This is a genomic window from Yoonia sp. BS5-3 (assembly GCF_038069655.2).
In the GTDB taxonomy this organism is placed as follows: Bacteria; Pseudomonadota; Alphaproteobacteria; order Rhodobacterales; family Rhodobacteraceae; genus Yoonia; species Yoonia phaeophyticola.
Map to the genome: position 1 here is coordinate 1,616,477 of NZ_CP150951.2, position 57,671 is coordinate 1,674,147.

The window sequence follows — 57,671 nt, forward strand, 5'->3', positions numbered from 1 at the left end:
AAAGCCCAAATGCCTCGGCTGGCCGGTCAGGATGGCTGTGCCGCACCATCAGTGATCGCGACGCAGAATAAACCGCCCCGCCGGCCCCGCCGATGATCGCCCCGCAGATGAAAAAGATCGTATCGGGCAGGGATGAGCCTTCGGGCAGGGGCACGCCGAACAGCGCTTCGCGTGACATCCCCACGATGACGATCGACACCCCGATCATGGCCCAAATGGCCGTCACGATCACGGGTTTGGGCCCAAAACGCGCATCCGCGATCCCAGCCGCCCATGTGACAATCGCCGCAAAAATCGCCGCGATCACCCCAAAAATCCCGATAAAGGTGATTTCCCAATCCAGCACCAAGCCAGCGTAGATACCGCCATATGCATAAAGCGCATTCACCGCATCCCGGTAAAGCATTGAGGCCAGTAAGAAGTTGCGCAGGCTTTTGCGCGCCAGCACGCTTTTGAGTGTCTGCCCCAGATCGCGGGCAACGGCCCCCAGTCGTACTTTTTCTTTTTGTACGGGCGCCGCATCGCGCACCCACAAAAAGAACGGGATCATGAAGATGATATACCAAACCGCGATGATCGGTCCGGTGGCGCGCGTGCCTTCTTTCAGATCAGGGTTCAGCCCGAACGCGGGTGCCAGGCCAATCAATGTTGTGTCGCTATCGCCGTTCTCGGCGAAGAACAGCAGCACGATGATCAGCGATACGACGCCGCCCCAATAGCCAAAGGCCGCACCCGAGCCGGAAATGCGCCCAACCTGATCTTCATTTCCAAGGCTCGGCAGGATTGCATTGATGAAATTCAGCGCCGATTCAGCGGCAACAAAGCCGATGAAAAAGATCGCCATGTAAAGCCATACCGCGTCGCTATCGGGCAGCAGCCCCCAAAGCGAGGCCGCGGCGATGACATAGATGATTGAAAAGAAAGCAATCCATGGAATTTTCCGCCCCGATTGGTCCGCATAGGCCCCCAGAAAAGGGGCCGTGAGCGCGATGAATAACCCGGCAAAGACCTGACCGGTGGACCAGATCGATTGCGCCTGCGCCTTGGCCGTATCGCTATCAAGCCCCCCGTCCATCAAATAGGATGTCGCAACGGATGCAAAATAGGGCCCGAAGATGAATGTCAGCCCTAATGTGTAAAAGGGTTGCGATGCCCAATCGAAGGCCATCCAGCCCCAGATGCGCTTTTTGCTGACGCTCATTTTCTTGCCCCCGCTCTTCCTCGGGCCGATACAACACCGATATGGGCGCGGGTGGCAAGGCTTGCGTTACGGCGTGGACCCATCATCGACGGGCGGCCATGGGCGGGCTTTGTCCGCATCAACCCAGTTTTGCACCCAAGCGGGCAATGCGGGCGACGGATCGCGCAGCCCCATGGCGGCGACCAGCCGCTCTGGCCGGACGATCCCGTTCTTGTCTGTCACGGCTGAACGATACAGCACCTGCACCGCGCATTCATCGCCGATCCAGATCGATTGATCGAGATACATGAACCGTTCATCCCAGCCGACGCATTTGCTGACCGTACGAAATTTGACAAAGGGCCTGATGCGTTTGCGATAGCGTACTGAACACCCCGCCATCGTCAGCCCCCAGCGGTTCTTGGACAAGGCCCGTAATAGCCCGGCCCGCCGGGCCAGGCCTGTCCGCCCCAAATCAAGGATGGTCAGGATCCGCCCGTTGTTCATTTCCAGGTAGATATCGATATCCTGAGGCCAGCACCGATGTTCGGACACATGGGTATCAAGCGGGCCCAATGGCGGCATGCGCCGCGCCTTCAGCAATTCCTTGATCACACGTACAATTGGATACATCAGGTCGTCCCTCTGGTTGTTTGCCAAATTGCGTGAGGTGACGTGGAGGTCAACTTTGACCTTACGGCAACGCGGACTTGTCCCCGCCCGATGAAACACCTAAGTGAAAGCCAGCTGACGAAAGGGGCTAGTTATGGAACTTGTAAACGATATCCTGTCGCCAATCCTGAGTGTGGCGTATTTTTTAGTGATTGCCCATTTCATCATGAGCTGGCTGATCCGTTTTGAGGTGCTCAACATTCGCCAGGAATTTGTTGGTCAGGTTTGGTATGCCCTGCAACGCATCCTCGAGCCGGTCTATTCCCGCGTCAGACGGTTTATGCCTGATCTGGGTGGCGTGGATTTGTCACCTATGGTTGTGCTGTTGATCATCATCATTATCGGCAACCTGATCCGCTGATCGCTGTTTCCATAGCGTGAACAAGATGATCGGCGAAACTTCGCCGTGCTCCGAAACCGGTAATTGTTCCAATGTTTGCCGCTGTCTAACTCTTTTCACATGCATTGAAGGAGATTTGACATGCTGAACTTAACATTTGCGTTTTCCTTGATGAGTAGTCTTGTTACCCCCGCTGCCCCTACAACCGACGCGGATATAGTGACGCCACAACCGGTTGGGTGTTACATCGTTATGCTGGACGCGGATTCTGCCTATGTTGTGTGCGAGTAGAGCCTAGCAAGTGACACTAAATGGCTTGGAGGGCTGCCCGGTTGGTGCGGCCTTTCGACCTTTGGCGGATATTGGAAATATGCAATCCGTCGTGGTTGCGACGTCAAATGGTTGCACTAACTGCAAATTTCCTGAAAACTCACGCGAAGGGGTATTGGGTTACGTCACCCCGTAACCAAGACATGAGGGATATATCGATGGGCTTTCTCAACCTAAGCAAAAAAGGCGTGGTGCTTGCCGTATCAGCGCAATTGGTTTTGGCCACACAGGCCGTGACAGTGGCACAAGCGGACATGTTGGGCACTGACGCCGCGATCAACAAATATAGCGCCATGGCTAACCGCGACATGCTGATGGATGAATTGCAGCGCGGCGAAATTCGCGATCAGATCATTGATATGGGCGTCGACCCAGCCGAGGCTGAGGCCCGCCTGGCAGCTTTGACTGATGACGAGATCAACACGATCCTGATCCAGATGGAAAATGACAGTGCTGGTGCTGATATCGTTGGCACGCTCTTTACGGTCTTTGTGATCCTGCTGGTCACTGACCTGCTCTGCTTTACGCGGGTCTTTAACTTTACCCGTTGCGTCCGTTAATCGGGCTATTTCGCAGGCTCGCAGGGCTGGCCATGATTGGCTGGCTTGCGGCCTGCGCGCCAGCCTTTGATCCAGATGCCCGGCTTTCGGTTGATCTGCCGACGCGGGCGCAGGTATCGGGCGTTCCCCTGATCCAGCAAGAGGCCTTTTTTTGCGGTCCCACATCCATTGCAATGGTGATGCAATGGGCCGGGTCGGATATCGGCCAAGCCGATGTTGCTAAGCTTGCCTTTAACCCCGGTGCGGGGGGCACGTATCTGGCTGACATGATTGGTAGTAGCCGGCGCCTTGGGCAGTTGGCTGTTGAGATCAATACATTCGATCAGCTGCTAAGCGAGATCGACGCGGGCCATCCGGTGATTGTGTTCCAGAACCTTGGCCTGGGGGTTGCGCCGGTTTGGCATTATGGCGTTGTGACCGGGTATGATTTCGATGCTGATGCGGTCTATCTGAATTCAGGCCAGCTTAATCAGATGATTCTGCCCTTTGCCACGTTTGAACGCACATGGCGGCGCGGCGATTTCTGGGGGCTGGTGGTTTTGCCACCTGATGAATTACCTGTAAGTGTCGGCCAAACGGATATCTTGTCGGCGGCTGCGGCGCTTGAGCGGGTTGCGCAATGGACCGGTGCCGAGACGCTTTACCAAACGGGTGCAGCCCGGTGGCCCGGGAATTGGTTGTGGCAGTTTGGCCTCGCCAACGCCCGCTATGGCGGTGGTGATTTGCGCGGTGCAAGGCAGGCCTTGCTACGGGCCCGCGCGATTGCACCTGATATCCCGGAAATACGTGCGAACCTCGCGCAGGTTGAAAGCGAATTATAGCGCCGGGCGCCGCCTAGGTCTTTTCGCTGGGTCTGATCCGGTGTTTATGGAGGCCAGCACAAAGGATCGCATCATGGCATTTTGGGTCTTCGGATATGGGTCACTGTTATGGAACCCCGGCTTTACACCGGCGCGGTCCGTAAAGGCATGTCTGCACGACTATCATCGCAGCTTTTGCATGTTATCAATCCATCATCGCGGATCTGAGGAGGACCCGGGCCTTGTGCTGGCCCTGGATGCCCAAAAAGGCGCGCGCTGTACGGGGGTTGCGTTTGAAGTTGCGGCGAATGAAGAAGACGCCGTGCTGACCATGCTGCGCGAACGCGAGCTGATTTCATCGGCCTATTACGAAGACACTGTTGCGCTTGTCACCGATGACGGTGACGAGATTTCAGCCCTTGCCTACATTATTGACCCCGATCACGTGCAATATTGCCGGTTTGATCTGGAAAAGCAGGCGCAGATGATCGCGCATGCGGTTGGTGGGCGCGGGCCCAATACCGAATACCTATACAACACAGCCGATCACCTGACCGCATTGGGGATCAAGGATGATGACATGACTTGGCTGGTTCAACGGGTGCGTGCTTTGACGGCAACATAGATCAAGGCTGATTTTATTTGGGTTTGTGCACAGGCCGCTATATGGTGCTATCGGGGGATGGGTTAAACACAATATGAGGACTCGCTCCTTTGTCGAACAAACGGGACTCTAAGGCGCAGCCGCAATTTTCGCAGCCAATCCGCCAAATTCTGTTCATGCTGACAGTCTTGGGGCTGGTCGGGGCCGGGTTTTATCTGGGATTTGACCAGATCACGGCGATTTATAAATCCAACCCCTATCTGAACGGTGTGATCCTTGCGGTTTTCGTTTTGGGGGTGCTGTCCTGTATCAATCAGGTTTTCCTGCTGATCAAATCGGTGCGCTGGATCGAACGCTTTGCCCGGGATGCGGGCGGGCATTCATATAGCGCGGCACCGTCATTGCTGGCACCATTGGCAACACTGCTAAGGTCGCGGGGCGCGCGCACGCAGGTGTCTTCGACTTCGGGTCGGTCTATCCTGGATTCGGTTGCGCAGCGGATTGATGAAGATCGCGAAATCACGCGTTACATCGGCAATGTGCTGATTTTCCTTGGTCTTTTGGGTACGTTTTATGGGTTGGCGACCACGGTGCCTGCCCTTGTTGAAACGATCCGGTCGTTGAATACGGGCGAAGGGGAATCGGGGGCGGACATTTTTGCACGCTTGCAATCGGGGCTGGAATCCCAGCTTGGTGGGATGGGCACGGCCTTTTCCAGCTCGCTTTTGGGGCTTGCCGGTTCGCTGATTGTGGGCCTGCTTGAACTATTTGCGGGGCATGGCCAGAACCGGTTCTACCGCGAATTGGAAGAATGGCTTTCCACGATCACCCGGGTTGGGCTGGACGGCGAAGAAAGCGGCAGTGCTGATATGGGCGTTGTCGGCGCGTTTGTTGATCAGCTGGGCGAGCTGATGGACACCATACAGATGATGATGGGCCAAACGGATGCGGATCGCGAAGAAAACGACCGCCGATTTGCCAGCCTTGCCGCAGCTGTCGAGCAGATGACACAAAACGGCGGCGGTGATAGTCAAAGCGCTGAGCTGCTCAAACGGGTGGCCGAAGGGCAAGATATGCTTATCCAGAAGCTTGATGAGAGCGGCATGGAAGGCATTGACGCCGAAAGCCGCATGCGTCTGCGGTCAATCGATGTCCAATTGCTGCGCATTCTTGAAGAAATGTCCGCAGGCCGTCAGGAAAGCATTGGTGATTTGCGGGGCGATCTGGCCGCTTTGGCCGATGCCGTTAAGGGCAGAGGCTGATCCATGGCGCTGAGCCGCAGGTCTTCCAACAGGTTCCAGAATGCCATTTGGCCGGGCTTTGTCGATGCGATGACCGGTCTTTTGTTGGTTCTGATGTTCGTGCTGACCATCTTTATGGTTATCCAGTTTGTGTTGCGCGAAACCATCACCGGGCAGGAAAGCGAGCTAAACGCGCTGACCGATGAGGTGGCAAGCCTTGCCGCGACACTGGGCATTGAGCGTGATCGCAGCGCCAGTCTGGCGTCCAACCTTGAGGCCGCAAATGAAGAGGCTGAGCGTCAATCCGGGCGCATTGCAGCGTTGATTGCCGAACGCGAGGTGCAGGATCAGGCCCTGTCCGATGCGCAAAGTCAGATCACGGAATTTGAAGCGCAGGTTGCAGGATTGCTGACCGAACGCGACGATGCGTTGGCCAGTGTGGCCGATCTGGAAGCCGCGCAGGATGATCTGCTGACCGAGCAAGAGGCGCTGAACCTCGCGCTCGCCCAGGCCCGGACCGAGATTGACGCCGGGGTTGAGGCCGCCCGTTTGGCCGCTGCGCGCCGTACAGCGCTTGAGGCATTGGTCGCCGATCTGGAAACTGAAAACGCCGAAAATGCCGCCCGTTTGACCGAGCTGGAAACCAACCAGCTGACTGATGCAGCCGCCGCCGAAGCCTTGCGTGAACGGCTGGCGAATGCAGATACTGAACTGACCGCGATGACGCTGAACCTTGAGCAGCAGCGCCGAGAGGCCGAAGAGACTTTGACGCTATTGGCTGCTGCCCGGACAGCGCAGGCTGAGCTGGATCAATTGCGCGCGTCACTTGCAGGTCAGAATGATGATCTGGCCGCGCAACTGGCACAGGCCCGCGCCGAGGTTGCGCGCCTGCAAGGCGATCAAAGCAATCAGGATAGTGAAGCTGCCCGTCAAGCAAATCTGTTGGCGCTTGCAAACGAAGAATTGGCCGCAGAGCAGGCGTTGTCGGCTGAAAGCCAGCGTCAGGTGGCTTTGCTGAACGAGCAGATCACCGAATTGCGGACCCAGGTTGGCAATTTGCAGTCCCTTCTGAACCTCGCCGAAGAATCCGATCGCGAAGCGCAGGTGCAAATCGAAACGCTTGGGGCGCAGCTGAATACGGCGCTGGCCCGCGTTGTGTCAGAGGAACGGCAGCGCCGCGCTTTGGAAGAGGCCGAACGGATCAGACTTGAGGAAGAGGCGGCCCGTTTGGCCGCAGAGGCCGAGGATTTGGCGCGTTTCCGGTCAGATTTCTTTGGTCAGCTGCGGCAGGTCCTGGAGGGGCAGGACCGGGTGCGGATCGAGGGCGACCGCTTTATCTTTGCCTCTGAGGTGCTGTTCCAGCCGGGCAGCGCGACCTTGTCACCTCTAGGTGAGGCCGAAATCGCCAGTATTGCCGATCTGCTGCAGGGCATCGCAACCGATATTCCCGCTGGCATCGATTGGATCATCCGCGTTGACGGACATACCGACAATATTCCGGTAAATCGCAATGGCCGTTTTGCCGATAACTGGGAACTGAGCCAGGCGCGGGCCCTGTCTGTTGTGCGCTTTATGTCTGAGGACTTGGGCTTTGATCAAACCCGATTGGCGGCCAATGGGTTCGGGGAATTCCAGCCGATTAACCCCGACAATACGCCCGAAGCGCGTGCGCAAAACCGCCGGATTGAGCTGAAGCTGACCGAGCGTTAGAAAAAACCCGCCCTCATGATGAGGACGGGTTTTGTTTTTTGCGTGGCTTAAAGCGTTTCGACTTAAATTTGGATCACCATTCGCTGCCTTTCGCCTGCGGCTCAAACGCGATTGGCGATGCCTCCAGCTAAAGTCGAAACGCTATAGGGATCAGTCCGCGGTCAAAAGCGGTGGCTTATCCCCTTTATCGGTCAGACGGCCCTGGGCGGGGGCTTCGTATTTCAACTCAAGCTCGCCCTTCTTCACGCCCACTTTGACGATCCCGCCTTTCACCAGCTTGCCGAATAGCAGTTCTTCTGCCAGCGGTTTCTTGATGTGTTCCTGGATGACGCGTCCAAGCGGCCGCGCGCCCATCTTCTCATCATAACCCCGTTCGGCCAGCCAATCCGCAGCTGCGGATGTCAGTTCGATATGCACGTTGCGGTCGATCAGCTGTGCTTCAAGTTGCAGAACGAATTTTTCGACAACTTGCATGATCACCGGTTTCGGCAGTGCGCCGAAGCTGATCACAGCATCCAGACGATTGCGGAATTCAGGTGTGAATGTCCGTTCTATCGCGGCTGTATCTTCGCCCTCGCGGCTGTCACGACCAAAGCCCAATGCGTTCTTGGACATTTCGGCGGCGCCTGCATTCGAAGTCATGATGATGATCACATTCCGGAAATCGGTGGTCCGGCCATTATGGTCGGTCAGTTTCCCGTGATCCATGACCTGCAGCAGGATGTTGTAGACATCCGGATGCGCCTTTTCCATTTCGTCCAGCAACAACACGCAATGCGGGTTCTGATCGACACCATCTGTCAGCATGCCGCCCTGATCAAAGCCGACATAGCCCGGAGGCGCACCGATCAGACGCGAGACGGCGTGCTTTTCCATGTATTCGGACATGTCGAAGCGAAGCAGTTCAACGCCCAGCGTGCTGGCCAGTTGCTTGGCGACTTCGGTTTTCCCGACGCCGGTCGGCCCCGCAAACAGGTAGTTGCCGATGGGCTTTTCAGGCTCGCGCAGACCGGCGCGCGCCAGCTTGATTGCAGACGACAGCGCCTCGATCGCCTTGTCTTGGCCGAACACCACGCGTTTGAGCGTCTTTTCGAGGTCTTTGAGAACCTCGGCATCGTCTTTTGAGACATTCTTAGGCGGAATGCGCGCGATTTTTGCAACCACGTTTTCAATTTCTTTCGCGCCAATCGTCTTGCGCCGTTTGCTTTCCGCAACCAGATGCTGGGCCGCCCCTGCCTCATCAATGACGTCGATGGCTTTGTCTGGCAGCTTCCGATCGTTGATGTAACGCGCGGACAGCTCAACAGCCGTTTTGATCGCATCAGCCGTATATTTGATGCTGTGATGCTCTTCAAAATATGGCTTCAAGCCTTGCAGGATTTTGATCGCGTCCGGCACCGAAGGTTCAGTGACGTCGATTTTCTGGAAACGACGGCTGAGCGCGCGGTCTTTTTCAAAATGCTGACGGAACTCTTTATAGGTTGTTGAACCCATGCAGCGCAGTTTCCCGCCTTGCAGCGCGGGCTTTAGCAAGTTGGACGCATCCATTGCCCCGCCTGATGTTGCGCCAGCCCCGATCACTGTGTGAATTTCATCGATAAACAGCACGGCGTCTGGATGCCCTTCCATTTCGGTCATCACAGCTTTCAGCCGTTCTTCAAAATCGCCGCGATAGCGTGTGCCGGCCAGCAAAGCGCCCATATCAAGCGAATAAATCGTTGCCTTTGAAAGCACGTCGGGTGTTTCGCCATTCACGATTTTAAACGCCAACCCCTCAGCAATCGCTGTTTTGCCCACGCCAGGATCACCCACCAAAAGCGGGTTGTTCTTGCGGCGGCGGCACAGCACCTGAATGCAGCGTTCAACCTCATGTGCGCGACCGATCAGCGGATCAACGTCGCCTTTGGTGGCCTTTTCATTCAGGTCGACGCAGTATTTTGCCAGCGCGCTTTCTTTTTCTTCGCCATCAGTACCAACTGAGACGGTTTCGCCTTCGTCAGGCGAACCTGTCACAGGGCGCTGTTCGCCAAAGGCAGGATCTTTTGCGACACCATGGGCGATGAAATTCACCGCGTCATAGCGGGTCATTTCCTGTTCCTGCAGGAAATAGGCTGCGTTGCTTTCACGTTCCGCAAAGATGGCGACAAGCACGTTTGCGCCGGTTACTTCACTGCGGCCAGAGGATTGGACATGGATCGCAGCGCGTTGGATGACACGTTGGAATGCGGCGGTTGGCACGGCTTCGGACCCTTCGACATCGGTGATCAATGTCGACAGATCATCCTCAATGAATTCGTCCAAATCCTTGCGCAAATCGTCGAGATTCACCGAACAGGCCCGCAAGACACGTGCTGCATCGGGTTCGTCAATCAGCGAAAGCAGCAAATGTTCCAGCGTTGCCAGCTCATGCTTTCGTTCGTTTGCTAGTGCAAGCGCCCCGTGAATGGATTGCTCGAGTGTTGTCGAAAATGATGGCACGCCGCGTGCTCCTTCATATCGGGGGTCGGCAAGTTTCAATCACCCGCCAACCGTGGCCTCTTATCCTTAAGGTTTGGTTTTCTCACGCAACCTTCAAGGACTTTTTTCCGTTTCCGCATCACAAATCGTCTGATGCGCCGGTTTTGATGTGCTTTTCACCATGATCACACAATATCGTGGTCAAAATTTGTCTTTTAGCGCACGCACCTTTGCGAAAACGTCCACATCGGACGCATCTTGCATACCCATGACAGCTTTGAAGTCCGGGACATCAGCACGCAAAAATGGGTTTGTGCGCTTCTCTTCTTGCAAAGAGGAGGGAACTGTTGGCTGGCCAGCGGCACGTGCTGTTTCAATTCCCTTGATACGCAAGATAAGGTCAGGATTTGCCCCGTCAAGGGATGCGGCAAAGCGCGCATTTGCCGCCGTATATTCGTGCCCCGAACAAATCATCGTGTTTTCCGGTAACGCACGCAGTTTACACAAGCTGGCCCACATCTGGGCCGGGGTCCCTTCGAATAACCGTCCACATCCCATGGCCATTAGGCTATCGGCCGTAAACGCGTATCCGGCGCCCGGCATATGGAAGGCGATATGCCCGATCGTGTGCCCGGAGACATCGATCACATCGGTAGAGAGGCCGCAAACTGTCAGTTGATCGCCTTCGCGGACCTCAAGATCAAGCGGCGGCAGCCGATGGGCATCCGCTTTTGCCCCGATAACCCGCGCCCCGGGTCGTAGCGCCGCGACCCCGTCGATATGATCGGGGTGGTGGTGCGTGATCAGAATGTCAGATAGCGCCCAGCCACGGTCTGAAAGTACCTTTGCAATCGGCGCGGCCTCAGGCGCATCGATAAGTGCTGTTTCGTCCGTATCCGGATTATGCAGCAGATATGCATAGTTGTCTGACAAGCAGGGGATGGTGACCAATTCGACAGGGGGCGTGTTGACCATGGCATTGTCACTTTCTGTTGCTATGATTGCCCCAACAGCTTGGCGAAAAGGTCCGGAAAGCTCAATGCATCTTGATGTGCTTGATCTGCGAAATTTCTACTATCGCAGCGCGCTTGGGCGGGCCGCGCAAAAGGTGATCCGGGATGAGCTGACAACGCTCTGGCCCGAGGCAAAAGGCCAGATGGTCGTGGGCTTTGGCTTTGCCGCGCCGCTACTGCGTCCGTTTCTGGGTGATGCGCGGCGTGTGATCAGCCTGATGCCTGGTCCGCAGGGGGTGATGCCCTGGCCGCCCGAGGGCAAAAACGTCAGCGTCTTATGCGAAGACACCCTATGGCCGATTGAAACAGGGCATGTGGATAAGCTGGTCGTGCTGCATGGGCTTGAGACGACCGAGCAACCCTCGGCCCTGCTGGATGAGGCATGGCGGGTGCTTGGCCCCGGCGGGCGGGCTGTGTTTGTTGTGCCCAATCGGGCAGGGCTTTGGTCGCGCTCGGACGCAACGCCGTTTGGATATGGGCGGCCCTATTCACTTAGTCAGCTTGAGGCGCAGTTGCGCAAGCACCAGTTCGTGACGGAACGGACAATGTCGACGCTTTATCAGCCGCCGTCGGGGCGGCGCATTTGGCGTAAATCAGCCGGTTTTCTTGAGCGTGTGGGGCACAACATTCCAATGGTTGCGGCGGGTGGTGTCTTGATCATTGAAGTGAGTAAGCAAATGGCCGCACCAACGCGTCCGGGGCTTGGCGAAGCGGTCAAAAGGCCGCTTCGCGCGCTGGAAGGTATAGGTCAGGCCGCGCCGAAACCTGAGACGGCGCGGACAAGTTCAAGGCGTCCGGTTTCGTCGTGACACCATCCCCAATAACGGTTCATTAGGGAAGCCAATCCCTAGTTGTCCACCAGCAGCAATACCCAGCGCGAATCTGTACCAGATCCCGCCTTCGCGATCCCAAACAAATCCATGTTAGTAAAGGTTAGCTTATCAGCATTGTCGCCATCGCCTTGGCTGCCATTTGTTTCCCATTCGGTCAGGACGGTGTCGGTGTCGTAGTCGCCTTTTGCGATGTATTGCCCGATCTCGTTCCAATCCATACCGAGCGTTTGCGCGAGAGTATCGCCCATATCAAATGCTGTCGGATCATCGCCCAAGAATATGCTTAGATGGTCGTTGGTGTACATATCATTAGCATGAATTTGCGCAGCACGGCCAACGGTTGCATCATAAAATACATCGTTCGCCCCATTTTGCATACGGAGCGCATTTAGCCCTGCGCCAAATTCGGAATTCATAGTCGTGCTTGGTGTTGTGGGGGTCAGATCTTCCCCGTCATCACCACTTCCCATACAAGCAGACAGTGCCAAAATACTCAAAATTGCGATAGGTGTTTTCATACGTTTTCTCCAAGCCCCGAGAACAATGGCTAGTGGGACAAAGACCGGAGCGAAATCAAAAAAATCGATATACCGCAGTAAAAGCGATTATCCGCCGACCTCATCGGTCTTTGCATGTGGTGAGGGTTTTCAAGTGGTTGGGGCTTGTCGCGACTGGAAATGCAGCTATCCATCTGGGCATGGCAAAAACAGATCGGACATGACGATGCGTAGGTGGTTCAGCGGTGTTGCCATAATGGTGTTTCTCGGTTTTTTTGCTGAACCTGGTTCGGCGCAACAAGAAAATCCGCTGCCGACAATTGAAACACTGATGACTTGGCAAAGGCAGGCTGAGGACGCGCTGGTCAATGATGATCCAGAACGCACGATTGTTTTGACGGACCAGATATTGGCTGCACGGCCAAATAGTTTTGCGGCATTGTTCCTCCAGGCTCTCGCACTTTCTGATCTTGAACGATACCGGCAGTCTGCGCGTGTTGCGGGTGAGGCTTACAAGGTTGGTAGCGATGAACAGGGGTTATTGCAGTCAGCCCGACTTGCAGGGAATGCGCATTTCAGGGCCGCGCAGTATGCACGCGCCGAAATTTGGCTGCGCCGGGCCACAAACCACCTGCAATCAGAACAGGACGCGGAGCAGGTTGTGCGGCTGTTTCAGCGCGCCCGTGAGGCAAACCCGCTGAGCATGAGCTATAATTTCACTCTTTCGCCAACTGACAATGTGAATGGTGGTTCCGATAATGATGAATTGTGCTTTGAAAACCTTGACGGCACCTGTGCCGCAACGTTGATCCTATCGGAGAATGATATTGCACTTCCGGGCGCCTCATACTCTGGGCTGGCAAGACTATCTTATCGGTTGTCGGAGACCGATACGCAGATCACAACATTGCGGGCGCTTGTATTTGGCCGGTCTGTCATTCTGTCCCGAGAGGCCAAAGATACTCTGGCCTCATCGCCGGTAGAAATTGTCCAAGATCTTAAAGCCAGTGATTTTTCCTCATTCCTGACAGAGTTCGCCTTAGAGCAGCGACAGGCGCAGCTGAGTCCCCTCGGCCCAACCCAATTTTCCATACATCTCGGCGAATTTTGGCAAGCTGGCGTGCCCGTCGTGCGGTATCGGGATTTCAAGGTGGGCCAACTGATCCCGATCGGCACAGATGATCTGCTTTCATTTACGGCTGTTTCGCGGCTTCAGGACGGAGTCGTGCCAGGTATTTTGGCGGCTGAAATCAACGATTTCAGTGTGAGCTACAGTAAATCGTTTTCGAATGATGACTTGTTGCAATGGACTGTGTTTCACCGAGACAACATTGCGGGGCCAGAGACGTCTTTTCTCGAATACAGCACCAGTGTTGATTATGCTTTTGGAAATCTTTTCCTGGATGCGCAATGGTCAGCGAGCGCAGAGCTTGGCATCCGGACATTTGATGAATTCACCACGACATTTGATGGCCGAAGGGACGTCTTCGGTTCAGTGAATGTGTCGGCGCTGCTGCGGGAGTATTCCTATTTTGGATTTTCACCCAGCATATCCTTGAGCGCAGCCAAGACAGATTCGGACGTGGATTTCGTCGATAGCACCACGATACAGCTAAGCTTTGGCATTGGCTCAAACCTGTGATTGGGCTTGTCCGAAGGGGCCAGGACCGCCTATGCACCCCGGATGAGTGAACCATTTGAAATATTCATGGTTGCCACCCCTGGGCTGGAAAGCGCCTTGCTTGAAGAGGCGCACCAGAACGGCTTTGTGGGCGCCAAGCTGACCCAAGCTGGCGTTATCTTTTCGGGGACATGGCCGGATGTCTGGCGCGCGAATTTGCAGATGCGCGGCGCGACCCGTGTCCTGGCCCGGATAGGCAGTTTTATGGCCTTTCATCTGGCCCAGTTGGATAAACGCGCCCGTAAATTCCCTTGGGCCACGTTGTTGCGTACCGATATCCCCTTGCGCGTTGATGTCAGTACCTCGCGCAAATCCAAAATTTATCATGCGGGCGCGGCCACGCAGCGGATTGAAAATGCGCTAAAGGCCAATGGCTATCAGATTGCGCCGGACGCGCCTGTCTCGCTCAAGGTTCGTATTGATGACAACCGGGTGACGATCAGCCTTGATAGCTCTGGCGAGAGTCTGCACAAACGCGGCCATAAAGAGGCCGTTGGCAAGGCTCCGATCCGGGAAACCCTTGCCGCGTTGATGTTGCGCGCATGCGGCTATGATGGAACAGAACCTGTGCTGGACCCGATGTGCGGCTCGGGCACGTTTTTGATTGAAGCTGCCGAATGGGCAGCGGGCCTGCACCCTGGGCGTAGCCGTACCTTTGCATTTCAGCATTTCGCCAATTTTGACGCGGCGCAATGGGACGCGCTTTGTACGCAATCCGCACCTGTTGTCCCGCCTCAGTCTTTTTTCGGAAGTGACCGTGATCCGGGCGCGGTCCGTATGAGTACCGATAATGCGAGCCGCGCTGGTGTGGCCGATTTCATCCGCTTCGAAAATCTCTCGGCTGCAGATATCAACCGGCCCGTCGGTCCCCCCGGTTTGGTGATGTGTAATCCCCCCTATGGCGCCCGGATTGGCAATCAAAAGATGCTGTTTGGGCTTTACGCGACGCTGGGCAAAACCATGCAAGAGCGCTTTCAAGGCTGGCGCGTGGGTCTTGTGACCAGCGATCCGGGGTTGGCCAAGGCGACAGGCCTGCCGTTCAAACCCAAGGGGCCGCCCATCCCGCATGGTGGGTTGAAGGTCTGGCTGTTTCAGACGGACCTACTTTAGGGTCAGGACCCATTCATCTTACACCGTCAGTTTACCAGATTTTTTCTCTGACAAGAAGCATCGGCGCAGGAATAGTGGTTCTATTTCAAGCAGATGTGCCGCAGGTCAGAGAGAAAATCCGGCAAACCCGCAGGGCGACGATTTCACTTCATCTCAGCGGCCTGCGCCGCTTGACCGTAGATCAACTATGGCCGCACGCCGCAAACCACTGATATTTCGTGAAATCGCCGCTGACGGTGCAAGATGAATGGGTCCTGACCCTAGCCTTTCCATGACACGCACCGGTGCCAAAGCGGTTGCCCGACTGCGACTTGCGCAGAGCGCCGATTGGCGTGTCGATGCAACATGCCGTCATTTCGTTAACGCCAAATTGGATTTTGCACCGCAGTAGTGTTAACCTTTTGCAATTGATCTATGCATTTTGATTCCTATTACGATGAGTGGTGTGTCCATGGTTGGTCTTTTACGACGCTTTTTGCAGTCTTTTGCGGGGCATGTGGTGGCGGTGGCGCTAAGCGCGGCACCCCTTGCGGCCTCACCTTTGATCGCTGTTGGCGATGAATTGCAGGTCGATTTTTTGGATGATGACGCGGACCCTTATGTTCTTGAGGTTGGCGATGATGGGGCTGTTCAGCTTCCTTATGTTGGGGCGGTTGCTGTTGCTGGTTCTGACATTGACGCCGCGCGGCAGTTGATCGCCGAAACATATGTCACGCGTGAGATATTCCTTTCCCCGCAGCTTGAGCTGTCATTTGTTGCGATGCGCCCGCTATCGGTGCTTGGCGATGTGCAAGAGCCTGGGTTTTATGATTTTCGGGCCTTCGTGACGGTTGAGCAAGCGGTTGGGCTGGCTGGCGGGATCGTCCGCAATGGCCAAAGTGAAGAAGGGCGCGCGATGCAGCGCGCAACGTTGTTCGGTGAACTTGCCCGGATTGAGGGTGAGATGATGCGTGAAGCGGTCGCAACCGCCCGCCTGAATACGCAACTGGCAGACGGGCAAGCGATTGATCGCAGCGCAGTTGCGCTTGGGGCTTTAGATGCCCCAGATATGCGTTTGGTTGACACGTTGGTCGATCAGGACAATGCGATTATTGCGGCCGAACTGGCCTATTTCCAATCCGAAAATGATCTGCTGGTGCGCGCTGTTTCGGATGCACGGATGCAAATAGACCTGACCGAAGAACAAATCGCCGCGCAAGAGGTCCAGATCACGTCATATGATGAAGAGCTTGACAATAACGCGGATCTTGTTGAACGCGGATTGGTTCCGGCACCTGTGCGCGCCCAACTGCTGCGTCAGGTGGCCGATGAAAAGACTGATCTGCTGCGGCTGCGCACTAATGTCGCCGCGGCCAGGTTGCAGCTGATTTCCCTTGAGCGTCAGCAGCTTGAGCTGGATTATCAGCGGCGGCAAACGTGGCGATTGGCATTGGCGGATGCGGCGGTGCGCACGGCGCAATTGCGCGGGGCGCGCGATGCGGTACTGGATCGGATTGATGTGCTTGATAACTGGTCTGTCCGCACAAATGCCGAGGACGCGCAGATGATATCGTACTTGATCCGTCGGCGTGGCACTGGGGGGGCGGTCCAAACCGTCTCTGCCCTGGCAACCGACGCCCTTTCACCCGGGGATGTTTTGATTGTGCGTCTTGAACAGGCTGAAACACCGCTTGCACAGGTGCATCCATGACCTTTCACACGGCAACAGGACCGGCAGGCAACCAGCGCAGCCTTGATGGGGACAGTGATGGTATTGAACTGCGCAATCTGTTGGGCGCTTTGCGGCGCAACAAGTGGCTCATCCTGGCCTGCATTCTGATTGCAGGATTTATCGCAGCAGCCAGTCTAAAGACGGTGCGCCCGAGTTATTATTCCTATGTCGAAGTCCTGCTGAACACGCGCCAGGAACGCGTCGTCGGGATTGAACAGGTCGTGTCCGACCTGAACGTAACCAATTCTGTCGTCGCAGGTGAAATCGCGGTTCTTCGGTCAAATGTGCTGTTGGGGGAGGTGGTCGATAAGCTCGACCTGGTTAATCACCCCGATTTTAATCCTTATGAAACAGCGCAGCCCGGGCTGGTGACCCGCGCATCTGATTTTGTCACGCTGCAACTGTCGCGTATTGGTATTGGCGTCGAACCGCCCGAGCCGCTGCCCGAAACCGATATCGCACAAGGTCTAAGCCCGGAAGATGCCCGTACGCTGGTGATCTGGCAGGTGCGGCGCAACCTGGTTGTCGTGCAAAGCGGGATTTCTTACGTCATTTCGATTTCAATGCGGGCCCATGATCCGGACATTGCTGCAAAGATCGCCAATGCCGTGGCCGAGCAATATATCGATGATCAGTTGAATACCAAACTGGCTGCGACCCAAAGGGCGATTGATTGGCTCGACCGCCGTTTGGTTGAACTTGAGACGCAGCTGCATGCTGCCGAAGACGATGTGGTCGAATTTCAAGCACGGCAGGTGCTGGAAGAAGGCGGCGACCGAAATAGTGTGAATGAGCAGCTCGCGGCGATGAACCGTGCGATTGTCACGGGGCGCAATGAACGGGCCGCCGCTGAAGTGCGGCTGCAAAATGTACGCCGTCTTATGGCCGAAGACGGCCTGATCGCTGCGGCTGCTGCCTTGCAGACACCGCGCCTGACCAGTCTTGATGCTGAGATGGCCGAACTGGAACGCGGCCGCGCGCAACTGGCTACCCGCCTGGGTCCCCAGCACCCCGATATGCTTGCCTTGGATCTGGCGCTGCAGGATCTGGCCCGGGACCGTGTTGTTGCGATCCGCGCTGGGGTGGATGCGCTGGAAGCCGGGCTGGAACAGGCGCGTGGCCGTGAACAGGCAATCCAAGAAGACATTGAAAATGCCCAACTGCGGCTGATCGATCTTTCGCGTGCCTCGGTCCGGCTTAGCCAGTTGGAACGGTCGGCCAATGCGATGCGGCAGGTGTATGAAAGCTTTCTGTCCCGCTTTCAGGAAACGACGCAGCAGCTTGAATTTCAACGCCCCGATGCGCGTGTCATCACCGAGGCCGTGCCTGCCCTGTCACCCGCACGGCCGCGCACCAAACTGATACTGGCGGTTTCGCTGTTTCTGGGGGCAATCCTGGGTGTTGCTTTGGTGGTGATCCGCGAAGCCGTCAGTCAAAGCGTGTTGACCGCGCCGGAACTGACCCGTGCGACCCGGATGCCAGTGCTCAGCACTTTACCCCGCACGCGCAAGATCGGCAGGCGCGGGGCTGCTTGGCAATTGGCCCAATTGGGTGGGACCGGCGTGTCCGGCTATGGTGAGGGGCTGCGGCTTTTGCGTTTTGGTTTGCTGCGGGCGCTTGATGGGCCGGGGCCGCATGTGGTGATGCTGACATCTGCCGAACGCGGTGCAGGATGTTCCACCACGGTGCTGGGGCTTGGCCGCGTACTGTCCGCGCTGGGCCAGCGGGTTGCCATCGTCGACGCTGATTTTCGCAATCCATCGCAGCACAAGCTTTTGAATATCAGACCAACCAACACGGGCGTGGCGGGTTACCTTTACGGGGCCGCCAGTTTGGAAGAGATCATGTTGGAGAATGTCGAACCGCAACTATCCTTGGTGCCTGCTCGGCAGCAAAAGGGCAGCGCGGCGGATATGCTCTCGGCCCCGAAATTCAGAACCTTGATGGCCGAACTCAGTGGGCTTTACGATATCGTTCTGATCGACGCCCCGCCGACGCTGGGGCAGGCGGATACGACGATTTTGGCCAGTGCGACGGATGCTGTTGTTGTCGTGGCCCGCAGCGCGGCATCGCGCCGGACGGATGTTGTTTCAGCGATTGCGGCGCTGGAAAGCGCCGGCGGCACCGTTATCGGCACCGTTCTGTCCCATACGATGGGTAAGGCCACATCATCCTCAACTGCGCCGCGCGCTGAACGCCCGGTTGAGATTGAGGCCTGACCTGATGGAGCATCTTCGCCAAACAGACCCAAGCGATCTGGCCGCACAAACGGTATTGCCACCGCCAAAACGGGTGGCTTTGGTTCACTACTGGTTGGTGGGTATGCGCGGCGGTGAACGTGTGCTGGAAGAAATGCTGCGTCTTTATCCCGATGCAGATATTTTCACACATGTTGTCGATCCCGATCAGATCAGCCCGCTTTTGGCCAGTCGTCCGATTACCCAGACATCGATCGCGAAGCTGCCGGGGGCCAAACGGCATTATCAAAAATACTTATCGTTGATGCCGCGCGCGTTGGAAGAGCTGGATTTAAGCGCCTATGATCTGGTCTTGTCCTCTGAGTCGGGCCCGGCAAAGGGCGTTGTGGCATCGCCGGACGCCACGCATTTGTGCTATTGCCATTCGCCCATGCGTTATATCTGGGACCATTATCCAGCTTACCGCGCGGGGTTGGGTCCGCTGAAACGCTATTACTTTTCGCGTTTGGCCCACCGGCTGCGGACCTGGGATGTTACGTCAGCGGCGCGGGTCGATCATTTTGTCGCCAATTCCCGTTTTATCGCCGGACGCATTCACCGCGCCTGGGGGCGCGACGCAAGCGTGGTGCACCCGCCTGTTGATCTTGAAAAATACCGTCTCGCACCGGAACGGCCGCGTGATTACTATCTGTTTGTGTCACAATTGGTGGCCTATAAGCGGGCAGATATTGCGATGGAGGCATTTCGCGGTCTGGATTTGCCGCTGAAAGTCGTCGGGCAGGGGGCAGAGTTCGCGGCGCTATCGCGCAGCGCGCCATCCAATGTTGAGATGCTGGGCCGCGTTGATGATGCAGCGCTTGCTGATCTGTATCGCGGGGCGCGCGCCCTTGTTTTCCCCGCAGAAGAGGATTTCGGCATCGTCCCGGTTGAGGCAATGGCCTGCGGCACGCCTGTCATCGCATATGGCCGTGGCGGTGCATTGGATTCGATCAAGGACGGCGTGACGGGGCGCTTTTTTGCAGAACAATCCGTAGATGCGCTGCGCGAGGCCGTCTTGGCATTTGACGCAGAACGGGATGCGTTTGATCCGCAGTTGATTGCCAAACACGCGCATGGCTTTGGGGCGGCGCGGTTCCGCAAGGAGCTCTCTGCTGTGATTGATGCGGTGCGCGCGCGTCAGCTCACCCGCCAAAGCGCGATGTGACGGATGGGCCTGCCAATCGATCTGTGGTCCTTTCCGCTAGATAAACCCGACGCGGGAAGCCTGTCGGCGGATGAGCAGGCGCGTGCCAACCGTTTTGTCTTTGCACGTGATCGGGACCGCTATGTCGCGGGCCGCGCGCGGTTGCGGGCAATCCTCAGCCAGTATCTGGACCAACCCGCCGCTGATATCCGATTTGGCTATGGTTCCCATGGGCGGCCCGGCGTCGATGGCATTGCGTTCAACCTAAGTCATACGGGCGATCAGGCTTTGCTGGCTGTTGCGCAGGATGTTGTCTTGGGCGTTGATATCGAAGCGATCGCGCCTATCGAGATGGCTGTCGCCAAAGCACATTTTGCACCAGAAGAACTGCGCGCATTGCTGGCTTTGCCTGAACCCGGCCAGGTGCCTGCATTCTACCGCTGTTGGACCCGGAAAGAGGCATACTTGAAGGCGATGGGAACGGGGCTTGCGACGGATTTGTCCAGCTTCACAGTGACTTTGGGGCCGAATGAAGACCCGAAATTGCTGACATGCGCGCCCGGGGACGCTGCGGCGTGGCAGCTTTTTGATGTTGCCCCAGCGCCAGGCATTGCGGGGGCCTTGGCGGTGCGGGCAGGGGCGCAGCAAGTGACGTTGAATTGGCGCAGCGATGTTCCGGCGGCGCACCGCTTTTCAAACCGGGCTTAGAAAGAAATCTGCAAATTCCACAGTGCCTTCAATCTCGGTCAGATCCAGCATCAAAGCCACCTCATCAAACCCCTCTGGCATGCGCCCGTCACCGGGGGATGCAGGATGGGTGTTGGCCGTATTATTCAAATAACGCGTCCAATCGGTTGTTGCAGGTACGGGCCAAATATCACCGATCACCTGCCGCGTGTCGCCTTTGACCGCCTGAACTGAGGCAAGGATCGTTCCGGGTGTTTCACTGCGCAAGCGAAAGAAAACGCCAAGCTCGGCGCCGGGGCGGGCCACACCAAAAAGCCAGATATGCCGGTAGGCGGGTGAAGCCTTGAAGGTTGTCACATCGGTTGGGAACCGGTTGAACGTACCCGCTGCCCCATTGCTTGTGCGCAAATCCAAAGGGACCGTTCCCAGCAAATTGCGTTGCGGATCAAACTGGACGATCGGCGCCATATGCCGGGGGCGCCGCCCGCGTATCAATGCAGTATCCAGCCGCCCCAAACCGCCGGCCAATGCGCCACTTTGGCTGCGCAAGTTATAAGTGGTGACGTCGCGCATCGACGCCGTCGCCGCCCGCGAGCGAAGCAAAAAGATGTGTTGGCATTGATTACCAGCGTCAAAATCGGCACCGGTTACCGTGAATGAACCGCCGTTTAATGTCACATCGCCCTGCCCAAGATCGATCAGGGGTTTGTCAGAGGCTTTTGGGCGGTTCACCTCAAGATGGCAGCCGTGCAAAAGCAGACGCCCCGAGCCGACGAAAACCTGATCAACAAAATCAATTGCAGTGCCAAACAATGCCACTTCGGCATCATTGTTCAATATGGCGATCTCTCCGCCGTCAATGACACTGGCATAAAGCGAAATCAACTCACCAGCATCGCGCAGACCGCCCAGAAAGTGCAGGCCCGCTTTTTCGCAGGCGCAGCGCAGCCCGGTCGCATTGATCAGATAGGCCCGGTGTGAAAACATCAGGCCGGTATGAAAATTCCGCACTGTTACATCCCGCAATATCAAACGCGAAGATCGCGCCTCGGCGCCTGTTTCAAAGCGTATCCCGTGGCGCAAAGTGCCCAGACCCGGGCCGACGATCTCAATCCCTTCCATCCACTTGTGGCCATATTGCGGGCTGTCCTCATTTGAGGCGATGAGCACGCATTCGCGCTGGCCGTGGAAGGCGATTTGAAGGGCGCTGATGCGGATATCGGCGTTGGTTTCGATGGTCAGCTGCGCATTGGGGACCGGCCCCCAAAGCTCAAGATCGTGATCGCCTGAAGCAATCGCGGTGATGCTGGCGGGGGTCGCTGTGGAACGGTCTGACAGTGACACTTTGACGTTTGGAAAATCCGCATCACCGGTCACCGCATCAACTGTTAGCGACAGGCGATAGCGGCCTTCCTCGGGCAATTGCAGATCATGGATCAAAGGGCGCGCTTGCGCATCATTGCTAGTAGAAAGGACGCCATTCGTGCGTTCCCACCCTTGGGTCAGCGCAATGTCATCCAGCTGGAAAATCGGATCATGTCGTACCGGTTCCGGGATCGCTGAGAAATCAAGGACAGCGCCCGCCCCGCGCAATGCCATGCGGGTTGGATCAATCGTAAGCGGGGTCAGGCAGCGATGGCGCTTGTTTTCCAGATCAATCGCGAAAGGACCAAACCGCGCCGCATGGTCGAGCGCGCGTTGGATCGCGAGCGCATCATCATCCCGGTCGCTGGCTTGTGAAAACCATGCAGGTTTCAGTGCGCCGCTGAAATCCATCCGCGTCCAATACTGCCCGTCGGGGCCTTCGATCTGGACCACGCCATCGGCCAGCCCGTTTGCGGTCTTGCTTTCGAACCAGCCTTGGCCGGGAATGTGGATTGGGCTGTTGGTGGCTGGGCTGGTTTCCAGATCAGCCAAATCGGCAAGAGCCGTTGTTTGCGCCTGGCCCTGCCGGGCAAATACCGCGCCCAGCGTCACAGCAGCCGTTCCGGCCAATCCTGCCAAGCCACGCCGCGAGATCATCGGTGCTGTCCTGCAAAGCGCGGCTTGGGTGCCGCTGGGACAGCATCTGGCAGCTGCATTGCCGCACCCGTGATGATCCTTTCGTAAAGACGATTGTGCGCGTCGGCCCATTCCGGCAATGCATGCCCTAGCGTCTGCCCCTTAGCACGGGCCGCGGCACCAAGCTGCGCGACCAGTGCATCATCTTCCAGAATGCGGGCCAGTGTCCGCGTCAGATCATCCACATCGCCAGCATGAAACCCTGTTGCGACGCCTTGTTGCATTAAATCATCCGCTGCAAGAATAGCATCTGACAGGATCAGCGGCAGGCCGGTTGCGACGCTTTCATAGGCGGCCAGGCAAAAAGGCTCGGGGCTTTGGCTCCCAACAACGGCGGCGCGCATTTGCATCAGATGGCGGGCGATTTCGTCGCGCGGGGTGTGGCCGTGCCAATGGTGTTCGGGATATGCGATGCGCAGGGCGTCCAGATCTTCACCATCCCCGAAAAAGGAAATGGCGGCACCCACGCGGCGTCCTGCTTCGGCCAGATCGTGGACCCCTTTGAGCCGTTGAACCTGCCCGATATGGGCAATCCCTTTTTGCGCCTCTGGTGCTTGGGTGATCGGGCCAAATGGGGTGACCGGGTTTGCGATTGTGGTAATATGCGCAGGCTGAATTGCGCGGTTTAGCCATGGGCGCATGGCTGGATTGATCATGACAAATGTCGCGGCTTTCAGATGCGGCGCAAGCTTTGAGAATAGTACTTTTTGCCGCGCTGTACGCCAAAGCTTATGGGCATAGGCCCGTTTGTCACATTGGGTGGCGATACAGCCCATCGATAGCGGGCGGCGTGTGCACACCGCGTTGCGCGGGTAGTCCAGATAAGCGCCGTTTGGGCAGGCCAGAAAGAAGTCATGCGCATGGATGACACAGCGCGCTGCCACCGGGGCCAGCGCATCGAAAACAGAGGGCGATAAGATATTGGACCAATTATGCAGATGGTAAACCGTGCGCGGCGTGTCATTCTGCGCGATCCAAGCGCGCAATTTGGCAGCGGCCGCACGGTTGTATAGACCCCGCATGGCTGCCTTTGACGCGCGTCCATCCAGCAGCGGTGCCCCGTCAAGCGCGATGCGCTCAACGCTGCCCGCCGGTTCCGCCGTCCCGCTATCTCCTGCGATGAATGTCACCGCTGTGCCTTTGGCCCCGATGGCCCGCGCCAGCGCATCAGCAAGATAGCCCGCCCCCCCTTTGGTCGACGAGAAATCATTTAAAATGACAACCCGGTCAGGGCGTGCCATTGGAACCTGTGTCCATGTTGAACACGCCCTCGGGGCGAAGCCGCCCGCGGATCAAATCACCGAAAGCCCGCAGGTTCCCCAAAAGCCGCCCGCGGCGGTCAACCCAAGGCTCGGGCCAAAAGGATTTTGCGAGGTTGGCCGCAACATTCCGGCTGATCATTCCCAGCGCATGGGACGGGCGCATCGACTTGCGCCCAATCAGATAAAGCGGATTGGCAACCTGGGAATATCCCAGTTTGCGACCACTGGTGCGGCCACCCTTGGTGCCCAAATGAACCCCAATCAGGGCCATGGCTTTGACGCAGCGCCCATAAGCCGCGACTTGGCGCGAAAAATCGACATCTTCCAGCCAGCCGTAAAGCGGAAGGCGTTCGTCGAACCGCAAGTTGTTTTCACGGATTGGAGCACAGCGGAAAGCCATATTGCAACCATACCCGTTATGTACGTCAACAATATCGGGATCTGGCGCCTTTAACGCCGCGCGGGCCAGCAGGCGTCGTGCTTCTTTTGGCGCGAGGCCTGCGTTTTTGATCCCGTCGGCAATGACATTGCCGGTCATCACGGCGATATCGGAATTTTGCTGGAATGCGGCATCCAGCTTGTCCAGAAAATCTGGCGCCATGATGAAATCATCGTCAAGAAAAAGGATGACATCCTCGTCCTCAAGGGCATCAAGGACAGCATTGCGTTGAACGGTAAGCCCTTTGGGGCCGATTAGGATATCAATCGGGGGATGCATACCGCTGGCACGGGTGCGGCCCACATCATTTGCGCTGGCGGCAGACACAATAATGCGGTCGGGCGACCGGGTTTGACGTTTGAGGTCTCGGACAGCCTCTTCAAGGGTGGCGGGCCGGCCCGTTGTCACAATCGCAACGGTTATTTTCATCAAACGCCCCTCCGGTTTTGCGAGGGTAAGAGCAAAGCGGCACGACCTGCCAAACAAAGAAAAATCATTGGTCTAACAACACAATCTGAGCACCAAAATACGGCGCGATTCCAATTTAATAGGAAAACGATAGACCAATCGCGGCATTTTTGACAGTTATTTGGTTAACGTTTCATGGCCGCGCGAAAAACCGCCGCATTATCAAGGGCCTGGTCCTGGGTTCAGGATGGCTGCCGCGCCATCCCGTCCAGCCTTTTCGTTTGGGGTGCCAGTGTTTCGGGCTGTTTTGATGCCACGGCAAGTGCGGCAAGAAAGATCAAAGGAATGCCCGGGTCGGGCACTGTTGCAGCCAGTAGCATCGAAACCATAATCGCAAGCGCCCCGATACGTGCATTGGTCAGGGTATGCTGATGCTGCGCAGTGGCACGCCCTGCGAAGGCACACCATAGGAAGATTGCAAAGAACGCGGTCCCCAAGATGCCGACGCTGCCCAGCAGCACGAAGAGAAACCCGTTTGAGCGCAATGACCCAGTGCCGACGCCCAGCCCCCAAGAATCCCGCAGGGCCTCTAACCCGCCAAGGGCCCAGGCCGTGCGCTCTTGCCCCGATGAACTGGCGGATTTGTCCAGGATCAGATCCGTTATGACGGATGAAATGATCTGCGGCGCCTCGGTAAAGATCATGAGTGCTGCGATAGTGCTGGCAAGGCAGGCCAAGGCAACCCCGCCCATAAAAACGGTGCCGCGCCCTAGCCGTGTCGGGATGTCAGCGATCAACTTGGGGGCCAGAACGGCGCCGACAACTGTTAACGCGATGATCCCCGTGGATGAGAGTGCGAGAACCGCAAAAACTGCATTGCCAAGCGCCAGAAAACCATCACCCCATCGCTTCGACGCGGCCCATGCCGAAGCAAAATAGCCGAAAAACATCGCACTTGCGGCGCCGAAGCTGGCTGCCTCGGAATAACCGCCGATGACTCTGGGGATACCGCTTACCGATGCCTCGTTGGACAGTGAATAACTGGCGGTGCGAACAAAGGATAAAAGCTGATCCAAAGCGGCCAAATCCAGCAGCCCAAGGATGATATTCACGGTGGCTGCCAATGCCAGACAGCGCGCCCCAAATGCCGCGCCCCGCTGCCGCAGGATATAGGCGGCCACAACAAAGAAACCGCAGGCCAACAGCACATAGAATGTCTGGGAAATGTTCGAACTACTGGGACCCAGCCAGACTTTGGTCCATGCAAATTGCGTGCTGACCCGAACGCCAATGGCGTCGCGGGACAGCGAAAAAACCATGGTTTCCCCGGCAAAAAGCCGGACCAAAACGGTTGCCGAAAACACGGCGTAAAGCGCAAAAGCCAAAAGGGCGGTGGTGGCAGGCGTGATGTGGATCGGTTGTCCGCGCAATAGCCGCGATACCAGCACGAGGCCTCCACCGGCGACAAGTGCGGCCGCAACCGCGTTGACGGCCAGAATCGACAGCCCCCCAATCGCAGGCAGGCCGATCACGGCCAACATCCCAAAAGGCATCATCGCGGCTAACAGCAATAGCGCCCGATGCATGCCGCCAAATGCGCAGATACCCAGGATCCCAAAGAACAGCAGTGATGCTGAATACAGCTGCAAACGGCGCCCCCTGACCGTCGGGGGTGGCTACCCGGACACGGCCCTTATCGAAAAATGTGCCTCTCAATATGAAGACAATGGCACATTATTTCATATTTTACGAGGCTTTCAGTGATCGATAAACACAGGTGATTCGTCAGGTCATTACTCTACCGGCTCTCTTTTGAAGGGATTTACCTTTGTTTCGAATCGGCTTTGGCGCGTGTCTGGCGGCGCAGCAAGAAGCGCCGCTCTCGACGGCTATGCGCTTGGAAACGCTACGTGTATTTGAAATGAATTGACCCCCGGATTCTCTTCCGCGCAACAAAATAACCAATTTGCTGTTGACCGCAGAACTTTTACACGCGTTAATATTGGTTAACAAAAGATTACCGACTTGGATTTTTGTCGGCAATTCGCATTGAAAATTTGATGGTTCGTATTTTGAGCTAAGGCCCGCGTCGCATTTTGAGGGCGTAAGTATTTTGGAGTTTCTGCACAGATCGCAGCGTTTTGCGATCACCCTAGGCGTTTTTGAGTTGGTTTTATGCCCGCAGTCCAGTCTGCGGGCGCAATATGGTTGGTGAATTTTATGAATGCTCTTTTAGACGGATCGGTCGTTGAAATTTCTCATTGCGTATTTGATTTAGACGCGACAATTCCATCTTTGTTTTGCGCGCAGGCGCAGCACTGCCCCGATAAAATCGCGGTGGTTCAGGATGGGCGGCGCATCTCTTATGCCGATCTGGCTGGGCAGGCTGCGGGCGTTGCAAACGCGTTGCTTGCCTCCGGCATCCGCAAAGGTGATCGGGTCGCGATTTTAGCGCATCGGAGTGTCGATGCCGTCGCGGCCCAGCTCGGTGTGACAGCGATTGGCGCCGCATTCGTACCGCTTGATCCAGACGCACCGCAGCAGCATTTGCGCCAGGTGATCGCCGAAGCGCAGGCGAAGACCATCTTGGCGGGACCTGGTCAAGTCACGGCTGTCATGGATCAGACGCCTGTGATCAGCCTTGATATAGCACCAGCGACACAAGCTGATTTTGAGGCACTGGTTTCTACGAATGCTGCCGCTATTACAGCCGCTGATTTAGCCTATGTCATTTACACATCTGGATCGACCGGACGGCCCAAAGGCGTGATGGTCGCCCATCGCGGGGTATGCCGTTTGGTGCGGGGCCAAAGCTACGCCGATCTTGGTCCTGATCAAGTGATGCTGAACATGGCGGCCGTCGGATTTGATGCCAGCATCGGCGAGATTTACAGCGCCGTGCTCAATGGCGGTACGCTGGCCATTCTACCTGACCCAGCCCCATCGCTGGACCGCATTGAAGAGGTCATCGCCGAGAACCAGGTTACGATCGCTTATATCACTGCCGGTTTGTTTCACATCATTGCCGAGCATCGTCCGCAGATTTTGGCGCCCTTGCGGCAGGTGTTCCCCTGCGGCGATGTGCTGTCTGAAACCCATGTCAAACGGATGCGCGCGGCGCTGCCGCATTTGCGTATGATCAACGGGTACGGCCCCACGGAAAACACTGTCTTCACATGCTGCTACCCGATTGATGAAAACTGGACAGGTGGCCCTGTGCCAATCGGGCGCGGTCTAAACCATGATCATCTGTTCGTGCTTGATGAAGGGCTGGAACCGTTGCCTGCTGGCGAAATAGGCCAACTTGCCGTTGGCGGGGCCGGTGTCGGGATCGGGTATCTTGGGCGGCCCGATCTGACAGATGCCTCGTTTGTGACATTGCAAACGGATGATTTTCAGGGCCGGGTCTATTTGACTGGCGATCTTGTTGCGATGGACGGTGATGGCATCGTCAGGTTTCATGGCCGGTCGGACCGGCAGGTCAAGATCAACGGGCAACGGGTTGAGCTTGATACCGTCGAATATGCGCTGCGCCAGGATGGGGATATTCAGGATGCTGCCGTCGTGGCGTTGCGTCGCCCCGATCAAAGCCAGCAGATTGTGGCCTTTGTCAAACCTGCCCCGTATTTGGATGGGAATACCGATCTGGCTACGGACGTCCTGTCGCGCTTGCGCACTGCCATCCCGGCAGCCGCTGTGCCGTCGCAACTCATGATCCGTGACAGCTTTCCGTTGTCGGCATCAGGTAAGGTTGATCGCAAGGCCCTGCTTGCGGCGCTGGAAACCCGGCAGACGATCAAGCCGGTTCAACCGGCAAGCCTCGGCGGTGTGATCCGGCAGGTCTGGCAGGATATTTTGAGCTGCGAGATCACGGATGAGAACCGAACCTTCTTTGAACTGGGCGGTACGTCGCTGCAACTGATTGCGGCACATGCGCTTTTGCAGGAACGGTTGGGGCGCACTTTCGATATCGCGCTGATGTTTGAAGCCCCCCGCATTCGCGCGCTCGAACAGCGTCTCGACGCGCCGCAGACCTCTGATGATCCCATTGCGGCCCGGCGGGCAGCCATGGCCCGTTCGCGCAAACGTAGCCGGGCGAGGGCGTCATGAATCAAGATCGCGTGATCCCCGAAGAGCTGGAAGGCGCAATCGCCATTACAGGCGTTGCAGGGCGGTTCCCCGGGGCTAAATCCGTTAGTGAATTCTGGGATGCCGTCAAAGAAGGGCGCGATTTGATCCGTCCACATGCGCCCGATACCTTGGCCGACAATTTCTCGGACGCAGCGCGTGCGCAGGACAATTACGTGCCGGTACGCCCGGCTATCGATGGTGCGGATATGTTCGACGCGCCGTTCTTTGACATGTTGCCCCGCGAAGCGGATCAGACCGACCCGCAGTTCCGGGTGTTTCTGGAAACCTGCTGGCAAGCGCTTGAGGATGCAGGCCATGATCCGGCCCGTGCACCCGGCCCGATTGGGGTCTTTGGTGGCGCATCAATGTCCACCTATTTTCTGAACAACGTCCTGGGCGATCGGGCGAAAACCGAAGACTTTGTATCGACCTATCAGTTGGGCGATTATCAGCAGTTCATGGGCGCGCTCAGTGATACGCTGGCGACCCGTGTCGCCTTTCGGATGGGGCTGACCGGCCCGGCAATCACCGTCTCAACAGCCTGTTCAACGTCGCTGGTCGCTGTTGCGCAGGCCTGCCAAAGTCTCGAGGGCTTTCATTGCGACATGGCCCTGGCTGGCGGCGTGTCGATCACCTTCCCGCAGGAGCGCGGCTATTTTTATCAAGAAGGTGGCATGGTCTCGCATGACGGACATTGCCGCCCATTTGATGCGGGGGCAACAGGCACCGTCTTTGGGCATGGGGCCGGGGTTGTCACCCTGCGCCGGTATGAGGACGCGCTTGCCGATGGTGACCAGATTTATGCGCTGATCCGGGGTTTTGGGCTGAACAATGACGGGTCCGATAAAATCGCCTTTACGGCGCCCAGCGTCACCGGGCAGGCGATGGCCATCGCCCAGGCCCAAGGCATGGCAGAGATTGAGCCTAGCAGTATCGGCTATGTCGAATGCCACGGCACGGGGACGCCATTGGGCGATCCGATTGAATTTGAAGGGCTCAAAAGGGCCTTTGCGGGTACACCTGCGGGCCGTACCGCGCTTGGGTCAGCTAAGGCGAATATCGGCCATTGCGATGCGGCGGCAGGGGTTGTGGGGCTGATCAAAACAGCCCTGATGCTGCGCGAAAAGACTATCCCGCCAATGGCGAATTATACGGCGCCGAACCCCAAGATCGATCTTGATCAAAGCCCATTCCGTATCCCAACCAAAGCCCAAGTCTGGGATGAGCCAGGCCCGTTGCGTGCCGGGATCAGTGCGCTGGGCGTGGGCGGGACAAACGCCCACCTTGTGCTTGAAGAGGCGCCAGAGCCGGTCTCGGCCCCCGCCTCTGGTTTGTTTACATTGCCAATCTCGGCAAAGGATCCGGCGGCGCTGACCGCGCGTGCGCTGGAATTGGCTGACAGACTCGAAACTGATGACACCCTATCGCTGGCTGATGTCGCATTCACCCTGCAGGAAGGGCGGCGCGTCTTTGATCACCGCCATAGCGTCACTGCTGCAACAGGGGCCGAGGCAGCCGCTGCCCTGCGTGCGCCTTTCCGTGCGCAGGTTGCAAAAAACGACGGTCCACCGGTCATGTTCATGTTCCCGGGGCAAGGCGCGCAATATCCGGGTATGGGGCAGGGGCTGTATGCGGCTGAACCCACCTTTTCCAATATCGTTGATCAGGGCCGCGAAATCCTGTCGCCGCTTCTGGATCTGGATATTGCGGACCTGCTTTATGGCGCGCAGGATCAAGACAGTGCGGCGCGGGTATTGCGCGATACCGCAATCACGCAGCCCGCGCTTTATCTGGTTGAATATGCCACGGCCCGGCTGTGGCAGGAACACGGTATTCAACCAACCGCGATGATTGGTCATTCGGTTGGTGAATTTGTTGCCGCCACGCTGGCCGGGGTAATGGATTTTGAAACCGGGCTGAACCTGATCGCGGCGCGCGGGCGCCTGATGCGTGACCAGCCCACTGGGGCAATGCTGTCGGTCCGTGCCGGAATGGACGAGATCGCGCCGCTTCTTTGCGATGGGGTCGATATCGCAGCCCGCAATGCACCAAAGCTGATCGTGTTGGCCGGACCGGATGCAGCCATCGCCGAGATGGAAACAAGGCTGAACGCCGCTGACCTGCCTGGCAAAAGGCTGCATACTTCGCATGCGTTCCATTCGGCCATGATGGACCCGGTTGTCGCGCAGCTTAGTGCAGAGGCGGCCAAATACAGCTTTGCTGCGCCGCGCATTCCTTATGTTTCCTGTGTCAGTGGGACATGGATCACCGATGCCGAGGCTTGTGATCCGGCCTATTGGGCCCGCCATTGCAGGGCCAAGGTGAACTTCCAATCCGGGCTGCAGACATTATGCGCCGGGGACATGCCGCCGATCCTGCTTGAGGTCGGGCCAGGGCGCGGTTTGGGCGCATTTGCAGCGCAAGGCATCGCCCGCGACGGGCGGCAGGCGATTGTCCAATCACTGCCAGATCACAGCGCAGCAGACCAAGACCAACACAGCATGGCGGCCGCTTTGGGCGCCCTTTGGACCAGCGGAGCCGCCGTTGACTGGTCCCTGACCCGCAAGATGCCGGGGCAACGTATTTCACTGCCCGGCTACCCATTTCAGAAAAAGCGGCACTGGATTGACCCGCCGACACCCATCGCGCGCCAATCCTCCAGCCCTGCTGCACCAGATAGTCCACAGTTTATTCAGACGAGTGATACCATGCCAACACAACCAGCAACGCCAGACCGTCATGACAAGCTGACGCATGACATCCTAAGCCTCTTGGCCGAATTGTCCGGGGACAGTTTTTCTAACGATGATGCAAGCTGCACCTTCCTTGAACTGGGGTTTGATTCCCTGCTTTTGGGGCAGGTCACGCAGCGGTTGCAACGCGATATGGACGTCGCGTTAACTTTCCGCCAATTGATGACGGACTTCCCGACGGTCAATGATCTGGTCACCCATCTGGACGGGGTTCTTCCCGCAGAGGCGCCAGCGCCTGCGCCGGTGGTGACACCAGCGCCGCAAGCAGCCCCCAGCATGCAAATGCCAGCCCAGGTATCTGGTGATTTTGGCGCATTGATGCAGGCGCAGACCCAAGCAATGCTGACCCTGTTCGACAGTCAGATGCGGGCCATGGGCGGTGGGCAGCCAGCGCCTGAACCTGTCGCAACACCTGCTCCCGAACCGCAAACCACGCGTGCGCCCGTTGCGCAAAGCAGCAATGAAGATACCGCGCGCCATGACCTGAACCGCCGCAGCGCCGCGCAGGCGGACTTTACGCCAGCGCAGCTGACCTTTGTGGACGAAGTTTGCAAAGCATACTCGGACAAGTTCCCCACATCAAAGGCGCGCGCACAAGAAGGGCGCCGCGCTTTGGCTGATCCGCGCACCGCATCAGGTTTCCGCAGCGAGTGGAAAGAGCTGGTATTCCCGGTGATCGCCGAAACCTCGAAAGGGGCGCGGTTGGTCGACCCCGACGGCAATGCGTTTGTTGATCTGGTCAATGGTTTTGGTCAAACCGCCTTTGGGCATGCACCAGACTTTGTCACCAAGGCTGTCGCCGCGCAGATGGAAAAGGGCTTTGCCATTGGCCCGCAAACGCAGCTTGCCCATGAGGTCGCACAGAAATTTCTGGCCGTGACAGGCCATGACCGCGTGACTTTCTGCAACACAGGATCAGAGGCGGTGATGGCCGCAATGCGCCTGGCACGCGCAGTGACAGGGCGCGACACGGTTGTCTGTTTCAAAGGTGATTATCACGGCCAATTTGACGAGGTTCTGGTCAAAGGGCGCAAATCAGGCGATCCAACGGCCCTTCCGGCAGTGGCGGGCGTGCCTGCCGGGTCTGTCAAGAATATGGTTGTGCTGGATTATGGCAGTGATGCTGCGCTTGACTGGATCCGGGACAATATCGGCGAAATCGCCGCTGTCCTGATCGAACCAGTCCAAAGCCGCCATCCCGAGCTGCGCCCGCGCGCCTTTTGTGAAGAGGTCCGCCGGGTTACCGCCGATAATGGTGCTGCGCTGATCCTCGATGAGATCGTGACAGGCTTTCGCGTCGCGCGCGGGGGAATCCAGGAACTTTGGGGCATCAAAGCTGACATGGCCACCTATGGCAAAGTTGTCGGTGGGGGCATGCCTGTCGGAGTGCTTTCGGGTGCCGCACGTTTTCTGGATGCGCTTGACGGCGGCCATTGGCATTTTGGTGACGATTCAATCCCCGAAGTGCCGCCCACATTCTTTGCCGGGACATTCGTGCGCCATCCGTTGGTGCTGGCAGCTCTATCGGCGGTTCTGGATCACATTGATGGCGAGGGGGCTGCGCTTTACGACCGGGTTGCACCGCGTACGGATCAGCTTTTGAACCAGATGAATGATATCCTGGAACAGCGCGGCTTGCCACGCGCGGTGACAGGGTTTTCAAGTTGGCTGATCGTGAACCTATCGGCCCATGATCCGCGCGCATCGCTGCTCTATCCGCTGATGCGGCTGGGCGGGGTCCATGTGCATGACGGTTATCCTTGGTTCTTTACAACGGCCCATAGTGAAGCGGATTTTGACACGGTGGCGCAGGTCTTTGCCAACGCGATCGACCGTTTGCAATCTGCAGGCATTCTGACGGGCGACGCGCCGCAAATCGGCGGGCTGACCACGCTGCCGTTGACTGAACCCCAGAAAGAGGTGTGGATGGCCGCGCAATTGGGCGATGCCGCATCGGGCGTTTTCATCGAAAGCATCAGTTTGCGCCTGACCGGGGCGCTTGATGTGAGCGGTCTTGAGGCCGCCCTGAACGATGTTATCGCGCGGCATGACGCCTTGCGCCTTCGCTTTGCAGCCAGCGGTGAAACGGCCGAGGTCATGGCGCAGCTGAAGCTATCCCTTGATGCAGAGCAGCTGGACGAAGCCGGGCTTGCAGCGTTGATCAAGGCAGATGCAACCGCGCCTTTCGACCTGGTCAATGGCCCGCTGATCCGTGCAAAACTGGCCCAGCTTGGCCCGCAAGAGCATGTTCTGGTGCTGACGACCCATCACATCATCTGCGATGGCTGGTCAACCTACCTGATGATTGAGGAACTTGCTGCGCTCTACAATGCACGTCTGTCCGGGGCTACGACTGATCTGCCCCAGCCGGTCAGCTTTGCTGCATATGCTGCCGATCCAAGCCATCACAGCCCCGCGGACAGCACTTTGGCGTTTTGGGGCGAACAGTTTCCAGCGGCGCCCGAATTGCCCGATTTGCCGACCGATACGCGCCGGAACGACCAACGCAGTTTTGAAGGGGCGACCTATTCCTATCTGATCGATGCAGATTTGGGCAAATCGCTGAAACGGGCTGCCGGGAAAGAAGGGATCACCCTGTTTACGGCGTTGTCGGGTGCATTGGCGGCATTGCTCAGCCGTCTGAGCGGGATGCAGGATACGGTCCTTGCCGTACCAACCGCTGGGCAAACGCTTTTGCCCGATAGCCATCTTGTTGGGCATTGCGTCAATCTGCTGCCGGTCAAATTCCATTGCGATGGGCAGGATAGCTTGCGGTCCTATCTTAAGGGTGCAGGAACCACAGTTCTGGACTGCTTTGATCATGGGGATACGACCTATGGCGCGATCCTGCAGGCGGTTGGTTTGCGCGGTGATCTGAACCGGCAACCCTTGACCGAGGTTCAGTTTAACCTTGATCAGCAGCCCGCCGATTTCGGTTTTTCCGGGCTTGAGACGCAGATGCAAAGCAATCCGCGTGCGCATACCAATTTCGACCTGATCTTCAACGTCACCGAAGAAAAGGCCGGGCTGCGGATCGATCTGACCTATGCCAGCGATATCCTTAGTCAAGATACGGTTGCGCGCTGGTGCGGGCATTATCATCAGCTTCTTGCGGCGATGGCGCAGGATTTGGACATGTCCGTCGCGTCAGCGCCAATTCTATCTGATCAGAATAGCAGCGCTTTGGCTAAGCTCGGCAATGACACGGCTTGCGCAGCATCGCCCTTTGAACGGGCCGATGCGATGATCACGCATCAGGCCGGCCAAACACCGGGTGCCATCGCGATTGAAGATGCGTCAGGCACGATGGATTATGCGACTTTGGCGCAGAAAAGCGATGCGTTGGCGGCAGCCTTGCAAAAGAAGCTGCCCGAACCGGGCGCCTATGTCGCTGTGATGGTCGCGCGTTCGGCAGATCTGATCGTTGCGCTTTTGGCCGTGATGAAAGCCGGGCATATCTACGTCCCGCTTGATCCGTATCATCCGCAAAGCAGATTGCGCCAGGTTTTGGAAACGGCTGGGGCCACTGGTCTGATCCATCAAGGCGATGCGCCCGCGCTGGCGGCCGGACTGGATATCACTTGCATTGATGTCGGGGCGAAACAGCCCAAAGGCAAACCAAAACAGATCAAACGCACTGATGACCTTGCTTATGCGATCTTCACCTCCGGTTCGACTGGCACACCCAAAGGGGTTGAGATCCCGCATAGGGCTTTGGTGAACTTGCTGACATCCATGGCTGAAAAGCCGGGCTTTACAGCGGCCGACACGCTTTTGTCGGTCACAACCGTGTCCTTCGATATCGCCGCGCTTGAGCTTTTCTTGCCGCTGATCACAGGGGGCAAGGTTATCATCGCAGCCGAAGAAGATATTCGCGAAGCCTTCCCGCTTGTGACGCGCTTGTCCCGGGGCGATGTGACCGTGTTGCAGGCGACCCCGACGCTTTGGCAAATGCTGGTTGAGGCAGGGCTGAAAGCGACACCAAACCTAAAAATGCTTGTCGGGGGTGAGCCTTTGCCCCGTGATCTGGCCGATCAGCTGCGTGATCTGGGCGGCGAGCTATGGAATATGTACGGCCCGACCGAGACGACCATTTGGTCATCCTGCGGGCGGGTCGATGGCGGTGAAATCGACATCGGGCAGCCCATCGCCAACACGGTTATGCATGTGCTTGATGCGAATGACCAGCTTTGCCCCATCGGGGTAGTTGGCGAGCTGAATATCGGCGGGGCCGGGTTGGCGCAGGGCTATCTGGGCCAGGCGGAGCTGACCAATGCGGCCTTCCGCGATGTTGATCTGCCGGGTGAAGGTGTGACGCGTCTCTATCGCACGGGCGATTTGGCGCGGCGGCAGGCAGATGGATCAATCGCGTTGCTGGGGCGGCGTGATGGGCAGGTCAAGTTGCGCGGCTTCCGGATTGAGCTGAGCGAGATTGAGGTCGCGCTGCGCGGGATCGACGGGATCAAAGCGGCAGCTGTCGATCTGCGGGATGGTCCTGCTGGCCCGGTGTTGGCGGCGTTTTATGTCGCTGATGGGCAGGCACCAGACATTGCTGCTTTGTCTGCTTCCCTCGCGCAAGCGCTGCCGGGTTACATGGTGCCGGGTCGGTTCCAGCAGCTGGATGCATTGCCGCAGACCGGGAACGGGAAACTGGACCGGCGGGCTTTGCCTGCGCTTGATCCAAACGGGCCTGCCCCCACAATGGCGCGGGAAATCAAAGCGCCAAGCACCGATACAGAACGTCTTTTGGCTGAAATCTGGGGCGACGTGCTGGGGCTTGAGGTTATCGGCACCCAGGATGATCTGTTTGCCTTGGGGGCGGATTCGCTTTCGATCTTCCGGATCGCAGCCCGTATGATCGACCGGAACCTTGGGATCGAAGCGCGGCATTTGATGCAGCACCCGACGATCGAAGGGGTCGCAAAACTGATCGCGGCGCAAGCCGATGCGCCGCGTGCACCATCGCTCAAGGATTTTCGGAACGGCGCAAGACGCAAAACGGCGGTGCCAGCATGAACACCCAGGTTGATATCACAGGGCAGGATACGCCAGATACGGACGCGCTTTGCTTTCCGTGTTCGGCAACGCAGGAACGGTGCTGGTTCCTCAATCAGCTGAACCCGGGCAATCCGGCGTTGAACGTGGCGATCCGGTGGGCGGTGACCGGGCGCTTTAGCGCCAAAAGCTTTGAAGCGGCATTTGCAGCAGCGATCGCGCGGCACGAAATTCTGCGGACGCGGTTCATCGATCACGGCGGCAAGCCGATGCAGCAGGTGATGGAAAGCGCCGATTTTCATCTGTCTGAGATTGATATCCGGGCCACGCCAGAAGATCAGCAAGATGACCGGGTCGAAGCCATCGCCACCGAAAGCGCGGGTTTGCCCTTTGATTTGACGCAGCCAGCGCCCATACGGGCCACGCTGATCCGGCTTGGTAACGACCGGGCGGTGCTGGCGATCACTGTGCATCAGATCTGTTTCGATGGCTGGTCAATTGGCGTTCTTGGCCGCGAAATCGGCGCGCTCGCGGCGGCACATGATGCAGGCACCATGGCTGACCTGCCCGAGCTGCCATTGCAATATGGGGATTACGCGCTGTGGCAGCAGGAATATTTCGCCAGCGATGCTTTTGCCGCTGATCTGGACCCATGGAAAAAGCGGCTAGCGGATATGCCCTATTTTGAGCTGCAGCCAGACTTCCCCCGCCCGTTAGAACGCAGCGCGTCTTGCGCCTTTGTCAAAGCAGACCTGCCGCCATCCTTTGGGGACAGGCTGACGGCCGAGGCGCATAAGCGGTCCATGTCGCCCTTTGCCTATGGGGCTGCGGTGCTCAGTGCGATGTTGTCGCGCTGCGCGGGCAGCGCCGAGGTGACATTGGGCACCCAGGTTGCCGGGCGCACAGATGTTGACCTGGAAACGTTGATCGGGGTGTTTATCAATAACGTCGTGCTGCGTTTCCAGACGGGCGAGGATACGACACTGAATGCGCATCTCGACCACGCTAGGGATGTCGTGCAAAGCGGGCTGATCGGGCAACACGTGCCCTTCAACAAACTGGTCGAAATCGTCAACCCGCCGCGCGATCCGTCGCGCACGCCGCTGATTTCTGTCAATTTCATTTTGCAGCAGGCGTTCCTGGAAACAGCAACCTATGGGGATTTTGAGCTTGCCAGCGCGCCATCTCATGCGCCCGGGGCGATCTATGATTTCAGTTTTGTGCTGATCGGGCGCGAAACCGGCTGGCGGATGACGCTGGAATATAACACGGACCTGTTTGACGCGGCCACCGCACAGGATCTGCTGGCGCTTTGGCAGGAATCGTTCCGCTTTGCCTTTGACAATCCCGATCAGCCCCTCGCGAAGATGCCGTTGCCGACACATCGGGCTGATGCGCGGGCTGAAGACGCGCGCCATCTGGAACGGATTGAGGCAGCACTTTGTGATCATCCACTGGTACGCGATGCCGCTGCGCTACCATATTCGCATAGTGACGGGGCAAGGCGGCTGCACGCATTTGTCGCGCCGTCCCAGGATGCCATGGTCCCGCTTGAAACACTGCCGGCCACTTTGGCCGACCATTTGGCAGATACGCAGCTCAGCGATCCACGCCCTGATGGGATCAGCGTGCTGCCGACCTTGCCCCGCGACGGGGCGGGGAATCTGGCTAAGGCAAAGCTGCCCCTGGCCGAGGCCGTCCGGACCAGCTCCAGCCATCTTCCGGGCCCAGCTGGCGACACTGCGCTGATCGAAGAACGGCTCGCGACAATTTGGACAGATCTTTTGGGTCTGGAAACGGTTGGGCCAACGGATGATTTCTTCGCGCTGGGCGGGCATTCCTTGCTGACGGTGCGGATGTTGTCGCGGATTGAACAGGAATTCGGGCAACGGCTGAGTCTGTCGGCTGCCTATCGCAGCCCCACATTGCGCGGGCTGGCGCGCCATCTGTCCGGTGACGGGGGCGCACAAACGGCTGTTGCGCCTGGTGACGATTGGCGTGTGTTGGTGCTGCGCTCCGAAGGGACGGGGATACCGCTGATCGCGATCAATAACGCGCAAACGGTCTTTGGGCTTTCCGGTGCGTTCGAAACACCGCGCCCGGCTTTCGCGGTGCGCATCTATGACAAGGCACGGGGCATCAAGCTGGTGCCGCGCCGGTTCCAGGAAATCGCAGCCGACTACGCAGACGCCGTCAAAAGCGCACAGCCCGAAGGGCCATATGCGCTGTTTGGGGTCTGCGTTCATGGCAATCTGGCCATCGAAGTCGCACGTCTGCTCAAGGCTGAAGGACATGAGGTCGCGGCTGTGATCCTCAAAGATGTGTGGGAGCCATCCTACGGCGAGCGTATCAATGCCAGCTGGTACAAAGCCATGCTGAACCGGCTTCATTTCTTACGGGTCCGGCTGCGGTTTTTGCGCAAGGGTGATATCTCACTTGCGGCATTTATGGGGATGTTCGGGATCTTTCGCAGAACCGGGCTGCTTTCGGTTGCGGTGCGGCTGGGCTTGATAGACCGGGTCCGCAATACCGATTTGGACAAAGAGCAGGAAGATTTCATCGCCTACCTTTCCGACGCACGTAACCAGCACCAGCCAGAGCCGTATGACGGCGATGTTTTGCACTTCGTCACGCGCGAATCCCCAACGGGGCGCGCCTTTGATAAGGCGATGGGCTGGGGGCGGGTCGTTACAGGGCGACTGATGACCAAGCAAATTAGCGAACTTAGCGTCGCCAGGTCGCATGGGGGGGATATCAGTTTGGCCGCACGAGAAATCGAAACCTTGCTTGGCGCGTATGATGCGGATCTGGCTGTAAAAGGCCGGGAGGATCAGGAAAATGCGTAGTACAAAACCGCAATCCAGAAGACGGCGCATAGAAGAATGGCCGCAATACGGATATTGCGACCCTCTTTGGATGGACGGGATACGGTCGGGCGCGACGCAACCTGCGGTTTGCGATCCGCGTTCAACGCATTGTCCGTCTGCTCATGTCCGTCCAAGGGCGAACCCCTTTCCTTTGCGGCACCGGATTGCACCCGATAACGCGTTGGTCAAATCGCTCGAATCCACCAAAAAAGGTGTTTCGTTTTTGGCGACTATTCAACCCATAACGCGCTCTTTGTCTCGCAGACAAGCTTCTTTTAATCAGGGGCGGTTTCGCGAAACCAATAAAAATAAAGAAAAATTCATGTCTCTGCCGGTTCCCGATGGGGCAGGCGGATTATTCAGTAAACACATTTAATGTTCCTTTGGGGGGAGCTTATGGACAAAGCATTTAAAGACGAAACACTACCAAAGCGGCTGGGCCGAGTTGCACAATCCGAGCTGCTACAAACATGGCCACGGCTGGTGCCGTTCAGCCCGCTAAAACGATGTACCGATATTATCGGGGCGGCCATATTGCTGGTGTTCTTTGCACCTTTACTGGCGCTGATCGCCGCTATTCTTTATTTCAGATACGGTGGTGATGTGCTTTTTCGGCATGAAAGACTGGGCCGGAACGGGGACCGTTTCGCCTGTCTGAAATTCCGCACCATGCATCAGGATTCGCAAAAGCATCTGACCGATTTTCTGGCCAAGCACCCTCTGATGCGCCAGGAATGGGAACGGACCCAAAAACTTGCGCATGATCCCCGCGTGCACGGTTTGGGCCGCATCTTGCGTAAATCCAGCCTGGATGAGTTACCACAGCTGATCAATGTCCTGCGCGGCGAGATGAGCCTGGTTGGTCCGCGTCCGATCACCAGTGCAGAGGCCGAAAAATACGCCGAGGATTTTGCATATTATCTGGCATTGCGGCCGGGGATTACAGGGCTCTGGCAGGTCAGCGGGCGGAATGACACCACCTATGCCGAACGCGTGGCCTTTGATGTGCAATACTACAAAAATCGCACGTTTTTGCTTGATATCAAGATCCTGCTTCGCACCATCGCTGTCGTGTTTACGGGCAAAGGTGCCTGCTGAACGGCGCGAGGGGCCGCTTAGCAGGATGCGAAAGACCAAGATGCAAAGCACAGCCGAGAAAACAACAGGTGGGCGTAAGCTGGCGGGGGATGCGGCGCTTAATGTCGGCGAACGGGTCGTGTCGCAACTGGCCCAGTTTGCGGTGTTTGTTGTCGCAGCCCGCACGCTGGGTCCGGCCGAATTCGGCATCTTCGCGCTTGTATCAGCCTGCGCCATTTTGCTGCTTGTCGTGGCCGAGCTCGGCTGGGCCCCTTTCATCATGTCCCATAAAGGCGACGATGTCGCTGTGCCATTGCAGGTGCTGTTTCTGGCGATCCTCAGCGGTGGCGGCTTCGCAGTGGTTGGGGGGCTTGGGGCGTTGGGTGCGGGTCAGTTCGGGGTCTCGGATAATATTGTTCTGTTGATGCTGCTCTTTGCGGTTTGGGTGGCGTTGGCCAATGCATCCTCTGCGCAAAAGGGCATTTTGGTTTGGATGGGACGGCTCAAGGCCGCGGCGCTTTGCGGTATCGCGGGCGAGCTTTTAGGTGCGGCTGTTGCCTTAGTCACATTGCTGAACGGGGCCGGGGTGTTCGCGCTGGCCTATGGGCGGCTTTGCAGCCAGTCGGTGACACTCGCACTTAGCTTTTGCGCGACACGCCGGGCACCACGGCGCGATATCTCAGCTGGGCTTTTGCGCGACCTCTGGGCTTTTTCCAGCAAAATCTTCCTCAGCCGGCTGATGGTCCACGCCAGGTTAAACCTTGTGACACTGATCATCGGCGGGGCGCTGGGCGCCGCAGCTGTGGGGTATTACCGGGCCGCCGAAAGGCTGGTTGGCGCAATCGCCGAGCTGATCGTCGTGCCCGGACAGCTTTTGGCTTGGACTCAATTGCGCCGCGCACGCGATCAGGGCGATCCTTCAGGGCAGACGGACCGGCTGAACGCGCAGGTGGCACGGCATCTCAAAGCGCTGATTGTCTTCGGGGCGCCTTTGCTGATTTGGCTGGCCGTGATGAATGATGAAATTCTTGGCGGATTGCTTGGCGATCAATGGCGTCCAGCGGCGTCGCTGGTCACCATACTGGCGGTGGGCCGGTTGCTGCTTTTCGCCGGGATCATGACCGAACCGTTGATGTCAATTGTGGGGGCCGCGTCAAAACTACCGGCCTTTATGGCGGGTATTTTGGGTCTTTCGGTATTGCTGACCTGGATTGCTGCCTATTTCGGAGTGCAGGCGGTGGCATGGTCGCAGGTCGCCATCTCTGGCATTGTCCTTGGGGCGACCATTATCCTTTTTGCGCGTAATGCCGGTATTCGCTGGGCAGAGGTTTGCAAGCAGCTGCGCGGGCCGATATTGCCACTGATCTGCGGGACTGGAACGATCATGTTGCTCGATTGGGCAGCTACGGCATTGGGGCTTGCCGATTTGACCGAAGCCGTCCTGTTCGGGCTCTGCGGGGGGATTGTCTATGTGGCCGCTATCGCGGCGTTCGACCGGGCGTTTTGGTCTGATTTCACAGCAATCCTGCGGCCTGCATCGGTGGCGCGATGAGCTGGCGGCGTCAGGTCCGGCAGTTGGGCGGCCTTGGTGCAGCCATGCCGCGCGCCCTATTAGCGCGTATTTTCATCAATCACCGAAGGGGTGCGCGCTTTACCGGGGTATGGCAGAGCCGCGATGCGGCCAGCGCGGCTTGCCCGACCAAAGGGTATGATGATCAAGGGATCGCGGATATCTCATTCGATCTGATGTGCAAAAGGGCTGTCTGGGATTACCCGCTGCTCTTTTGGTTAAACCGCCTACTGCCTGATCATCCTGCGGTGTTGGATGCTGGCGGGCATATGGGCACAAAATACATCGCTTTCAGCGATCTGCTGGATCTGACAGGGACCCGATGGACCGTCTTTGACTTGCCCGGCATCATTGAGGCCGCGCAAGCGCGGCAGAGCGCCGGGGATATCCCCGCCCAGATTACGTTCGCATCCCAGCAAGAGGGGCTTGAGGCTTGTGATCTGCTGATTTGTTCAGGGCTGCTGCAATATCTGGATAAGCCCTTTGCCGATTTCGTTGGCGGATTGAAAGAAGCACCAAAATACATCCTGCTCAACAAGGTCGCAACGCGGGAAGGGCGCGCGATGTTCACCTCCGAAAGGATCGGTCAGAACCGCGTGCCCTACCACATCCGCGACCGGCAGTTATGGGAGGCAGAGATGGGCGCGATGGGATATGATGTGATTGATCGTTGGACGATCCCTGAACTTGGCCATGTAATCCCAACGCACCCGTGGTATGGGCGCAGTGAAAGCCGGGGATATGTGCTGAAGTTGCGGGGCGCACATGGGGCGCCGGATTGCGGCCCAACTAAGCCAAGGGTGCCGTCGACCCTCTGACGGCAACGCGGGCTGTCAGTTCGACTGACTGAATTGGCGTGCCTTCTTCCAGATATCTACAAACAGCCTGCGCCGCATCGCGGCCCATTTGTGCGATCGGCAGATGCAATGTGGTGAGGGGCGGGGTCAAAAATGCCGACACATCCATATCGTCAAACCCCATCAAAGACACATCCGCAGGAACCTGTTTGCCCATCGCCTGAAGCTTGAACAACGCACCCATCGCGAGAACGTCAGATAGACACAAAATGGCTGTCACTGCAGGATCCCAGGATGTGACGGCGTTCCCGCCACCACGGTAATCCAGACTGGTTTCGATGAATTGCAACTTGATATCCGGCGGCATGGCCCGCAATGCATCAACCCGCGAGCGGGTACGGTCATTGGTGGCAACCGGGCCGTGGATCACGGCAATGTTCCGATGGCCAAGAGCAACCAAATGATCACAGGCCAGCACCGCTGCGCGTTCATTGTCATAGCCAATCGTCGGGAGCGCTGCAGTCGGTTCAAAATAAGAGGTCGCAACCAGTGGTACCTGAGCGCGCTGGGCGCGGGCAAGCAGCTCGGCGTTATGCGACAAACCTGTGACGATTAAGCCTTCGACGCCCATCGACAACAGCTTTTCCGCTTTCTTGACCTCAACAGCATTGTCCCCATCGGTGACGGCCACAACCAGGTTGTAGGACTGATGCGACAATTCCGTTTCCAGAGCGTTCAGAAACCTGGAAAAAATTGCGTGATCAAGGGTGGGCACCAACGCCCCAACGGTAAATGTCCGGCCCGATACCATGGCCTTGGCCAATGGGTTTGGTACGTATCCGGTTTCTGCGATCGCGTGCTCGACGCGTTGGCGGGTTGCCTTTGAAACTTTTTCGGGGGTGTTCAGTGCGCGTGACACTGTGGCGTCAGATACCCCCGCAACGCGGCCCACATCAATTATCGTTGCGCGGCCTTTACGCCTAAATTCTGATCTTTGGGACATCAGTATTCCATGCCAGCTAACGAATATGATTGAAAGAGGCTTGACTCGTGTAGACGTTTACATTCACCTGAAAGCGAAATGTAAACGTCTACATAGCCGCCAGGTCGCCATCCATGAATCTCCTAGCCTCATTTCGAAACGGCGTGTCGCAGACCCGGGGGCGGCAGTTTTCGGGGATGCAGGCACCGCATCCTGCGCTGGTCTGGCGGGTTGATCCACGTCAGGCCGTGCGGGTCGATGTCGATGACGGCGATGTTATCAGCGTGGTTGGCGCAGACCAGACGGCGGCTTTGCAGATCACCGGCATGACACAGGATGGCACCTGCCTTTTGCCAAGCCTGAACATGATTGCAGATGCGACGGTGCGGCTTGCTGATTTTGCAAGCGGCGCGTTTCAGGGCTGGTGTGCTGCAAATGGCGGGGAGGCCGAAAGGGTCAAGGCGACTGAAATCAGGGATGCCGAGGCATTGTTCGTGCTGCGGGCGACGCAAGCTGGAACGCTTTGGTTCATTAACCCAAGCAGTCCCGATGATCATGTCAGCGGCAATTCGGCCGGGGCCTGCGAAGTCCACATCAAACGGGCCGCCCTTAGCAACCTGTTGCTGCCGCGCCCGTTGGGCAAGATACGGGATGAATTCACGATCTCGCGGGCCACGGCGCAGGCCTATCGGCTGAACAAGGGCGAATATGTCCAGATTATCGATGTGGACGGACAGCAATGCTCAGACTTCATGGCCTTTCGATCCCGGGGCCTTGATCGGGGGATCGAACAACGCATCGATAGCACCGTAACCCGGTCCATGGTCGGTGGGGCATATCCGGGGCCCGGGCTGTTCGACAAATTCTACGATGCTGAGATGCGTCCGCTACTGAACGTCGTGCAAGACACTGTCGGGCGGCACGATACCTTCGCATTGGCCTGTACCGCACGCGGGTACGAAGAGCGGGGTTTTCCCGGCCATGTAAACTGTTCGGACAATATCTCGGGGCAGATGGACCCGTTCGGTGTGAAACGGCGGTCGGCCTGGCCTGCAATCAATCTCTTTTTCAATTCATGGATCGACCGCAGCGACAATCGTATTCAGGTGGAAGAATCCTGGTCGCGACCTGGTGATTATGTGGCCATGCGCGCCATGGACGATCTGGTCTGTGTCAGTACCGCCTGCCCCGATGATGTCGATCCGATCAACGGCTGGAACCCCACCGATATCCATATCCGCATCTATGAGCCGGACACGTCAATTCAGCGTGCAATCGCGCATCGGCAAAAGGAAGACGCCGCCATGTCACTGAGTGAAAACTCTGCTTTTCATACGCGCACCAGCCAGCTGACCGAGCAATTCGTTGCCGCCCGGGATCTCTGGGTGCCTGCAGCTTATCCCAGCATCGGAACAACCGGTGAATATTGGGCATGCCGGGAAAAAGTTACCTTGCAGGACATGAGCCCGCTGCGGAAATACGATGTGATCGGGCCTGACGCCGAACGGCTGTTGCAACAAGCGATGACGCGCAACATTGCCAAACTGGCACAATGGCGGGGCACATATAGTTTGCTCTGCGATGAAAGAGGCGCCGTGATTGATGACGGCACCTTGTTCCGTCTGGGGCCGTGTACATTCCGCTGGTGTTGCGGGTCTGAAGAATCCGCGCGGCATCTGATCGCTCTTGCCGAAGGGATGGATGTGCGCATCCATGACATGCAGGGGGCGCTGCCCAATCTGGCCCTGCAAGGGCCAAAGTCCCGCGATCTTCTGCGCCAGATCGTTTTCACGCAACCGCATGTTCCAGCACTGGATGCGGTCAAGTGGTTCGGTGTGACAGTCGCGCGGCTGCATGACCGGGAAGGGATACCCTTCATGCTGTCCCGGTCCGGCTATACCGGCGAATTAGGTTACGAATTGTTCTGCGACAAGGCCGATGCGCCCATGCTTTGGGATGCGATCATGGATGCAGGGGCGGCGTTCGGGATCGCCCCGATGGGCACCCACGCATTAGAGATCATCAGGATCGAGGCGGGGCTTGCAGCGGCCAATGCCGAATTTGCCCCCGGCATCGATGCCTTTGAGGCGGGGCTTGGCTTTGCGGTCGATCTGAAAAAGGACGATTTCATCGGCAAGACGGCCTTGGAGCGCAACAGTGCCGCGCCGCGCCGCATTCTCAAAGGCATGTTGCTGGATTGCGACGATGTCCCTGCGCATGGGGCGCATATCTATCTTGATGAGCGGCCCGTGGGCGTTGTGACATCGGCCACCCGCTCGCCCAGTTTGGAACGGGCCATTGCGATTGTGCGCCTTGCGGCCGAGGTGGCCGAGAATGGAACAGAACTCAAAATCGGCCAGATGGACGGCCATATGAAACGCCTTTCAGGGGTTGTCTGCGACATCCCCTTCCTCGACCCGCGCCGCGAAAGAGCGCGGGCATGATATCCAACCAATAGTGGAGTGTTAACTATGAAATTACTGACAAATACGATCCTCTGTGGCGCCCTTGCGCTGTCTGCAGGCGCTGGCGCTGCACAAGAAAGGGTCATGATCGGCGAGCCAAGCTGGCCGGGCGCAAAGATCATGGCGAACCTGATTGGCCAGGTGATCGAAGGACGGCTTGGCGGCGAGGTTGGCTATGCACCTGGCGCGAACGCGGTCATCTTTGAAGCCATGGACGGTGGGCGCGGTGACATTGACGTGCATCCAGATGTGTGGCTGCCCAACCAATCGTCCTTTACGGACAAATTTGTGGACGAGGCTGGCACCGTGGCTTTGTCTGACGGGTCTTATGAAGGACGCGCGGGCTTTTGCGTGCCGAACTACATGGTCGAAAACCACAACATCAATTCTGTCTTCGATCTGGCCACGCCCGAAGGGCAGGCGCTGTTTGACAGTGATGGTGACGGAACCGGAGAGATTTGGGTTGGCGCATCGGGTTGGGCCTCAACCAATATTCACCTCGTCAAAGTGCGGGACTATGGGATCGAAACCTTCCTCGAACCAACCACCGAGGACGAAGCCGTTTTCTACGCACGTCTGAAAGATGCCATCGCAGCCGAGGAAGGGGTGGTCTTTTACTGCTACAAACCACATTACGTTCACGCGCTCTATCCGGTGACAATTCTTGAAGAGCCGGAATATGACGCAGCATCCTATACGATCAAAACCCCTGATGAGGATGCCAATTGGTTTGAAAACTCCTCGATCATGACGGGTGATGAGGTGAAAACGGTGCATGTTGCGCATTCGATATCGTTGGAGGAACGTAATCCGGCTGCTGCATCATTCCTGTCGGCCATCGATATGAGCTCGGATGAATTGTCAAAGCTGACATTTGAAGTCGTCGTTCAGGGCAATGAAATCGAAGATGTGGTTACGGCCTGGATCGATGCGAATGGCGATGTGGTTGACGGCTGGCTGGGCCTGAACTGATCGCGCGGCATCGCTCGCAATAATTCTCCCTGTAACTGCCCGGCGGTCACCGCCGTCGGGCGATTTTTGGGGCGTGGCGCCCCGGATCACGTAGGAGCAACATGTCAGACAACGCTTTTATCGACGCGCAAGGCGTGTGGAAAATTTTTGGTGACCGCGCGGATGAGGCGCTGGACGCAATTCATCGCGATGGGCTTGGAAAAGCCGAGGTGCTAGAGAAATATGGTTGTGTTGTTGGGGTCGCTGACGCCAGTTTTCAGATCGCAAAAGGTGAACTGTTTTGCGTGATGGGTCTGTCAGGATCCGGCAAATCGACCCTGGTGCGCCATGTCAACCGCTTGCTGGAACCGACGACCGGCAAAATTCTGATCGGCGGTGACGATGTCATGGAACTGAACCCTGAAAAGCTACGCGACTTGCGCAACCGGCGTGTGTCGATGGTGTTTCAGAACTTTGGGCTGATGCCGCACCGAACGGTGCGGGACAATGTGGCGATGCCACTTGAAATTCGGGGTGTCGGCAAAGGGAAACGTTGGGAAGAAGCAGATCGGGTGCTTGAGCTGGTCGAACTGACCGGCTGGGAAGACAAATATGCGCATGAGCTGTCAGGGGGCATGCAACAACGGGTCGGGCTGGCGCGGGCAGTGGCGTCTGATCCTGAAATTCTGTTGATGGACGAACCGTTTTCCGCGCTCGATCCGCTGATCCGCAAGCAGTTGCAGGATCAGTTCATGGAACTCAGTAAATCGCTGAACAAGACGACGATGTTCATCACTCATGACCTGGACGAAGCGATCCGAATTGGCCATCGCATCGCCATTATGAAGGATGGCCGTATCGTGCAAGTCGGGACACCCGAAGAGATCATCCTGAACCCGATCGATGAATATGTCTCTGATTTTGTTGCCGGTATCTCCAAGCTGAATATGATTTTCGCTCACTCTGTCATGAAACCGGTTGATGAGTTTCAGGCCAATCATGGTGACGTGCCTGACGATGCGCCGCAGGCGCATCCGGGCATGGACCTGAGCGATCTGATGGGGCTGTGCGTTGATGGGCACGGAATCGTTGCAGTGACCGATAACGGTAAAACCGTTGGTGTCATCAACCGGGCCGGCCTGATCCGCGCCATTCAAGACAGTCAAGCCTAGGGGAACGATATGCCAGCCCAAATGCCAGATAGAAATGACCGCATGAATGACCTTATCGACCAGTTCGTGCAAACTAACCAACCCTATTACCGTGGGACTTTCGCACGCATGATGGAAGCGCCGGGATACCGGTTGACCACAAATTGGGCCGCTGCCCTTTTAGGGCCGATCTGGTTCGGTGCGCGGGGGCTTTGGTCCTGGTTTCTTGGGGTGCTGCTGCTTGAAACAGCGGCCTATATCCAGATTGGTCGGGGGCTCTTTGGCGATCTGGGGCGCGATCTGCGGCTTAGGGCAGAAAGCATCGCCGAGACGCTTGCAACCCGCGAACAGCAAATCGAAGCCGCCGAGCGCACCGGCGCCAGTTCCCTTGATGCGTTGAAACGGGCGGCGGCGTCGCTTGAGACAGCCTACCAGGATGCACTTGCAGCAAGCGAGGCTGCGGCAGCAGGTGGGTGGCTTTATATTGTGGTTGGCTTGGCGTTGCTTGCTGTCATCAAAGGGATGGTCGCGGTCTTGGCCAATTGGACGCTCGAAGGACAGTTCATGCGCTGGCGTTCAGACCCTAGCGCGGCATCGGGCTGGTCAAACAGACGTTTTCTGATCGGGGCAGGGATCTCGGCCGTCGTGGTCGGGCTATCTGTGATCAAATTTGCCCGGCCCGATGCCGTTGCATTGTTGAACGCATTTCCGACGAACAAGGCGTGGCGTTTGGATGTGGGTGACGGCGTGCAGGCTGCGTTTGACTGGACCAAGACCAGCGGCAGGGGGTTCTTTGATACACTCACGATCGGTATGCGCGGTTTGTTGGATGCGATCGAAGTTGTCTTGGTGCAAACACCATGGCCGGTCGTTGCTCTTGTCATAATCATGCTGTCCTATCTTTCGGCTGGGCCGCGCGTTGCGATCTTTACCGGGGCTGCGCTGGCCTATCTGGGGCTTTTGGACTTTTGGGAAAAGGCGATGACCACCGTGGCACTGCTCGGGGCTGCGGCCATGATCTCGATCACCTTGGGTATCCCGCTGGGCATCTTTTGCGCGCGCAGACCAAAAGTCTTTGGCGTTGTGCGGCCAATTCTCGATTTCATGCAATCAATGCCGTCTTTCGTCTATCTGATCCCGGTCGTGGCTTTCATCGGCTCAGGCAAGCCTGCCGGGGTTGTGGCGACAATGATCTTCGGCAGCCCGCCGGTGATCCGCTTTACGGTTTTGGGCCTGCAACAAGTCCCCGAAACTGTCCGCGAGGCAGCATTGGCGTTCGGCGCGACGCCGCGCTACCTGCTTTGGCGCGTGGATCTACCGCTCGCAGCCAAAACGATCATGGCAGGTGTCAACCAGACCATCCTGCTGTCGCTGGCAATGGTCGTTGTTGCATCGCTAATCGGTGCCAAGGGTCTGGGCGAGGATGTGCTTGAAGCACTTCAATTCGCGGCCGCAGGCCAGGGGATTTTGGCAGGGCTTGCAATCTTGTTTTGTGCCTTGATCCTGGACCGGATCGTGGCGGGAAAATAGGCAGGGGCGTAATCTGGCATGGGGTTGACCGCCCCATTCTGAATCAGTGCAGCGAAATGCAAGAAATTAACGAATTTCATTTGACGCATTCGTATGGCTGTGGAACCTTTCAATTACGTTAACACAAGCTTAAGGATTTAGAATGACCAAGAATTCGAACCAATTTGACCTTGAAATGCGTGTCTCAGAAATTGACGATCAATTTGGAAACGCTGTTTCGGCAACCGAAAGTGCGGCGAGCGCCTGTTTCTCTGCGGCCGCCCCTGGCGCCTGTTTTGCTGCTGCCGCGCCAGATGCCTGTTTCGCCGCTGCTGCTCCGATGGCTTGTTTTGCTGCAGCTCCATCAGCTTGTTTTGCTAACGCCTGACCGGTCAGCGACTTTCTGATCTTTGCTCTGACGAAGAAGCTTTTCGACCGTTAACTTATCGAAATGATGTGTCTTATTGGGGCCTTGATTTGCTATCTGACTTTTTGGCCTGCGCATTTTGTGCAGGCCAAAATGAATAATAATCGCTGCTAGCTTGTGTCGAACCATTCGACAGGTCTTGCTGCGCTAATTTCGAAAAGGCGCCCGCTAGTTGCCGATCCAAAATGCGCATCAGACGAAAAATCCGCCTCCCAGATATCCTTTGCTTCACAAATGTTTTTTACATTGGTGCGAAGCAGTGGACGCCAATGGCGAAGAGGGTCTTAGGATCGTATCGCGCAGGCGCAGCATCACGCTGAAAGGCAAAGCCTTTGAAGCGTTCGAAGACCGCGTGATCCCGCTGCTCACGGGCCTCCATACCGTCGAAGAGATTTGCGATCAGGTTTCCGACATTTACCGGGCAGATGACGTGATCGCCGCCTTGGGCATGCTCAGCAGTCAGGGTTTTCTGGTGGATGGAGAACAGGCATTGGCCGCAGGCAACACACCCGGGATGGCGCCGCAGCGTGGATGGCTGGCGGAGAACACGCCAGGCGGCAGCGCCGCGCAAGGCAAACTGTCTGCCGCTAGGATCGTTCTTTTTGGCGCAGGGCTGCACGGCGCCGTGGCCGGGCGCGCCCTTGTGGCCGCTGGCATCGGGCAGCTGACGATTGTTGATCCGGTCGATGTATCTGCGCCCGACCTCTATTTTTCCCACATTTTCAATGCGGGCGACATTGGTAAGAACCGCGCCAGCGCGCTTGCAAGTGCTTTGGCACAGGCAACTTCGACCACCCGGATCGAAGCCGTTCCGACAAGACCGGATGACGCTTCGGCAATGGCTGACGTGATCAATGGGGCTTCGCTGGTGATCGGCTGTCTGGATGCAGGCGAGTTGAACCTTTCGTTCAAACTGGATGCGGCGTGCCGCCAAACCGGCACGCCTTGGGTGTCTGCTTCGCTTGAGGGCACCGAACTTGTGGTCGGCCCAGGCTTTTTCAATCCCAAGGGCCCTTGCCTGATGTGCTGGCGGATGCGCGAAGTCGCGACCTCCGAAAACCCCGCTTCGCAAATGGGGCTTGAGCGTCAATATGAGCAGTGGCAACGCGATCTTTCGATGCGCCGCGAAAATCTGGCGCCGGCCGCTGATATTGCAGGCGGGATACTGGCCGCAGAAGTGATTACGCTGCTCTCGGGTACCTGCACCCCTAATCTTGATGGGCGTTTTCTGACCATCACCATCCCAGGGTTCAGGGTCGAAAAGCACATCGTTTTGCGTAAACCAGACTGCCCCGTCTGTGGCCCATCTGGATGAGCACCTCTGACGATCTTAACCGGCTAAGCGAGGCGTTGATCAGCCGCCGCTGCGGTGTAGTAACATCCGTCACGCAGCAGCCGCGCGGACCGGATGAGCCCTGCCCGCCGCATATCTGGAACGCAACATTGGCGCATTTCGGCGCGCAGCAATTTCCCCTATCCATGCGGTTTGCCAGCGGCAAAGGTCGCAGCGAAGAAGAAGCCAAGCTTTCAGCGCTTGGCGAAGCCATCGAGCGTTATGGCGCATTCCAATGGGATCATCAGCGCGTTCGTAGCGGCCCGATGCATGGGCCCACGATCACGCCGGACGACTGTGTGCTTTATTCAGCACCGCAATACGCCATGGGCGCGCCCTACCAAAAATGGGAGCCCGGCCTTGAGGTGTCCTGGATCACTGGTATCGAACTGCCGGAGGAAACCCCGGTCGCATTGCCTGCGTCGATGGTCTATCTGGCCGGTCCGCAGCGTGCCCAGGATTTCTTTACGCCCGTTTCATCCAACGGGCTTGCAGCAGGGCCGGATTTGACCGGGGCAGTTCTTGGCGGCTGCTATGAGGTGATCGAGCGGGACGCCTTGATGCTCACCTGGCTCAACCGCCTGCCCGCCACTCAGATCGAAACGCCGGCCGGTGGATGCAACGCCGCGGCGATCATTCGGCATTATGAAAAGTTCGGCGTAACTGTGCGGCTATTGCTGCTGCAATCGGATCAAGCGCCATATGTGATCATGGCGATTGCCGAGGATGCCAGCCAAGGCGGCATCTTCCGTGTTGTCGGCTTGGGCTGTGATTGCGACCCGGTTGTTGCCCTTGATAAAGCTGTGTTTGAGCTGGTCCAGCTGCGCTCTGGGATGAAAACGCGGATGCAGGATCAAACCTATCCTGCACGTTTGGCGCGATATGATGGTGTGCGAACCCTGGATGATCACGCACTATTCCACGTCATGCCAGAACACGCGGGCGAGTTCGGGTTTCTGACCCAGATAAAGAAAACATGCGATATTCATGCCCTGGCTAACCGCAGCGGTGATACGTCTGCGGCAACGTTAAAGATTGTCACAGAGGCTGCTATCAAATCAGGTGCCCGTGTCGCCTACGCCGATATCACACCTGCTGACATTCGCCCGCTTGGCCCCCGCGTGGTACGTGTCTTTGTGACCGGGCTGCAGCCCATTGATTTCGGCTATGGGCATGTACGCCTTGGCGGCACACGGCTGTTTCGCGCGCCGGTAGATTGGGGCATAAGACCTCGGCCTTTGACCCCGCAAGAGCTTAACCCATGTCCACATCCATTGGCCTGATCCATGACCAGCAACGTTGACGATACCACCGGGCTTTCACGCTTCTTTCATCTCAATTCTGAGCCATGGACCAACGAAAACCCCGGCTCTGGCGCCTCATTTCTGCAAAAGACAAAAACCTATCCGCATGCCGACCGGGTGGCTTTGCCAGACACAGATCGCGGCGCTTTGGACGAATTGGCGGCCTCGCGACACTCTGACCGGAGTTTTTCCGATGCACCGCTAAGTCTGGCCGACCTCGCCCGCCTGCTCCGGTCCGCCTATGCGGCGCTCGGCCCTGATATGATGGAGAACGGGCAGAAATTTCTGCGACGCCCGGTGCCATCAGCGGGCGGGCTTTACCCGCTTGAACTCTATGCGTTGGTGCGCAACGTAGACGGGCTGGCGAAGAGTATATACCACTACGACACCATCGGCGATGCCCTGGAAACCGTTTCAGTGTCCGATTGGGAACCTCAGGCCCGACACGCCTTTCATACATGGTCTTTCGTCAAGGACGCGCCCGTGGTTCTTTGTATCGGGGCCGTCTTTGATCGCAATCAGGCAAAATATGGGCCGCGCGGCTATCGATATATCCTGCTTGAGGCGGGCCATGTGGTGCAAAACATCTGTCTGCGCGCGGCAGAGCTAGGGCTGGGCAGTTTATGCATGGGTGGCTATCAAGACAGCCTCGTGAACCCGCTGATTGGCCTGGATGGCGTCAAAGAAGCGGTGATCTACTCTGTCGCAGTCGGCGCTGCCCAATAAACGGTAATAAGACGGTCTATGACCAAGGCCCGCGGTTCGAAACAGCGCCCAGGATGGGATAGGCTGTAAGATGGGTCTTGACCCGTCCCGCATGGCAATCATACGCTTCGGTCATTGGTCACAATCACAACAGGAGGGCACAAGCTGAACATGCGTATCATCCGCCGACTTCAGCATGGTCCCCGTTCCGCCCTGTAAATGCGTTTGCAGGGCAGGTCATTTCCCGGTCTGCCTATCCGCCGCTTTCGCGGCTTCTTTTCCTGACCTGAGATCTCTATGACACTTATCAATATCAACGCGCTTGGGGTGACCCTTGGCGATCCGCTTTTCACCGATCTGAACCTGACCATTTCCAAAGGCGACCGGATTGGGCTGGTGGCTGCGAATGGGCGCGGCAAGTCAACTTTGCTGGGCTGCATCGCGGGCAGTTTTGATCCGACAACAGGCGAGATCACGCGCGCACGTGGTTTGCAACTGGCCCATGTACAGCAACACCTTCCGCAGGGTGCGGCCGGTAAAACCCTTTATGATCATGTGCTTGGCGCATTGCCGCAGGAACAGCAAGATTATGAAAGCTGGCGCGTGGATGTCGTGCTGGATGAGCTGAAAGTGCCCTATGATCTGCAACATCGGCCCATGGCCGAGCTCAGCGGCGGATGGCAGCGCACGGCCCTTTTGGCGGCGGCTTGGGTCACCCAACCAGACGTCCTTTTGTTGGACGAGCCGACAAACCATCTTGATCTGCACCGGATCGGATTGTTGCAAGAATGGTTGGGGGCTTTGCCCCGCGATACGCCGGTGATCATGACCAGCCATGACCGGGCTTTTCTGGATGCGGTCACCAACCGGACTTTGTTCCTGCGGGCCGATCAATCACGGGCCTTTGCTCTACCATTCACCAAGGCGCGCCATGCTTTGGACGCGGCAGACGCCGCTGATGAACGCCGTTTTGCCAATGATTTGAACAAAGCGAACCAGCTGCGCAAACAGGCTGCAAAGCTCAAGAATATCGGGATCAACTCGGGCTCTGACCTGCTGGTGAACAAGACCAAGCAATTAACCGAACGGGCCGCCAAGATTGAAGCAGCCGCAAAACCGGCACATCGCGAACAGGGGGCTGGCGACATCAAGCTGGCCAATCGGGGAACCCATGCCAAGGCATTGATAACGCTTGATAATGCGATGGTGGAAACGCCCGATAGTCGGGCGCTTTATGAAACCGGTAAGACATGGATCACCAAGGGCGACCGGATCGTCCTGCTGGGAACGAACGGCACCGGAAAAACCCAGTTGATCAAGATGATCCACCGCGCGTTGACGGCGGGCGAGGTGCCTGCGATCAAATGCGCTCCGACAGTGACGCTGGGCTATTCCGATCAGCATCTCAGCCAGCTTGATGACGCGGATACCCCGATGACAGCCGTTGCCGGTCAGTTTGATATCGGTGATCAACGGGCGCGCGGTTTGCTTGCTGGGGCGGGCGTGAATATTCAGATGCAGGACACGAAGATCGGGACGCTTTCGGGCGGGCAAAAGGCGCGGCTGGCGATGCTGATCTTGCGTTTGCAACAGCCCAATTTCTACCTTCTCGATGAGCCCACAAACCATTTGGATATCGAAGGACAAGAAGCGCTTGAGCATGAGCTGATCAACCATGAGGCAACCTGCCTTCTGGTCAGCCACGACCGCAGTTTTCTGCGCAACGTTGGCAACCGGTTCTGGCAGATCGACCGCAAGCGCCTGGTTGAGGTGGACAGCCCAGAGCCGTTCCTGCGTGCCGAGATGGCGGGCTGATTGGGCCGGTTTTTGCGTCCAGGAAAACAGGCCACTTCTTTTTTTGCGCCGGGCCGCTAATCTGGCACATAGCGGCGTATTGACCGATAAAGATTGCGTACAGAACGCGTACATATGGCGTATTGCAGGTCGCCCGTTTGGGCGGGCTGATTTTGAAAATGAGGGCATTTAATGAGGACATTTAACGTAGGGTTGGCCGCATTGATTTGCGGTGTATTTGGAACGGCCAGCGCAGCCGACGAGATGCAGTTTTACATCACGGGCAATGGCGGCAATTGTTGGAGCTGCGAATGGGCAGAAGCCCAAGGTGAAATTACGGCAGACACACCGGCCCGGTTTGCGGCCTTCGCCGCGCAATATGACTTCCCTTGGGCGATCGCGCTTGATTCAACCGGTGGCGATCCGGCGGCGGCAATGGCGCTGGGCCGGCTTATCCGCGAAAATGGCTGGGACACGGACCGCCGCGAACTGGGGACACCCAGCGGCGCAGAGCCGGAACGCAAGACTGTTTGCGAAGATGCCTGTGTGCTGGCCTTCATGGGCGGTGTCGAGCGGGATATCGATCCTGGGATCAGCGTGACGCTTGTCGGGGAAGGGGCCGTGCCATGGATTTCGGCCGACGTGCTGGAATACACGCTTGAGATGGGCATCTCGGCCGAGGTGTTGACCACGGCGTCGCGTGTTGCTGCGGGGCAAAGCTATGCGTTTGATGCGGCCGATCATGAAGGGCTTGGGCTGGATAATGTCGATTGGAAAACCGACCCATGGTACCTGGAGCCTTACAAGGCAGGGTTGGTTTTGGCCACGCGGCAATATTACGGGGTTGGCGACGGGCAACCCTTTACCTTGTTTTGCCGCGAAGATGATCCAAGGGTGCATATCCTGATTGTTGAGGAGGGTGATTTCAGCAATCGGTCCTTTCCGGGCGGTAGGCCGCTTGTTTTCTCGGACGATCCAATGAACAGCTCTGCCTTTATAATGGGGCAGGATCGATATCCCTTAACAGAAGATCATGTTGAGTTTCTGCGCCAGGAAGCGACGGGGCTGACCGCATCTTTCCGGTTGCCCGAAGAGGTTGTCGCCCGCGCGGGTGAAGAGGTGTTTTTTTTCCCCAATCTTGCCCGGGTCTATGGCCCTGTATTGCAGTTCACCATTCCCCTGCCATCTGCCGAATGGATCGCAGTCATGCGCCGGAACTGTATTTAGCCTGCCGTAAACCGGTCTTTGGTCTGGCGGAAATAGGGGATAAGGATGTCCCGAAAGGCTTTTACTTTGGCCGATGGCCAGACATCGCGGTGGCCGACAACCCAGATATCCGCATAGGGTTGCGGCGGTAAAACAGGAACCTGGGTCAGACCGCAGGCCCGGCCCAGGAACATGGGCATGCGGGCTACGCCCAGCCCGGCCTGCGCGGCGCCCTGGATTGCGACCATGTCGTCAAATGTCATGCGCACACGGTGATGGGGATATTGCGGATCAACCTGGCCGGGCACGCTGTTGTAGGCCGCATAGACAAGCCAATCGATCATCTTTTGCGGGTCTTCTGCGATTTGCGCGGCCCAATCGGCATGGGCAAAACTGGCTGAGTGCTGTGCTGTCAGGCGCAGCCCCATCAATGTATCCCCAGGATCGCGGCTGATCCGAATGGCCAGATCGGCCTGGCGTCTATTAAGGTCCAGCAGATCATTTGTGGCGCGCACATGCAGGCGGACATCAGGATAGGCGGTGCAAAACTGATCAATGACCGGCCCTAGAACATGGGCGATCAGCAGTTGCGGTGCGGTGATGGTCAATGGCCCGGACAGGCTGTCATTCAAGCCGTGCAACTGCCGGATCAACGCATGCGCGTCCAATTCCATCCG

The 57,671-nt window shown here is 57.5% G+C and carries 41 protein-coding genes (2 of these 41 running past the window's edge); 29 read left to right on the plus strand and 12 right to left on the minus strand.

The window, feature by feature from the left end:
- On the minus strand, window positions 1-1,201 hold the 5' portion of the coding sequence (locus AABB29_RS08220) for an MFS transporter (RefSeq protein ID WP_341367395.1). It extends 179 nt beyond the left edge of the window; only the first 1,201 of its 1,380 coding nucleotides appear in the window; its start codon is at window positions 1,199-1,201; the stop codon falls past the left edge of the window.
- A 66-nt stretch (window positions 1,202-1,267) separates the two neighbouring features.
- Window positions 1,268-1,813 carry an acyl-CoA thioesterase gene (locus AABB29_RS08225; RefSeq protein ID WP_341367394.1) on the minus strand — a complete coding sequence of 182 codons (546 nt, stop codon included), beginning with the start codon at window positions 1,811-1,813 and terminating at the stop codon, window positions 1,268-1,270.
- Between the two features lie 133 nt (window positions 1,814-1,946).
- On the opposite strand from AABB29_RS08225, the gene AABB29_RS08230 reads away from it, so the two are divergent.
- The 6 genes from AABB29_RS08230 (at window position 1,947) to AABB29_RS08255 (ending at window position 7,437) form a co-directional block, all read left to right on the plus strand.
- Window positions 1,947-2,213: a YggT family protein gene (locus AABB29_RS08230; RefSeq protein WP_341367393.1), complete on the plus strand. Its 267-nt coding sequence runs from the start codon at window positions 1,947-1,949 to the stop codon at window positions 2,211-2,213.
- Window positions 2,214-2,680: 467 nt separating this feature from the next.
- Window positions 2,681-3,082: a PA2779 family protein gene (locus AABB29_RS08235; protein ID WP_341367392.1), complete on the plus strand. Its 402-nt coding sequence runs from the start codon at window positions 2,681-2,683 to the stop codon at window positions 3,080-3,082.
- 32 nt (window positions 3,083-3,114) lie between these two features.
- Window positions 3,115-3,903: a PA2778 family cysteine peptidase gene (locus tag AABB29_RS08240; RefSeq protein ID WP_341367391.1), complete on the plus strand. Its 789-nt coding sequence runs from the start codon at window positions 3,115-3,117 to the stop codon at window positions 3,901-3,903.
- A 73-nt stretch (window positions 3,904-3,976) separates the two neighbouring features.
- Window positions 3,977-4,507 (plus strand): gamma-glutamylcyclotransferase, encoded by a 531-nt coding sequence (locus AABB29_RS08245; protein ID WP_341367390.1) that lies wholly within the window; start codon window positions 3,977-3,979, stop codon window positions 4,505-4,507.
- A gap of 155 nt (window positions 4,508-4,662) precedes the next feature.
- Window positions 4,663-5,748 (plus strand): biopolymer transporter ExbB, encoded by a 1,086-nt coding sequence (locus tag AABB29_RS08250; protein WP_341369113.1) that lies wholly within the window; start codon window positions 4,663-4,665, stop codon window positions 5,746-5,748.
- A 3-nt stretch (window positions 5,749-5,751) separates the two neighbouring features.
- Entirely contained in the window at window positions 5,752-7,437 is a 1,686-nt protein-coding gene (locus AABB29_RS08255; protein WP_341367389.1) for a peptidoglycan -binding protein, read from the plus strand.
- 150 nt (window positions 7,438-7,587) lie between these two features.
- Here AABB29_RS08255 and clpA read toward each other — a convergent pair whose 3' ends face one another.
- Window positions 7,588-9,915: an ATP-dependent Clp protease ATP-binding subunit ClpA gene (gene clpA / locus AABB29_RS08260; RefSeq protein ID WP_341367388.1), complete on the minus strand. Its 2,328-nt coding sequence runs from the start codon at window positions 9,913-9,915 to the stop codon at window positions 7,588-7,590.
- A 180-nt stretch (window positions 9,916-10,095) separates the two neighbouring features.
- The gene (gene gloB, locus AABB29_RS08265; protein ID WP_341367387.1) at window positions 10,096-10,869 is read right to left on the minus strand and encodes a hydroxyacylglutathione hydrolase; all 774 of its coding nucleotides are present in this window, start codon (window positions 10,867-10,869) and stop codon (window positions 10,096-10,098) included.
- Window positions 10,870-10,933: 64 nt separating this feature from the next.
- Here gloB and AABB29_RS08270 point away from each other — a divergent pair, with 64 nt between their 5' ends.
- Window positions 10,934-11,716, plus strand: a complete 783-nt coding sequence (locus tag AABB29_RS08270) for a methyltransferase domain-containing protein (RefSeq protein WP_341367386.1) — start codon at window positions 10,934-10,936, stop codon at window positions 11,714-11,716.
- A 38-nt stretch (window positions 11,717-11,754) separates the two neighbouring features.
- Here AABB29_RS08270 and AABB29_RS08275 read toward each other — a convergent pair whose 3' ends face one another.
- On the minus strand, window positions 11,755-12,156 hold the full coding sequence (locus AABB29_RS08275; protein WP_341367385.1) for a CAP domain-containing protein: 402 nt from the start codon (window positions 12,154-12,156) through the stop codon (window positions 11,755-11,757).
- A gap of 4 nt (window positions 12,157-12,160) precedes the next feature.
- Between AABB29_RS08275 and AABB29_RS08280 the strand changes: the two genes are divergently transcribed.
- The 6 genes from AABB29_RS08280 to AABB29_RS08305 all read left to right on the plus strand — a co-directional run bounded on the left by AABB29_RS08280 (window position 12,161) and on the right by AABB29_RS08305 (window position 20,828).
- Complete coding sequence (locus AABB29_RS08280) at window positions 12,161-13,879, plus strand: hypothetical protein (protein ID WP_341367384.1); 1,719 nt, start codon at window positions 12,161-12,163, stop codon at window positions 13,877-13,879.
- A gap of 42 nt (window positions 13,880-13,921) precedes the next feature.
- On the plus strand, window positions 13,922-15,028 hold the full coding sequence (locus AABB29_RS08285; RefSeq protein WP_341367383.1) for a class I SAM-dependent RNA methyltransferase: 1,107 nt from the start codon (window positions 13,922-13,924) through the stop codon (window positions 15,026-15,028).
- 451 nt (window positions 15,029-15,479) lie between these two features.
- On the plus strand, window positions 15,480-16,718 hold the full coding sequence (locus AABB29_RS08290) for a polysaccharide biosynthesis/export family protein (protein ID WP_373636870.1): 1,239 nt from the start codon (window positions 15,480-15,482) through the stop codon (window positions 16,716-16,718).
- The gene (locus AABB29_RS08295; RefSeq protein WP_341367381.1) at window positions 16,715-18,958 is read left to right on the plus strand and encodes a polysaccharide biosynthesis tyrosine autokinase; all 2,244 of its coding nucleotides are present in this window, start codon (window positions 16,715-16,717) and stop codon (window positions 18,956-18,958) included. The genes AABB29_RS08290 and AABB29_RS08295 overlap by 4 nt, the downstream gene beginning before the upstream one ends.
- Window positions 18,959-18,962: 4 nt before the next feature.
- On the plus strand, window positions 18,963-20,141 hold the full coding sequence (locus AABB29_RS08300) for a glycosyltransferase (RefSeq protein ID WP_341367380.1): 1,179 nt from the start codon (window positions 18,963-18,965) through the stop codon (window positions 20,139-20,141).
- Window positions 20,142-20,144: 3 nt separating this feature from the next.
- On the plus strand, window positions 20,145-20,828 hold the full coding sequence (locus tag AABB29_RS08305; protein WP_341367379.1) for a 4'-phosphopantetheinyl transferase superfamily protein: 684 nt from the start codon (window positions 20,145-20,147) through the stop codon (window positions 20,826-20,828).
- Here AABB29_RS08305 and AABB29_RS08310 read toward each other — a convergent pair.
- The 4 genes from AABB29_RS08310 to AABB29_RS08325 all read right to left on the minus strand — a co-directional run bounded on the left by AABB29_RS08310 (window position 20,814) and on the right by AABB29_RS08325 (window position 26,626).
- The gene (locus tag AABB29_RS08310; protein ID WP_341367378.1) at window positions 20,814-22,829 is read right to left on the minus strand and encodes a hypothetical protein; all 2,016 of its coding nucleotides are present in this window, start codon (window positions 22,827-22,829) and stop codon (window positions 20,814-20,816) included. The two genes, AABB29_RS08305 and AABB29_RS08310, sit on opposite strands and share 15 nt — an antisense overlap.
- A complete protein-coding gene (locus AABB29_RS08315; RefSeq protein WP_373636871.1) occupies window positions 22,826-24,109 on the minus strand; it encodes a glycosyltransferase family 4 protein in 1,284 nt (427 codons plus the stop codon). Before AABB29_RS08315 ends, AABB29_RS08310 begins: the two co-directional genes overlap by 4 nt.
- On the minus strand, window positions 24,096-24,998 hold the full coding sequence (locus AABB29_RS08320; protein WP_341367376.1) for a glycosyltransferase: 903 nt from the start codon (window positions 24,996-24,998) through the stop codon (window positions 24,096-24,098). Before AABB29_RS08320 ends, AABB29_RS08315 begins: the two co-directional genes overlap by 14 nt.
- Before the next feature lie 221 nt (window positions 24,999-25,219).
- On the minus strand, window positions 25,220-26,626 hold the full coding sequence (locus AABB29_RS08325) for a hypothetical protein (protein WP_341367375.1): 1,407 nt from the start codon (window positions 26,624-26,626) through the stop codon (window positions 25,220-25,222).
- 571 nt (window positions 26,627-27,197) lie between these two features.
- On the opposite strand from AABB29_RS08325, the gene AABB29_RS08330 reads away from it, so the two are divergent.
- The 3 genes from AABB29_RS08330 to AABB29_RS08340 are packed head-to-tail and all read left to right on the plus strand — an operon-like array spanning window position 27,198 to window position 39,702.
- Complete coding sequence (locus AABB29_RS08330; protein ID WP_341367374.1) at window positions 27,198-29,087, plus strand: non-ribosomal peptide synthetase; 1,890 nt, start codon at window positions 27,198-27,200, stop codon at window positions 29,085-29,087.
- Entirely contained in the window at window positions 29,084-36,877 is a 7,794-nt protein-coding gene (locus AABB29_RS08335; RefSeq protein ID WP_341367373.1) for a non-ribosomal peptide synthetase/type I polyketide synthase, read from the plus strand. The genes AABB29_RS08330 and AABB29_RS08335 overlap by 4 nt, the downstream gene beginning before the upstream one ends.
- Entirely contained in the window at window positions 36,874-39,702 is a 2,829-nt protein-coding gene (locus AABB29_RS08340) for a condensation domain-containing protein (protein WP_373636872.1), read from the plus strand. The genes AABB29_RS08335 and AABB29_RS08340 overlap by 4 nt, the downstream gene beginning before the upstream one ends.
- Here AABB29_RS08340 and AABB29_RS08345 read toward each other — a convergent pair.
- Complete coding sequence (locus AABB29_RS08345; protein ID WP_341367371.1) at window positions 39,687-39,857, minus strand: hypothetical protein; 171 nt, start codon at window positions 39,855-39,857, stop codon at window positions 39,687-39,689. The genes AABB29_RS08340 and AABB29_RS08345 overlap by 16 nt on opposite strands.
- A gap of 262 nt (window positions 39,858-40,119) precedes the next feature.
- On the opposite strand from AABB29_RS08345, the gene AABB29_RS08350 reads away from it, so the two are divergent.
- From AABB29_RS08350 to AABB29_RS08360, 3 genes are read left to right on the plus strand one after another with little or no spacing between them, the layout of a single operon-like run.
- Complete coding sequence (locus AABB29_RS08350) at window positions 40,120-40,821, plus strand: sugar transferase (protein ID WP_373636873.1); 702 nt, start codon at window positions 40,120-40,122, stop codon at window positions 40,819-40,821.
- A gap of 25 nt (window positions 40,822-40,846) precedes the next feature.
- Window positions 40,847-42,352: an oligosaccharide flippase family protein gene (locus tag AABB29_RS08355; protein ID WP_341367368.1), complete on the plus strand. Its 1,506-nt coding sequence runs from the start codon at window positions 40,847-40,849 to the stop codon at window positions 42,350-42,352.
- Window positions 42,349-43,188: a methyltransferase, TIGR04325 family gene (locus AABB29_RS08360; RefSeq protein WP_341367367.1), complete on the plus strand. Its 840-nt coding sequence runs from the start codon at window positions 42,349-42,351 to the stop codon at window positions 43,186-43,188. The genes AABB29_RS08355 and AABB29_RS08360 overlap by 4 nt, the downstream gene beginning before the upstream one ends.
- Here AABB29_RS08360 and AABB29_RS08365 read toward each other — a convergent pair.
- Window positions 43,160-44,170, minus strand: a complete 1,011-nt coding sequence (locus tag AABB29_RS08365; protein ID WP_341367366.1) for a LacI family DNA-binding transcriptional regulator — start codon at window positions 44,168-44,170, stop codon at window positions 43,160-43,162. The genes AABB29_RS08360 and AABB29_RS08365 overlap by 29 nt on opposite strands.
- Window positions 44,171-44,283: 113 nt before the next feature.
- Between AABB29_RS08365 and AABB29_RS08370 the strand changes: the two genes are divergently transcribed.
- The 10 genes from AABB29_RS08370 to AABB29_RS08415 all read left to right on the plus strand — a co-directional run bounded on the left by AABB29_RS08370 (window position 44,284) and on the right by AABB29_RS08415 (window position 57,015).
- Window positions 44,284-46,593: a DUF1989 domain-containing protein gene (locus AABB29_RS08370; protein WP_373636874.1), complete on the plus strand. Its 2,310-nt coding sequence runs from the start codon at window positions 44,284-44,286 to the stop codon at window positions 46,591-46,593.
- A 27-nt stretch (window positions 46,594-46,620) separates the two neighbouring features.
- The gene (locus AABB29_RS08375) at window positions 46,621-47,586 is read left to right on the plus strand and encodes a glycine betaine ABC transporter substrate-binding protein (protein WP_341367363.1); all 966 of its coding nucleotides are present in this window, start codon (window positions 46,621-46,623) and stop codon (window positions 47,584-47,586) included.
- Window positions 47,587-47,687: 101 nt separating this feature from the next.
- Window positions 47,688-48,737: a glycine betaine/L-proline ABC transporter ATP-binding protein gene (locus AABB29_RS08380; RefSeq protein WP_341367362.1), complete on the plus strand. Its 1,050-nt coding sequence runs from the start codon at window positions 47,688-47,690 to the stop codon at window positions 48,735-48,737.
- A gap of 42 nt (window positions 48,738-48,779) precedes the next feature.
- Window positions 48,780-50,246: an ABC transporter permease subunit gene (locus AABB29_RS08385; protein ID WP_341367361.1), complete on the plus strand. Its 1,467-nt coding sequence runs from the start codon at window positions 48,780-48,782 to the stop codon at window positions 50,244-50,246.
- A 142-nt stretch (window positions 50,247-50,388) separates the two neighbouring features.
- Complete coding sequence (locus AABB29_RS08390) at window positions 50,389-50,613, plus strand: hypothetical protein (RefSeq protein WP_341367360.1); 225 nt, start codon at window positions 50,389-50,391, stop codon at window positions 50,611-50,613.
- A 298-nt stretch (window positions 50,614-50,911) separates the two neighbouring features.
- Window positions 50,912-51,967 (plus strand): TOMM precursor leader peptide-binding protein, encoded by a 1,056-nt coding sequence (locus AABB29_RS08395; RefSeq protein ID WP_341367359.1) that lies wholly within the window; start codon window positions 50,912-50,914, stop codon window positions 51,965-51,967.
- On the plus strand, window positions 51,964-53,268 hold the full coding sequence (locus AABB29_RS08400; RefSeq protein WP_341367358.1) for a YcaO-like family protein: 1,305 nt from the start codon (window positions 51,964-51,966) through the stop codon (window positions 53,266-53,268). Before AABB29_RS08395 ends, AABB29_RS08400 begins: the two co-directional genes overlap by 4 nt.
- Before the next feature lie 3 nt (window positions 53,269-53,271).
- Window positions 53,272-54,015, plus strand: a complete 744-nt coding sequence (locus AABB29_RS08405; protein WP_341367357.1) for a SagB/ThcOx family dehydrogenase — start codon at window positions 53,272-53,274, stop codon at window positions 54,013-54,015.
- A gap of 276 nt (window positions 54,016-54,291) precedes the next feature.
- Complete coding sequence (locus AABB29_RS08410) at window positions 54,292-55,809, plus strand: ABC-F family ATP-binding cassette domain-containing protein (RefSeq protein WP_341367356.1); 1,518 nt, start codon at window positions 54,292-54,294, stop codon at window positions 55,807-55,809.
- 171 nt (window positions 55,810-55,980) lie between these two features.
- Window positions 55,981-57,015, plus strand: a complete 1,035-nt coding sequence (locus AABB29_RS08415; RefSeq protein ID WP_373636875.1) for a hypothetical protein — start codon at window positions 55,981-55,983, stop codon at window positions 57,013-57,015.
- Here AABB29_RS08415 and AABB29_RS08420 read toward each other — a convergent pair.
- Window positions 57,012-57,671 carry the 3' portion of a LysR family transcriptional regulator gene (locus tag AABB29_RS08420; protein ID WP_373636876.1) on the minus strand. Its footprint extends 213 nt past the window's final position, so the window shows 660 of its 873 coding nt (coding positions 214-873); the start codon falls outside the window, past its right edge; it ends in the stop codon at window positions 57,012-57,014. The genes AABB29_RS08415 and AABB29_RS08420 overlap by 4 nt on opposite strands.

Excerpts from the sequence above, each read along its gene's own strand:
- AABB29_RS08230 (WP_341367393.1), top strand. The coding sequence starts at position 1,947 with ATGGAACTTGTAAACGATATCCTGTCGCCAATCCTGAGTGTGGCGTAT.
- AABB29_RS08275 (WP_341367385.1), bottom strand. The coding sequence starts at position 12,156 with ATGAATTCCGAATTTGGCGCAGGGCTAAATGCGCTCCGTATGCAAAAT.
- AABB29_RS08255 (WP_341367389.1), top strand. The coding sequence starts at position 5,752 with ATGGCGCTGAGCCGCAGGTCTTCCAACAGGTTCCAGAATGCCATTTGG.
- gloB (WP_341367387.1), bottom strand. The coding sequence starts at position 10,869 with ATGGTCAACACGCCCCCTGTCGAATTGGTCACCATCCCCTGCTTGTCA.
- AABB29_RS08310 (WP_341367378.1), bottom strand. The coding sequence starts at position 22,829 with ATGATCTCGCGGCGTGGCTTGGCAGGATTGGCCGGAACGGCTGCTGTG.
- AABB29_RS08320 (WP_341367376.1), bottom strand. The coding sequence starts at position 24,998 with ATGAAAATAACCGTTGCGATTGTGACAACGGGCCGGCCCGCCACCCTT.
- AABB29_RS08355 (WP_341367368.1), top strand. The coding sequence starts at position 40,847 with ATGCGAAAGACCAAGATGCAAAGCACAGCCGAGAAAACAACAGGTGGG.
- AABB29_RS08315 (WP_373636871.1), bottom strand. The coding sequence starts at position 24,109 with ATGGCACGCCCTGACCGGGTTGTCATTTTAAATGATTTCTCGTCGACC.
- AABB29_RS08300 (WP_341367380.1), top strand. The coding sequence starts at position 18,963 with ATGGAGCATCTTCGCCAAACAGACCCAAGCGATCTGGCCGCACAAACG.
- AABB29_RS08385 (WP_341367361.1), top strand. The coding sequence starts at position 48,780 with ATGAATGACCTTATCGACCAGTTCGTGCAAACTAACCAACCCTATTAC.
- AABB29_RS08245 (WP_341367390.1), top strand. The coding sequence starts at position 3,977 with ATGGCATTTTGGGTCTTCGGATATGGGTCACTGTTATGGAACCCCGGC.
- AABB29_RS08350 (WP_373636873.1), top strand. The coding sequence starts at position 40,120 with ATGGACAAAGCATTTAAAGACGAAACACTACCAAAGCGGCTGGGCCGA.
- AABB29_RS08240 (WP_341367391.1), top strand. The coding sequence starts at position 3,115 with ATGATTGGCTGGCTTGCGGCCTGCGCGCCAGCCTTTGATCCAGATGCC.
- AABB29_RS08360 (WP_341367367.1), top strand. The coding sequence starts at position 42,349 with ATGAGCTGGCGGCGTCAGGTCCGGCAGTTGGGCGGCCTTGGTGCAGCC.
- AABB29_RS08225 (WP_341367394.1), bottom strand. The coding sequence starts at position 1,813 with ATGTATCCAATTGTACGTGTGATCAAGGAATTGCTGAAGGCGCGGCGC.
- AABB29_RS08415 (WP_373636875.1), top strand. The coding sequence starts at position 55,981 with ATGAGGACATTTAACGTAGGGTTGGCCGCATTGATTTGCGGTGTATTT.
- AABB29_RS08285 (WP_341367383.1), top strand. The coding sequence starts at position 13,922 with ATGAGTGAACCATTTGAAATATTCATGGTTGCCACCCCTGGGCTGGAA.
- AABB29_RS08390 (WP_341367360.1), top strand. The coding sequence starts at position 50,389 with ATGACCAAGAATTCGAACCAATTTGACCTTGAAATGCGTGTCTCAGAA.
- AABB29_RS08365 (WP_341367366.1), bottom strand. The coding sequence starts at position 44,170 with ATGTCCCAAAGATCAGAATTTAGGCGTAAAGGCCGCGCAACGATAATT.
- AABB29_RS08410 (WP_341367356.1), top strand. The coding sequence starts at position 54,292 with ATGACACTTATCAATATCAACGCGCTTGGGGTGACCCTTGGCGATCCG.
- AABB29_RS08295 (WP_341367381.1), top strand. The coding sequence starts at position 16,715 with ATGACCTTTCACACGGCAACAGGACCGGCAGGCAACCAGCGCAGCCTT.
- AABB29_RS08235 (WP_341367392.1), top strand. The coding sequence starts at position 2,681 with ATGGGCTTTCTCAACCTAAGCAAAAAAGGCGTGGTGCTTGCCGTATCA.
- AABB29_RS08405 (WP_341367357.1), top strand. The coding sequence starts at position 53,272 with ATGACCAGCAACGTTGACGATACCACCGGGCTTTCACGCTTCTTTCAT.
- AABB29_RS08370 (WP_373636874.1), top strand. The coding sequence starts at position 44,284 with ATGAATCTCCTAGCCTCATTTCGAAACGGCGTGTCGCAGACCCGGGGG.
- AABB29_RS08380 (WP_341367362.1), top strand. The coding sequence starts at position 47,688 with ATGTCAGACAACGCTTTTATCGACGCGCAAGGCGTGTGGAAAATTTTT.
- AABB29_RS08335 (WP_341367373.1), top strand. The coding sequence starts at position 29,084 with ATGAATCAAGATCGCGTGATCCCCGAAGAGCTGGAAGGCGCAATCGCC.
- AABB29_RS08270 (WP_341367386.1), top strand. The coding sequence starts at position 10,934 with ATGCATCTTGATGTGCTTGATCTGCGAAATTTCTACTATCGCAGCGCG.
- AABB29_RS08305 (WP_341367379.1), top strand. The coding sequence starts at position 20,145 with ATGGGCCTGCCAATCGATCTGTGGTCCTTTCCGCTAGATAAACCCGAC.
- AABB29_RS08290 (WP_373636870.1), top strand. The coding sequence starts at position 15,480 with ATGGTTGGTCTTTTACGACGCTTTTTGCAGTCTTTTGCGGGGCATGTG.
- AABB29_RS08330 (WP_341367374.1), top strand. The coding sequence starts at position 27,198 with ATGAATGCTCTTTTAGACGGATCGGTCGTTGAAATTTCTCATTGCGTA.
- AABB29_RS08400 (WP_341367358.1), top strand. The coding sequence starts at position 51,964 with ATGAGCACCTCTGACGATCTTAACCGGCTAAGCGAGGCGTTGATCAGC.
- AABB29_RS08250 (WP_341369113.1), top strand. The coding sequence starts at position 4,663 with ATGCTGACAGTCTTGGGGCTGGTCGGGGCCGGGTTTTATCTGGGATTT.
- AABB29_RS08340 (WP_373636872.1), top strand. The coding sequence starts at position 36,874 with ATGAACACCCAGGTTGATATCACAGGGCAGGATACGCCAGATACGGAC.
- AABB29_RS08375 (WP_341367363.1), top strand. The coding sequence starts at position 46,621 with ATGAAATTACTGACAAATACGATCCTCTGTGGCGCCCTTGCGCTGTCT.